The organism is Curtobacterium sp. S6, from assembly GCF_000710345.2.
GTDB lineage: Bacteria > Actinomycetota > Actinomycetes > Actinomycetales > Micrococcaceae > Rothia.
Genome location: NZ_KL537414.1, coordinates 173,014 through 230,684 on the forward strand (window position 1 = coordinate 173,014; position 57,671 = coordinate 230,684).

A 57,671-nucleotide genomic window follows, 5' to 3' on the forward strand; every position below is an offset into this window, starting at 1 on the left:
ATGTTCGAGCTGGCCCGAAGCCTTCGCGACTCCGGCCGCGAGGTGATCATCGTCGGCCCGTCCCAGCCCGGTGAGGTGATCGCTCGCGCACGAACGGAAGGATACGAGGTCAGGCAGATGCCGGCGTCCCATCGCCGGGCGTACATGATGCGATTGGCCGTTTTTGGGCTAAGGCATCGCCGGGACTGGATCTGGTGTAACGGGCTCGTGCCCTCCTTCGCGCTGACGGCGCATCCGCGGCGGATCGTTCACCTGCATCAGATCCCCACCGGGTCGCACAGGATTCTCGCCCGCATCGCGGGTATCGGCGCCCGGGCGCGGTTGGCGCCGTCGTACACTTCCGCTCCCGAGATACCCGGCAGCCAGGCGTTCCCCAACTGGGTTCTGCCCGTCCAGGCCGGGCCATCCGCGGACCGGCCGTCGCGTGAACGGCCGTTGCGCGTCGGGTTCGTGGGCAGGATCTCGCGGAAGAAAGGGCTCGTGACCCTGGCCCGCGGCGCGCGAGCGCTCCGGGACCGGGGGATCGAGGTAGAGCTCCACCTCGGGGGCGGAACGGCGTACGTGACGCCCGAAGAAACCCGCCGCGTCGATCAGGCCCTGGAGGACCTGCGGGGTGCGGTGACGCGGTACGGCTTCGTGCGCCCGCAGGATCTCTATCCGCGGATCGATGTGCTGGTTGTACCGTCGGAATGGGGCGAGGTCTTCGGGCTCGTGGCGGCCGAGGCCATGAGCGCTCGCATGCCGCTGATCGTCAGCGACGACGGTGCGCTCACCGAGGTGGTCGGGCCGGAGCACCCGTGGATCTTTCCCGCGGGCGACGCCGACGCCCTGGCCCGGACCGTGGAAAATTTCCTCAACACGGCGGTGGCGTCCCCGGGACGGGTCCGTGACATCACGGAGGCCGCCTACGAGCGGTGGCGCCGGCTGTACTCCCCGGACGCCGGCGCGGAGCGAATGCGCCTCTTGCTGGACCGACTGATGCCCGACGGGCCCCATCCCACGGAAAGGACGACACCATGACCGCCGAACCCGCCGCATCCGTCATCATCCCGACGCGAGGCGGCCGTGACCGACTGCATTACCCTTTGGACTCCCTCATGCGGCAGACGCGGGAGGATTTCGAGGTCATCGTCGTGATCGATGGGGATATCGACGACACCTCCGGACTCATCGAGGAATACCGGAACGGCGGCTGGAGGGCCCTGCGGGTCGAGCGCTTTGAGGAGAACCACGGCCGTTCCGGCGCCCTGAACCGCGGCATCGAGACGGCCCGCGGGCGCGTCATCATCCGGTGCGACGACGACCTTGAGGTCCGAACCGACTTCGTCGACCGGCACCTCCGGGCCCACGACGATCAGGAAGTCTCCGCGGTGGTTGGCCTCACCACCAACGTATTCCCGGACGGAGCATACGCCGAGGCCTACGGGCGAGACACCAACGAATCCTTTCTCTCGGACGCCCTCGACACCGCGCCCGCGATGCAATGGAGGTACTGGGCGGCCAATTGCTCGGCCACCCGCGAGGCGTACGCCGCGGTCGGGGGTTACGACGAGTCATACCGTCGTTACGGATGGGAAGACGTCGACATGGGGTACCGGTTGGCGCAGGCCGGCCTCGAGGTCCGCATCGATCCCTCGCTCACGGCACGACACCACGGGCCGTCACTGACCGCTCGGGCCCGCACGCTCAGGGCCCTCCACTCGGGCGCGGCGCGGGAGACCTTTCTGTTGATCCACGGGAATGACGCGCTGGGTCCCGCGCCCAAGCCCGGCGGGCCGTGGGGGCTGGCCGTTCGCTCGTTGGCCAGCGTCATGACCGAACCCGTCGCGGGCCTCCTGGCCGGGCTGGTGGACAAGCTTCTTCCGACGGTGCCGCGCCCGGTGGGCCGCAAGCTCGTGGCGCTCTGCGTCGAGTCGGCCGGGTTGTCCGGGGTGCGGCACCCGGGCCGTGCCCGCTCAAAGTTCTGAGGAGACGACCGTGTACACCACCTTGACTCGGATCGGACGCGCGCTGCGTTCTTCATCGTCCCGTCCGACGATTCCGCTGGCGATCGCTCACGACTACCTGACCCAACGCGGTGGCGCCGAGCGCGTGGTCCTGGCGCTGCATCGGGCCTTTCCCGAGGCACCCATCTACACGACGCTCTACGACCCCGACTCCACCTACCCGGAGTTCCGGGACGCCCGCATTATTACGTCGCCGCTGAACCGCATCCCCGCCCTTCGCCAGAGGCATCGGTGGGCCCTGCCGTTCCTCCCGCTCGCGGCGGGTCTTCTGCGCGTTCCGGCGGAGACCACGGTGGTCTCCAGCTCGGGATGGGCCCACGGTTTCGACATCGACGGGCGCAGCCTCGTCTATTGTCATAGCCCGGCGCGCTGGCTCTACCTCAGCGACCAGTACCTCGGAGACAAGGCCTCCGGAGGGATCACGGCGGCGGTCCTCGCGGCCCTGCGGCCAAGCCTCACGAGGTGGGATCGCTGGTCGGTGGGCCAACGGTCCCAGCCGTACATCGCGAACTCGACGGTGGTGCGGCGCCGCATTGCCGCCGTGTACGGGGTGGACGCGCCGATCGTGTTTCCCCCACACAGCGTGGACCGCCACGCTCCGCAGTCACCCATCGACGGCGTCCGCTGGGCGAGCGGCACGTATTTCTTGGTCGTCTCTCGCCTACTGCCGTACAAGAACGTGCACCACGCGATCGAGGCGGTCCGAGGGACCTCGCACCGGCTCCTCGTGATCGGCGCCGGCCCGCTCGCCCGAACCCTCCGGGATAAGGCGCCGGTCAATGTCCGGGTGGTCGGCGGGCTGGACGATGCGCAGATGAGATGGGCCTACGAGAACTGCGCCGCGGTGCTGGCCGTCTCCTACGAGGATTTCGGCATCACGCCGCTGGAAGGAGCGGCATTCGGCAAACCGACCATCGCGCTCCAGGCCGGCGGGTTCCTCGATACCATTCGCCCGGGCCGAACCGGCGCTTTCATCGATAACCCCCGAGCGGAGGACATCCGGGACGCGCTGGACGCCTTCCGACCTACCGACTACGACGCCGAGGAGATACGCACGCACGCCGAAGGGTTCGCGCACGAGCGATTTGTGCGGGAGATCAAGGGGCACCTGGCCCGCCTGGCCGACGGGGCGGGAGAGGAATAGCCGGCCCGGGCGCGCTCCCCGCGGCTCGGCGACCGCAGCCGGCGCTCGAGGCGCCGGGCGGCGAGGTACGCGAGAACTACTCCGCCGCCCGGTTCTCCGCGACAGACTCGCCGGAATCGTCGATGAGGAAGCCCTGATCGACGAGGCTTCGTTGCGTCGATTCGGCCTGGGGACGAATCACCTCCGGGTCCTCCGAAAAGACCTCGGCGAGGTAGGACACGGATTCTTCCAGGCTCATCCCGCCGGCCCAGCACTCCCACAAATACACCGCGGAGCCCGTCAGCTCCAGCGGCATCCGATGCGGGACCCGGGCGATGAGGCAGTAGTCCCTCATCTCCGCGCTGGACCGGACCCAGGCGACGTCGTCAGCTACCCGCACGGCCACCCCCACCGCGTGTGCCGGAGGATGCCCTGTGCAGTGCGCTCCGGATGAATTCGCGCGCACCCAACCCGAAGCGAACGAACCACTCCCGAATGATTTCCCCGCGGGTGGGGGAGCGGCCCAACTTCATCGCCAGGTGATCGGTGTTGACCAGGAAGGCCTGACCCAGCGTGGCGGCCTTGTCTCGCGGGGTGCGCGCCGCGGCGAGGCGCGCTCGCCACTCGTCCATCCGCGAACCGCCCTCCATCATGTACTTCCACAGCAGATAGTCGGAGTGGTTTTGATACTTCTCCAGTGTGCCGTTCCAGGCGGCCAGGCCCACCTCGGCACGGAGCTCCCGGGCGCGATCCGAGACCCTCTGAAGGTCCTGGTCGGAGAGGATCTTGCGGAGGTGAGCGGAATCCCTGATACCCCGGGAGCCGTCCCGCACCGAGTGCAGCAGGATGAAGAGCACCTGGTCGAGATAGCTCAGCACGGTGCACGGAAAATGCGCGATGTGGGCGGTCTGACGCCGCGCCCACAGCGCGTCGAAGGCCTCTTCCGGGTCCGCCTGCAGACCGGGAAAGAGGCGATGGACGTCCACGGCACCCCACCAGGGATGCCGGTAGGAGGCCGCGTGGTGAAAGGCCGACCCCGTGAAAAAACTGGTCACCTTTTCCCACCGGTGGTCCTGGAGAGCCCCCAAGAAACGAGACATGTGGCTCGGCCTCACGAGGATGTCGGCGTCGGTGCTGGTCCGGAGGGTGGGGTACAGGCCCTCGAGGGTCGCGTATCCCTTGATATGAATCAGCTGGACACCGGCGTCGTCGGCAAGGCATTGCAATGCCGCATGACCCAGTTTGATGCGATCGCCAATCTCGAATGCATCCACGGGGGCTTTCCTCACTGTTATCCGGGGTGGTGCCGCGGGTGGTCGCCCAGTCGGCCGTTTCCGGGCGACCACCGAGGCCCTAGCTCTTCTCCTGAACGGACGTGGCTTCCTTGGCGGAGTGGCCGTAGTAGGACTTGTATTCGGAGCGGTATCCGCCATAACCGAAGCCGTAATACTGGGACCCGATGCCCTTGGACGGTGCCATGTTCATGACGGTGCCGAGCACGGTCCCCTTGACCTTGTTGATCATCGACATGGCGCCCTCGGTCTGGTCCTTGCGCGTGGCGCCGACCTTGGTGACCAGGATGGCTCCGTCGACGCCCGTGGACAGGAGCGAGCCGTCGGTCACCGGCAGGAGCGGCGGAACGTCGATCAGGACTAGGTACTCCTGGGAGAGCTCCTCGACGAGCTTGCGCATCTTGGCCGATCCCAACAGCTCGGAGGGGTTCGGTGGGATGCGGCCGGCGGGGATCACGTACAACTCGGACTCCCGGAACCGCTGGATGGCGTCCTCGATGCCGACCTGACCGGAGAGGATCTGCGAGAGACCCACGCCGTTGTCGATGCCGAAGATCTTGGCGATCGTGGGGCGACGAAGGTCGGCGTCGATCAGCACGGTCGGCTGACCGGCCTTGGCGAAGGCGTGGGCCAACGAGGCCGTCACGGTGGACTTGCCCTCGCCCGGATTCGGGCTTGTGACGATGATCGAGCGCGGAGGCTGATCTACGCTGACGAAGCGCAGATTCGTGCGGAGCTGGCGGAGAGACTCCTCGGACTGGTGGTCGGCCTGGTCCTCCAGGAAACGGTTCTGGTCCAACGCGTTGGTCTTGGGCAATACGCCCAGAACGCCGACGCCGGTGGCCTCCTCGAGGTCGCTGGTGGTCCGGACGCGGACGTCCATGAAACGCCGCATGAAGACCACGATGTACACGACGACCAGACCGGCCAGGGCGCCCAGCAAAACGTACTTCTTGAGGCTGGGGGCGATCGGCGAACCGGGCTTCTGCGCATCATCCAGGGGGATCACGCGCACCGATTGGGAACCGTCGATGTCGTTGACGGTGTCTGCGGTCGCCTTCAGAGACGCGTTGGCCAATTCCACGGCGTCCTCGGGCGAATCGGCGGTGGCCTGGACGCGGAGGAGCGTCGACCCGTCCTCGACCGAGGCGGAGAGATGTCCGGGGATCGACGCGGCGTCCAGATTGGTCTTGGTCGTCCCGGCGATCTTTTGGGCCACGGGTGCGCTGGTGATCAGCGGCAGATAGGCCTTCGCCTTGGACTGGGCCGCGGCGTCGCCCGAAAGGATGTCCCCGGCGCTGCCGTTGGTGGAATCGTCACCCTTGCCGAGGGTCACGTATCCGGAGGAGGTCGCGGCGTAGGTCTTCGGCTGGACGAGCGTCACGCCGTATCCCAGCAGGCCTCCGACTATGATTCCAACCACGAGCAAAATAATGTTTGCCCTAGTAATCCTTATAAAGTCCAGTAATGTCATTGAGTTCCTCGAGGGTAGCCCCATCTGCCCTGTCAGGGATATCGTGCGGCGGTTCTGCTAGAAACGTGCTCGGTCGTCGGTCGCGACGAACGCGGCCCGTTTGCGGACAATAATCGATTTTAACATCTTTGAAGGAATTCACGTGAGTCAGTACCTGTTCCTCTCAGGAAGTGAGAGGGATCTTCGCCACAGTCGACGACTCTGGGTCGTGCGCTGGGGCGCCGCCGGCCTCCTCGTGCTCCTCGTGGGGGTCGCCGCGGTGTGCTTTCTCTGGCCCGACGGAGGTCAGATTCGACAGATTCTGATCTCCATCTGGCTCGCGGTGACCCCCACGCCGTGGCTGCGGAGTCATATCAAGCCCGAGTACGTGGAGCAGGGCATGAATGCGGCGGTCTTCATTCCGATCGTGGCCTGTGCCGTGTTGGTTCTCCCGCGGGTTCGCCTCTGGGTGTGGTGGGTCCTCGCGGCGTGCGGGGCAACCTCGATCGAGCTCATTCAACTCGCTTTCTTGAGCGGGCGAAATTTTAATCCCGTGGATGCGCTATTTAACTCTCTCGGCGGAATAGTTGGATCCCTCCTGGGCGCCTTTATTCTGTATCGACTATTTCGGCGCTGGGAGCGAATTGACGGTTAATCGAGAAGATCCATCAGGTATTTTCCGTAGCCGCTCTTGAGGAAATCCCGGGCGCTGCGTCGCAACGCGTCATCGTCAAGAAATCCCATGCGCCACGCGATTTCTTCGGGGCATCCGATCGAGAGTCCTTGGCGGGCCTGGATGGTGCGCACGTAGGCCGTCGCATCCGCCAGGGAGGCGAAGGTTCCGGTGTCCAGCCAGGCCGTGCCCCGGGGGAGAACCTCGACGCGGAGCTCGCCCGCCTCGAGATAGCGTCTATTCAGATCTGTGATTTCCAGTTCCCCGCGCGCGGAAGGCTTCAATTCACGGGACATCTCCACGACCCGGTTGTCGTAGAAGTACAGGCCTGGTATCGCAAAGTTACTCTTTGGTACTTTTGGCTTTTCCTCGATCGATACCGCGCGATGGTGCTCGTCGAATTCAACGACGCCATAGGCGGAAGGGTCGGCGACCCTATATCCGAATACCGTCGCACCGGTGACATCCGAGTATTGACGCAATTGCGTGCCCAGCCCTTGGCCGTAGAAGATATTGTCCCCGAGAATGAGCGCTACGGAGTCGTCACCGATGTGCTCCTCGCCGATCAGAAAGGCCTGAGCCAGGCCCTCGGGGGCGGCCTGGGTCGCGTAGGAGATGCGGATGCCGAAGCGGCCGCCGTCGCCCAGGAGCCGACGGAACTGGTCCGCGTCCTCGGGGGTCGTGATGATCAGGATGTCGTCGATGCCCGCCAAGAGGAGCGTCGAGAGCGGGTAGTAGATCATCGGCTTGTCGTAGACCGGTGTGAGTTGTTTGCTGATGCCCAGGGTGATCGGGTGCAGTCGGCTTCCCGTGCCCCCAGCCAGAATGATGCCCTTCACGGTGTCCTTTCGTCGTGATCCGTGGCCCGGAGGCCATCCCCAGAGACCTCCGTTGATCGTCCACAATATAGCCGGATCCGCCCCGGCGCCGGGCGCGGCTGTTTTAGACTCGTCGGTATGGGAAAAATTTTGGTCACCGGGGGAGCCGGGTTCATCGGCTCGAATTTCGTCCATCACCTCGTGGAACACACGGATCATCGGGTCGTGGTCCTGGACAGCATGACGTACGCGTCCAACGAGGCATCGTTGCTGGGCCTGCCGGGGGACCGGGTCGAGGTGGTGCGCGGTGACATTACCGATGCCGAGGTCGTGGATGGCCTCGTATGCTCCGCCGACGCCGTGGTGCACTTCGCGGCCGAGACCCATAACGACAACTCCCTCGGCGACCCGGCACCGTTCGTGCACACCAACCTGGTCGGCACCTTCACCCTCTTGGAGGCCGTGCGTCGCCACGGGGTCCGCTTCCACCACATCTCCACGGACGAGGTCTTTGGGGACCTCGAGCGTGACGATCCGGCCAAGTTCACCGAAGCCACACCCTATAATCCCTCCTCGCCGTACTCCTCGACCAAGGCCGGCTCGGACATGCTGGTGCGCGCCTGGGTACGGTCCTTCGGCATCGAGGCGACCCTGAGCAACTGCTCGAATAATTACGGTCCATATCAGCACATCGAAAAATTCATTCCCCGGCAGATCACCAACGTCCTGACGGGTCGGCGCCCCAAGCTCTACGGCGCCGGTATCAACGTCCGCGATTGGATTCACGTCTCGGACCATTCGACCGCGGTGGAGCTGATCCTCGAACGGGGCCGGGTGGGGCAGACCTACCTCATCGGCGCCGACGGCGAGCGTGACAACCTCACGGTCCTGCGGACCATACTCCGGCTCATGGGGCGCCCGGAGGACGAATTCGACCACGTCCGGGACCGGGCAGGGCACGATCTCCGCTACGCGATCGACGCCTCGCGCCTGCGTGAGGAACTCGGATGGCGGCCGCGGCACGCGGATTTCGAGTCCGGCCTGGCGGAGACCATCCGCTGGTACGAGGAGAACAGGCAGTGGTGGGAAGCGCATAAGGTGAGCGTCGAACGCCGGTACGCGGAGGCGGGGCAATGAGCCAGAGCGAGCTGACCGTATCGACGACGCCCATCCCCGGTCTCCTCGTGGTGGACCTTCCGGTGCACGGGGACAACCGGGGGTGGTTCAAGGAGAACTGGCAGAGGGAAAAAATGGTGGCCGCCGGCCTCCCCGATTTCTCGCCCGTGCAGAACAACGTCTCGTTCAACTCTCGTCGCGGGACCACCCGCGGTATTCACGCGGAACCCTGGGATAAATTCGTCTCGGTCGCGACCGGCTCGATCTTTGGCGCCTGGGTGGATCTGCGGGAAGGGGAGAGCTTTGGGCGGTCGTTCACGATCGAGCTCGGCCCATCGCGGGCGGTCTTCGTCCCTCGGGGAGTCGGCAACGCCTTCCAGACTCTCGAAGCCGATACGGCCTACACATACCTCGTCAATGATCACTGGTCCCGCGAGGCGCAGGATGATTACTCTTTTCTGAATCTCGCGGACGAGTCGGTCCGCATCCCCTGGCCCATCCCGCTGGCGGAGGCCGAGCTGTCCGAGAAAGACCGCCATCACCCGCGGCTCGGTCAGGTGGCTCCGATCCCCAGGGCCCCGTATCTCGTGGTGGGAGCCCAAGGGCAGTTGGGATCGGCGATGACGCAGCTTTTGACGCAACGGGGCATCCCTTACGTCGCGGCGGGGCGAGACCAGATCGACCTGGCCCGGCCGGCGTCGTGGGCGGGCGCCTTCCGGTGGAGAAGCTTCCGCGGCATCATCAACGCGGCGGCCATGACCGCGGTCGACGCCGCGGAGACGCCCGAGGGCCGGGCCGTCGCGTGGGCCGCCAACGCCACGGGGGTCGAGGCCCTCGCCAAGGTGGCCCGGAGCGCCGACATACCCCTGGTGCACGTTTCGACGGATTACGTCTTCGACGGCGCCAAACCGCTAGAGGATATGTACCGGCCGGGAGATCCCCTCGCGCCGCTGTCCGTCTACGGGCAGTCCAAGGCCGCCGGGGAACTCGCGGCCGGGGTCGCGCCGCGACACTACATCGTTCGCACCAGCTGGGTGATCGGTGCGGGACGAAATTTCGTGGCGACCATGCGAGATCTCGCGGGACGCGGCGTGAACCCGCGGGTGGTTTCGGATCAGTGGGGGCGGCCCACCTTCGCCTCCGACCTGGCCGAGGGGATACTCCACCTGCTCGAGGAAAAGGCCGACTACGGCGTGTATCACCTGTCGAATACCGGGCCCGTGATCAGCTGGTTCGATCTCGCGCGAGAGGTCTTCCGGCTCGTGGGGCAGGATGCCGGCCGCGTCACTGCGACCAGCACAGAGCATTACTTCGCCGAGGCCTCGGTCTGGGCGCCGCGGCCCGCCAATTCGGCGTTGGACACCTCCGCGCTGGAAGCCACCGGATTCGCCCCGAGGGATCACCGGGTGGCGCTGAAGGAATACCTCGACAAATCGTAGGTTGTCAGGGGGCCGGTCAATACCGCATAATAGTGCGGTATGCCAAGGCGAGGGAGGAATATTCCTCCGTGATCGACGATGGCTGGTCAGCGAGCACACCGCGGGTTTCTCCCCGTACGGAACCGCGCCAGTTAGCTTTCAACTTGGCGCACAGGTAATTCGTTCCGATTAGAAAGGTGGTCCAGCATGGCTGACCGCACCAAGCTCTCCGCTGAAGAGCGTCACGAATTCGGTAAGGGCGCCGCCCGCCGCATCCGTCGCGACGCGAAGGTTCCCGCCGTGATCTACGGCCACGGCGCCGAGCCGATCCACATCATCCTTCCCGGCCACGAGACCATGCTGGCCGCACGTAACCCCAACGCTGTCCTTTCCCTGGACATCGAGGGCAAGAATCACTTGGCGATGATCAAGGACATCCAGCGTCACGCGATCCGCCCGGAGATTTACCACCTCGACCTCCTGACCGTTCGCCGCGGCGAGCGCGTCGAGGTCGAAATCCCCGTCACCGTCGAGGGCGAGGTTGCCCCCGGTAACCTCTGGACCCAGCCGGAGCAGGTCGTCCTCGTGGACGTCGACGCCCTGGACGTTCCCGAAGAGGTTCTCGTGGACATCGAAGGCCGTAGCGATGGCGAGCACGTCACCGCCGGTGACCTCGAGCTACCCGAGGGCGTTAACCTCGCGTCGGACCCCGAGCTTCTGATCGTCAACGTCTCCGAAGAGGTCGAGCAGGACCTCGGCGAAGAGGAAGAGACCGAAGAAGGCGAAGAGACCGCCGAGGAAGGCGAAGAGTCTTCCGAGGACGAGTCGGGCGACGAGTAAAACTCCACCGCCTGAGAAAGGCCCGTCGATCCCGATCGACGGGCCTTTCCCGTGTCCGAGTGCCATGGAAGTGCCCGCCGCGGGAGAATGGACCACACCATCTACACCCGGTGTTACCGGAAGCGAGGAGCATAGCCGTGAGCGAGACGTGGCTCGTGATGGGGCTGGGAAATCCCGGCCCACAATATGCCAATACCCGGCACAACGTCGGTCACATGGTCGTGGACACGATGGCCCGCAGTATGGGGGCGTCCTTCAAGCGGCATAAGTCCGGCGCGGTCGTCGTCGAGGGCCGGCTGGGCATCGGCGGTCCCCGCGTGGTTCTGGCCAAGTCCACCGGTTACATGAATACCTCGGGCGGCCCCACCTCGGCCCTGGCCAAGTTCTACGATGTTGCCCCCGAGCGGATCCTGGCGGTTCACGACGAGATCGACATTCCCTTCGACACCCTCAAGATCAAAAAGGGCGGCGGCGAAGGCGGGCACAACGGCCTGCGCGACATCTCGAAGGCCCTCAATACCAAGGATTACGTGCGCGTACGTGTGGGCGTAGGGCGCCCTCCCGGCCGGATGGACACCGCGGATTACGTCCTCAAGGCCTTCTCCAGCACGGAATCCAAGGAGTTGCCGTCGCTCTTGGTTGACGCCGCGGACGCCGTCGAGATGGTCATGACCGCCGGGCTCACCGAGGCGCAGCAGAAGTACCACGCCCGTTAAGGCGTGTGTCCGCGACGGTCGTGCGTCCCGCGTCAGGTCATAGGATGGAACACATGAGTGATGCGACGACACAGACCCTTCCCTCGGCCACAGGCCCCCTCGATGACGCCGCGGTCGCCCAGCTCAAACACGACTTCCCGATCCTGAACCGGACCGTCGATGGCCAGCGGCTCGTCTACCTGGATACGGGGGCGACCAGTCAAAACCCCACGCAGGTGCTGGACGCCGAACGTGAGTACTACGAGCGGCGCAACTCGGCGGTTCATCGCGGGGCGCATTCCCTGGCCGTCGAGGCGACGGATGCCTTCGAGGACGCCCGCGAAACCATCGCCGGATTCGTCGGCGCGCAGACCGAGGAGATCGTCTGGACCTCGAACGCGACCGAGGCGCTGAATCTGCTGTCGTATTCGTTATCCAATGCCTCGGCGGGTTTGGGCGGAGCCGAGGCGGCCCGGTTCGCGCTGGGGCCGGGGGACGAGATCGTGACCACCGAGATGGAGCACCACGCGAATCTCATTCCGTGGCAACAGCTCGCCGCCCGGACCGGTGCGACGCTTCGCTACGTTCCGCTCGGCGAGGACGGGCTCCTGGACTACGAGGCCGCCGAGGACGTTATCGGGCCGGCCACCCGAATCGTGGCCTTCACGCACGTATCGAACGTTTTGGGGTCCATTACCGACGTCGACCGTCTCGTGGCCCTGGCGCGACGGCACGACGCGCTGACGGTTCTGGACGCGTGCCAGTCCGTGCCGCACCTGCCGGTCAACTTCGCGCGGCTCGGCGTCGACTTCGCCGCGTTTTCCGGACATAAAATGCTGGGACCCACGGGCATCGGCGCGCTCTACGGGCGCCGCGAGCTCCTGCGGGACCTACCGCCGTTCCTCACGGGCGGCTCCATGATCACCCGGGTGACCATGGAGGAAGCCGAGTTCATGGAACCGCCGATGAAATTCGAGGCCGGCACCCAACGGGTCTCGCAGGCGGTCGCGTGGGCCGCCGCCGTGCGCTACCTCGAGGCCATCGGTATGGACCACGTGGCCGCGTGGGAGGCGAGCCTGGGACACAGGCTCGCGGAGGGCGTGGCCGCGATCGAGGGCGTCCGGCTGCTCGGCCCGGAGGCGGGCCGGGAACGCGCCGGGCTTGTGTCTTTGAGCGTCGACGGCGTCCACCCGCACGACGTCGGGCAGTTGCTGGACACCCGAGGAATCGCCGTGCGTGTGGGCCACCACTGCGCGCAGCCGCTGCACCGGGCGTTGGGGATCACGGCATCCACCCGAGCCAGCGCCTACATCTACAACACGACCGACGACGTGGACCGATTCCTCGAGCACCTCGCGGGCGTCCGCGGATTCTTCGGACTCTGAGCAAGAGAGCAGGTTTCAACGTCATGAGCGATCTTGGACAGCTGTACCAGCAGATCATTCTGGACCATTCCCGCCGCCGCTCCGGGGAGGGGCTTCCCGATGCGCCGATGGGCCCCTTTGCGGAGAACCATCAGTACAACCCCACGTGCGGGGACGATATCAACGTGCGCATAGTTCTCGACGATTCCGGGCAGCGCATCGCCTCGATGGCCTGGGAAGGCGATGGTTGTTCGATCTCCATGGCCGCGGCGTCGGTCCTCTCCGAGATGGCGCCCGGCATGAGCCTCGAGGAATTCCAGGAGACGGTCGATTGCTTTCGCCACATGCTGAGGTCCCGCGGCGCGGAGGAGCCCGACGAGGAGGTCATGGGCGACGCGGCCGCCTTCGCCGGGGTCTCCAAATTCGTCGCTCGCGTCAAATGCGCGATGCTGGCCTGGGTCGCGGCGGAAGAGGCCGCGCGGGAAGCCTCTGCGGTAACGCGCTGAGGCACCGGGGCGGTTACGTCATGAGCATCGTTCCCGCCACGAATGCACCAGTGGGCGGAGACGCTTCTTCAGCGCTCCCACGGTGCGAATCTTCGTATCCACGACGCGGTAACGGGCCGGTCCGAGAGGATCGCGCACAGACACCGAATATTTGTCCAGCAGATGTGAGGGCACCAACTCCTGGCCCACCTGGTCGGGGAACCGACGGGCGAACCGGGCGGCTCCCCACGCCTTATCCGGATATCCGCAGAAGTGCATCACGAACGCGTCGTGCAGTGACGCGCCGTAGTAGTGCCCCCGCGAATTGAGCTGTCGATGCCCGACGATTCGGGTTCGTGCCAGTAATCCCGAGGTGCACAGGTACCACCACATCTGATCTTGATCCCCATGGGTGAAAACGCCGTATTCGGCGTTGTTCCACCATTCGCGCACTGTCTCCAGCCGGACGGTGGACATCGATTCCAGCATCGCCACTGCTTCCGGGCAGTTCTTGAGGAGAAACACCCCGGTATTGATCCGAGACCAGAATCCGTTGGGCTCCTCGGGGCCCTCCGCGATCACGAGGACATTGCCGTCTCGTTCCGCCTCACGCACCATCTCGCGGATCGCGTCGGATTCGAAATTGGTGAAGTACGCGTCGTCGTCGATCCACACGAGCCAGTCGTACTGGGGGAGTAGTCTACGGACGATCGACATTTTGTAGTCGTACTTGGTGGTGATGCGGGGGTCGATTCCACATTCGAGCCGGTAATCCAGCCCGTGCTCGCGCGCGTAGATCGAGTGGTTGATGTAGGAACGTTGCCGGATTTCGTCGCCGCCGCTGACGATGCAGATACGTGGAATGTCAGGATCCTGAACTTGAGGGGGTCATGTGTTCAATCCCTGCGCAATACGTGCCGGAGGAATTCGCTGAAGGTACTTATATCGGACGATCCCACTCAGATTCTCAGGCAGTGTGGTCTCCGGACTCCGTGGAATCGAGCCCCATTCGTACCTTCCGGGGAGCATCATACCGAATGCGCCTACGGAACGAGCGACTCTGCCGAAAATCGGCCCCGGGGAGGCGGTTGCTCCCGGAGTGGGTGTGGTGTTCGCAACGATTCCCGTAAATTTGAAACAGACCGCCTAATCTGTAGAGGGCAAACGTTCAGTCGCTATCCCGAGGTGTTGCCCGTGAACATCCTTCCCTCTCGTCGAACCGTCGTCTCTGGCGCGGCATGGTCGCTTCCCGCTATCGCGGCCTCTGCCGCCGTGCCCGCCGCCGCGGCCTCGCGATGCATTCCCGAAATCACCCACTACTGGGGCGGGCTCGGATACCACTGGGGGCAGCTCGGCGAGGCCTCGCAGGCGCGCACGACGCAGGTCCTGTCCCTTCAAGCCGGCGAGGTCGTGATCGAGAATCTGCCGCCGGGTGTCTCGGTCGATCGCATCGAGGTTCGGCAGGTGATCGCGCGAAGGGAAGGCCAGCAGTCGCCCGGTCCGGGCTATTTTTACCCCGCCAATCCGGCCGCGACCTTCGCTCGGCAGTCCTCGGGGTTTACGCCCAGACACGTGCCCGAGGCGGCCCAGAATCACACGACCGACGGCTCGCGGCGGTTCACCGTGACGACGCTTTTCCCGGCTCCGGGCAGTGGCTACGACCCGTTCGTGAAGGCGAAAAACACCGCCGAATTCGTGGACTGGCTCGACGGTCAGCGGACCCGCTCGTGGACCCTGTGGTACGAATGGTCCGCGCGGCGCAATCGTCTGCCGAACCTCTACACGGACCAGGCGGACGGGTGCCGCCGATTTACCACGCGGCCCTCCGGCACCTTCAACGTGACCTACCGCAATATGGTGCGCGCTCGCCGGGAAGACGTCGGGCGCCAGATGGTCTATACCACCGCTTGGCTGTCCAACGGGCAGACCCTGACGCGGACCAGCACCAGCGTCGGTCCCCGCCCGGGCTTCTCCGCTGGGGGAGCCGAGGCCGGCGGGGCGTCGACCGACTGAGAACCCGAGGAACGTCCGCGGGACCGGTCACCGCCGGGGGAACGCCCCGCCGAGCCCCTGGCCGACGCGCGAGGGCGGAATCCTGGACAGATACTTATAGCGGACGAGGCCCTCGAGCAGGCCCAGGGAATTGCTGGCCCTGGAAACCGCCGATTCGACGGCCCTGTCTCGCCGTCCGAGGATCATCATGCCCAAGGCACACAGCGATCGCGCCAGGGTCACGACCGGATGGGTGCGATACGAGCGGGCCTCGTGTCAGGCGTCGTGACGCGCGCAGACCAGGGCCAGGGACAAGGCGTGATGGAAGCTCTTGCGGCATCGGGAGCGCGCCGACGACGCGGAACGGTACAGGATGCCCATGCCGTCGGATTCCTGCAGGGACAGCCCGGTCGCGGCGATGCGGTAGGAGAGGTCGTTGTCCTCGCCGCCCCGCCACAGGCTCGCGTCGAAGCCGCCCATCTGGAGGAGGAAATTCCTGCGGGCCGCGAAGGTTCCGGCCATCAGCGCCGGGGCGATATTTCCGTGGCCCGCCAACGGCAGGTCCGCCGGAACATCCCCGCGGAGCCGGCGGTGCCGATACGCGCGGAGCCGATCGGGGTCTGCGAAGTCCTCGTGTGAGACGGGCACGGCCGACCCATTGACGACCGGTATCCGTTGCAGGGCCTCGAACGCGGAGCGCACCCACGCCGGTCCGACGGCGTCGTCGGCGTCGCAGAAGGCGAGATGCTCCGAACGGGCCTCGCCGATTCCGCGATTCCGGGCGAAGGCCGCACCGCGGTGTTCGGAGGCGTCCACGTATCGAAGGTCGATCCCAGGGGTCGAGGCGTTCCGTGCGAATCCCCGGAGGTCGTCCGTGGAACCGTTGTCGCAGAGCAGGACCTCGAAGGACACGGGTGAGCGTTGGTCGAGCAGGGAATCGAGCAACGTCTCGAGCGTGGTCACGCTATTGCGGCACGGCACGATGACGGACAAGAGCGGCGGATCTGACAAGGTGGTTCTCCGTTCGTGGGGGGGGCGTCGTCCCGGGACGACGGGCCCGTTAGCCGCGCCGGGTCTCCCAGGCGGTGGGCCCCTCGTCGGAAGCGGCCGCGGCGCGGGCCTCGTCCGGGTTCGGGGGAGCCCCGTCGTAGGTGTCGACCGGGTAACCGGCGGCGCGCAGCTTCTTGTAGTGGGCGTTGCGGAAGCTGAGCAGGATTCCGCCGAGGAAGGCGGCCAACAACGATCCGCTGAGGACACCGACCTTTGCGTGGTCGTCGTGGATCGTTCCGAGCCCGAAGCTGAGCTCGGCCACGAGCAAGGCCACCGTGAACCCGATGCCTCCCATCATCGCCAGGCCGACCACGTCCACCCACGACATGTCCTCGTCGATCTCGGCGCCGCTCACGTGCGTCAGGATCCACGTCGAGCAGAAGATGCCGATGGTCTTACCGAGCACCAGGCCGGCGACGACGCCGATCGCCACCGGGTCCGTGAAGGCATCGACGATCCCGGACCACCCGCCGACGGCCACGCCCGACGCGAAGAACGCGAAGACCGGGATCGCGATGCCGTTGGATAACGGGGAAAACCGGTGCGACAGGCGCGGGGCCAAGCCGATGGGGGCCTCGCCGGCCTGCGGGGTGGAGCGGTGCAGGACGGGGACCATGAAGCCCAAGACCACGCCGGCGATCGTCGCGTGAATCCCGGCCGAATAGATCAACACCCACGTGACGATGCCGATCGGGAGCAGGATGGCCCAGGCTCCCCACCGGCTGTAGGCGAAGAAGCGGGGCCAACGGTGGGTCAGAACCCAGAAGGCCGCGGCCGGGATGATGGCCAGACCCAGGTAGAGGAAATTGACGCCTTCGGAGTACACGAAGGCGATGATGACGATCGCGATGAGATCGTCGACCACCGCGAGGGTCAGCAGGAACGTCCGCATCGCGGTCGGCAACGCTGAACCGACCACGGCGAGCACCGAGACGGCGAAGGCGATGTCGGTGGCGGTCGGGATCGCCCAGCCCTTGAGGGTCGCGGAGTCTCCCGAGATCAGATTGATGACCGTATAGATGATCGCGGGCATCGCGACGCCGCCGAAGGCCGCGGCCACCGGAACGATGGCCTTGCGAATCCTCCGCAGCTCGCCGTCGACGAATTCGGACTTCAGCTCCAGGCCGGTCATGAAGAAGAAGACCGCCAGAAGCCCCTCGGAGGCCCACTCTCCGACGGTGTGGAACGCGCTATCGACGCCGGGGAGGCCGACGTGGGCGTCGCGGAGGCCAAAGTAACCGTCCGCGAGCGGAGTATTGGCGAAGGCAAGGCCCAGGATCATCGCGGCGATCATCAGCAGGCCACCGGTATTGCCTTCCCGGAGTTTCATCCCGAAGCGGCCCTGGTGGTACCCCTCGTCTTGCAGCGTTGCGGTCATGGTCCCCTCTACCTGCGATGCGCGTTTCTAGACGGCGGCGTCGCCTCCCGGTGGGTGACGGGTGGTCCCGTCACCGCCGTGTGTCGGAAGGCGACGCCGTGATGTGCTGTGCCGGCCCTTAGCCGTGGTTCTTGATCCAGGCTTCGGCGGTCGTGCTCTGCAGAGACAGGGCCTTGCCGATGTACGGCTCGGCCGCGGCGGAGATCTTCTTGCCGACGAGCGGAATGTTGGCCTTGACCTCGCCCTCGACCTCGACGAGGGTCGACTCGCCCTGCGAGGTGAGCTTCTGGTGGGCCGTCGCGGAGACGGGCAGGCCGGCGACGTCGATCTTGGTCTCGACGGTGCGGGAACCGTCACCCTGCGGGGCGCTGAACGAGTCGACCTGGGTCAGCTTGACCCCGTTGCCCACGAACTTCTGGGCCACGCTGGGGACCTTGTCGGCGCCGACCGCGCGGACCGTCGTGACGGTGAACGCGGCGGAGCGGTCCCCGTCCACGGACAGGCTCTCGAACTCGACCCCGGCCTTCTGCGCCACGTGGCGAGCGAAGTCCTCCGAGCTGAAGGCCTCCAGAACCTGATCGATCGGCGCGTTGATGGTGTGTGATTCCTGCATAGCCATGAGTTCACTCAATTCCTAGTGGTCAACAGATTCGTGGTCCAGTTTAGCGGCGATGGTCACGAGCGCCGCATGCGTCACGACCGCGTCGTTAAGCCGGCAGCATGCGGGCATGGTAGGACCGGCGGGGACGGGCGTAGGGTAAGGGTCGTGCGGATTGCCTCCGCATCACGCCCGTCTCGGCCACCAGGTCCGCGTCATTGGGCGCCTCTTCGTGTGCCCTTTGGCCGCCCCACACCGACCACCACCCAAGGATCCAGACTTCTATGAGCCTCATCGGGTTGCGACAAGCCCTCGACAAGGAACCCACCTTCGCCAACGTCCTCGCGCAGGCCTCGCGGCCCGCCGCCGAACGATCCGCGGAAACGGTGATCGGCGCCGCGGAGGGGCTCCGAGCACCCCTGGTCGCCCAGATCTCGGACGGATTGGCCGCGGCCCCGCGGGAGACAACCGACGACGGGTCGGGGCATGCCCCCGTGGTACTCGCGGTGACCGCCACGGACCGGGAGGCCGAAGACCTGGAAGGCATTCTCGGCTCCTACCTGGATCCCGAGGCCGTGACCCGGTTCCCCGCCTGGGAAACCCTGCCCCACGAGCGGCTCTCGCCGAGATCCGACACGGTCGGTCAGCGCCTAGCCGTGCTCCGCCGCCTCTCCGAGGCCGAGGATCCCGTCCGCGTGGTCGTCGCCCCGATCCGTTCGGTGTTGCAGCCGATCTCCGCGAGCCTCGAGTCCATGAAACCCGTGCGCCTGAGCGTCGGGGAGGAACACGATTTCGAGGCGACCGTCGCGGCCCTCTCCAACGCCGCATATTCCCGCGTGGACCTGGTCACCAAGCGCGGGGAATTCGCGGTGCGCGGTGGGATCCTGGACGTCTTCTCTCCGGTCGAGGACCACCCGGTGCGCATCGATTTCTTCGGCGACGAGATCGATCAGATGAAGTGGTTCGCGGTCGCGGATCAGCGAACCTTCACGCCCAGCGACGAGGGGGACCCGACGTCGCTCATCGCGCCCCCGTGCCGCGAAATTCTCATCACGCCGAACGTCATGTCCCGGGCCGCCCACCTGAAGAATTCCCTGCCGGGAGCCGAATCGATGCTCGAACGCATCGCGGGCGGGATCTACGTCGAGGGGATGGAGTCCCTGGCACCCCTGCTGGTGGACGCCATGACGACCTTGATCGCGTCCCTCCCCGGCGAGTCGATGACGGTGCTGCTCGAACCGGAGAAGGTGCGGGCCCGGGCGGCCGATCTGGTCGCGACCAACGAAGAATTCCTCGTGGCCGCCTGGGAGCAGGCCTCCGACGGACAGCAGGCCCCCATCGACCTGAACGAGACCGGCTTGGCCCAGGCGAGCTTCATGTCGGTGGCCGACGCCAGGGCCGAGGCCCTCGACGCGGGCGTCGGCTGGTGGTCGGTCACGTCCCTCGGCGTCGACGACGCGATCGACGACGAGGCGGATACCCTGACCATCGCGGTGCGCGCGCCCCTGACCTTCGCCGGAAACGTCGAGGCGATGCTCGAGGTCGTGGGTGATCACGTGCGCGACGGCTGGCAGGTCGTCGCCGTGACCGACGGCCCCGGGCCGCTGAACCGCTTGGCGGAGCTCTTCCAGGGGGCGGACCTTCCGGCCTCGCGCAGCGACGACCTCGTCTCGGAACCGCAGCCCGGGCTCATCGAGCTCACGACCGCCCCGCACGGGACGGGCTTCGTGCTCGAGGACGCGAAGATCGCGCTCCTCACGGAGGCCGACGTGCTGGGCAAGGCCAGCCCGTACACCACGCGGGACATGCGCAAATTGCCCGCGCGGCGGCGTCGCAATGCGGTGGACCCGCTCGCCCTCAAGCCGGGGGACTACGTGGTGCACGAGCAGCACGGCATCGGCCAATTCGTCGAGCTCATCCAGCGTCCCATCGCCGGGGCGATGGTCAAGCCGGGCCAGCCCAAGCCGATGAAGGAATACCTGGTCCTCGAGTACGCCTCGTCGAAGAGGGGCGCTCCGCGCGACCGGCTCTTCGTGCCCACCGACCAGCTCGATCAGGTGACCAACTACGTCGGCGGGGACGCACCGACCCTGTCCAAGATGGGCGGCTCCGACTGGTCGAAGACCAAATCCCGGGCCCGCAAGGCCGTCAAGGAGATCGCCGCCGACCTGATCCGCCTATATTCCGCGCGCATGGCTTCGCGCGGACACGCTTTCGGGCCGGACACCCCGTGGCAACGCGAGCTCGAGGAAGCCTTCCCCTACGTGGAGACCCCGGACCAGCTGACCACGATCAACGAGGTCAAGGCCGACATGGAGAAAGAGATCCCCATGGACCGCCTGATCTCGGGCGACGTCGGGTACGGCAAGACCGAGGTCGCCGTCCGCGCCGCGTTCAAGGCGGTCCAGGACGGGAAGCAGGTCGCGATCTTGGTCCCGACGACGCTCCTGGCCCAGCAGCACTCCGAGACCTTCACCGAGCGGTTCAGCGGCTTCCCCGTCAGGGTCGCCACGCTGTCACGGTTCCAGACCTCCAAGGAGTCCAAGGCCGTCGAGGCCGGCATCGCCGACGGGACCATCGACGTGGTCATCGGAACCCATCGTTTGCTGTCCCAGGCCATCAACTTCAAGGACCTCGGCCTGGTGATCATCGACGAAGAGCAGCGGTTCGGCGTCGAGCATAAGGAGAAGCTCAAGACGCTGCGGACCAACGTGGACGTCCTGGCGATGTCCGCGACGCCGATCCCGAGAACCCTGGAGATGTCCCTGACCGGCATCCGCGAGACCTCGACCCTGGCCACCCCTCCCGAGGAGAGGCACCCCGTGCTGACCTTCGTGGGGCCGCATACGGAGAAGCAGGTCGCCGCGGCCGTGCGTCGTGAATTGATGCGCGAGGGTCAGGTCTTCTACGTCCACAATCGCGTGTCGTCGATCGACCGGGTGGCCTCCGACCTGCAGAAACTGGTTCCGGAGGCGCGCATCGCGGTGGCTCACGGCCAAATGAGCGAGGCGCGGCTCGAACAGATCATCGTGGATTTCTGGGAGAAGAGGTTCGACGTGCTGGTCTGCACGACCATCGTCGAGACCGGCCTGGACATCTCCAACGCCAACACGCTCATCGTCGACCGCGCCAACAACTACGGCCTGTCGCAACTGCACCAGCTGCGCGGGCGCGTGGGGCGAGGCCGGGAACGCGCCTACGCCTACTTCCTGTATCCCCTCGAGAAACCGCTCGGCGAGGTCGCCCTGGAGCGACTCAAGGCGGTCGCCGCCCACAACGAGCTCGGCGCGGGCATGCAACTGGCCATGAAGGACCTCGAGATTCGCGGCGCCGGAAATCTGCTCGGCGGAGAACAATCGGGCCACATCGCCGGCGTCGGCTTCGATCTGTACCTGCGGCTCGTGGGCGAGGCCGTCGCGGACTTCCGCGGGGACGAGCGCGAGGAAGTCCCGGCGGAGATGAAGATCGAGCTCCCCGTGGACGCCCACTTGCCCCACGACTATGTTCCGGGGGAGAGGCTTCGGCTGGAGGCCTACCGAAATCTGGCGGCGGCGGCCACCGAAGAGTCCGTGGAAGAGGTCGCGGCCGAACTGCGGGACCGTTACGGCGAGCTGCCCGAGCCCGCCCAGAACCTGTTGAAGATCGCGCGCCTGAGGATCAAGGCCCGCTCGGTCGGCCTGACCGAGGTCATGGTCATGGGGCCCAAGATTCGGTTCTACCCCGTGGATCTGCCGGAGTCGAAGGACATGCGGTTGAAGCGTATGTACCCCGGAGCGTTGGTCAAGACGATTCCCGGCACCGAGCAGCAACAGATTCTGGTGCCCAAGCCGAAATCGGCTCCCGTCGGGGGCAAGGATCTGGTGGACGACGCGATCCTGGAATGGGTCGCAGGCTTCATCGACGCGATCATGGCCTAAGCCGGGCCACGCGGTGCCGCTAGCTTCATCGAGCGCGGTCACTCGGGCCCCGGTGAAGGGGTCGACAACGGCACAGGGCCGGTTCTCCCGTGGGGGAGAACCGGCCCTGTGCCGTTGTTGGTGTTCGAGGCGCACCGCGCTCGGCCGTTAGTTCTGCGTGAGCTCCTTGCCGTGCGTCGAATGCTTGGCGGTCTTGCTGCTGAGCACCTGGAAGGGGATGAGGTACGTCAGGGCGTAGAGAACGATCGCGATGGCGAACGGCAACCAGGCCTTCGAATCCGAGATCCACAGCCCGAAGCAGTACAGCGAGGCGACGAACAGGATCATGCAGAAAATGAAGAAGAGCAGATTCGACACGAGATGGCCCTCACCGGAGTGGTTGCGGACCTTGCGGTTCTCGCTGCGCATCTCGGAATTCTCTGCGTACTCCTGGCCTTCTTCGCGAAAGGCCGATTCGGTGGCGTGGGTCATGTGATCCTCAATCCTGACGGTGTGTTCCCCTGGGCCGCCCGGACTGGGGCGCGGCAACGCAGGGTCGATAGACATGCTGATTCCAGTATAGGAGCAAGTGGTGGGGTTTAGCTCGCCCGGATGATGTCGATCCCCTTCGAGGCCCCGATGCGGCTCGCGCCGGCCTCGATCATCGCGAGCGCATCCTCGCGAGTCCGGATGCCCCCGGAGGCCTTGACCCCGATGTCGGGGCCCACGGTCAGCCGCATGAGCTTCACGTCGGCGACGGTCGCGCCGCCGGTCGAGAAGCCCGTCGAGGTTTTGACAAAATCCGCGCCGGCTTCGACCGCGGCCTGGCACGCGAGGACCTTGTGATCGTCCTCGAGGAGGCAGGTCTCGATGATGACCTTCAGGAGCCCGTCGTGAGCGTGGACGGCGTCGGCCACCGCGCGGATGTCCGCGGTGAGCGCCTCGCGGTCGCCCTCCAGGGCGTCGGCGATGTTAATGACCATGTCGACCTCTTGGGCGCCGGCGGTCAGTGCGGAGGTGGCTTCGTGAACCTTCTGCCCGGTCGTGGTGGCGCCCAGGGGGAACCCGACGACGACGCAGGCCACGGAGTCGCTGCCGCGAAGCCGCTCGGCCACGAGGTTCGCCCAGATGGGATTGACGCACACCGAGGCGAAACCGTGTTCGCGGGCCTCGTCGCAGAGCCGCTCGACGTCCGCGGCGCGGGCGTCGGCGGCCAGGATGGTGTGGTCGATCATGCCGGCCAGATTGTCGGGGGTGGATTTCTCGGTCATGGGGTCTCCATTTTCTGGGGAGGTTCGCGAATGATTCGGCGGGCTGACGGTGGTCAGGATTCGGTGTCGACGCCGAGGGCGCGGGCGATGTCGTGGCGCAGCTCGGTCAGTCGGGCGGAAGCCGCGGCGCGGGCGTCGGGGAGGCGATCCCTCTCCGCGACGGGCACCACGGCCTCGAGGTAGCACTTGAGCTTGGGCTCGGTCCCGGAGGGCCGCACGATGACGCGGCTGTCGTCATCGGTCAGGAGCAGGATCCCTTCCGTCGGGGGAAGATCCTTGGACCCCTGGGCGAGGTCCCGGAACTCGGTCACGCGGGATCCGGCGAGCTCGGTCGGGATGTTCCCTCGCAGACGAATCATCATCGCCTCGATGCGCGCGAGGTCGTCCACGCGCACGGAGAGCTGATCGGTCGAGTGCACGCCGTGCTGCAGCGCGAGGTCGTCGAGGACGTCGAGCAACGACTTCCCGGCGTCCTTGAGCTTGGCGGCGTGGTCGGCGACGACGAGGGCCGCCGAGATGCCGTCCTTGTCTTTGACGAGGTCCGGAGCCACGCAATAGCCGAGGGCCTCCTCGTAGCCGTACACGAGGCCCTGGACCCGGGCGATCCATTTGAATCCCGTGAGGGTCTCCTGGTGACCGATGCCGTGTTCCGCCGCCATCTTGCCGAGCAGGCGGGAGGAGACGATCGAATTCGCGAAGAACGGGCGGGCCCCTCCCGCCGAGGGGATCCGGTCGAGCATGATGCGACCCAGGATCGCGCCGATCTCGTCGCCGCGCAGGATCCTCCAGCCTCCCTCGACGCTGGGGTCGGGGATCGCGAACGCCGCTCGGTCGGCGTCCGGGTCGTTGGCGATCACGAGGTCGGCGTTGCGGACGCGGGCGAGCTCGAGGGCCAAATCCATGGCGCCGGGCTCTTCCGGATTCGGGAAGGCGACCGTCGGGAACTTCGGGTCCGGGAGAGCCTGCTCGGGGACCACATGCAGTTTGTCGAAGCCCGACCGGGAGAGCACGAAGGACATTACCTCGCCGCCGACGCCGTGCATCGGCGTCAGCACGACGCTGAGGGAACGTTGTTCGGGCGCGATGCCGGGAATCAACGAGGTGACCTCGTGCTCGTAATCCCGCGCGATGCGTTCGGGCAGGGTCGTCCACCCGGACGTGGCCCGCTCGATCTGATCCACCGGCGGCGCGGAAGCGATCTTCGCGGCGATGTCGGCGTCCGTGGGAGGCACGATCTGGGCGCCCCGAGCATCCTCGCCGACGGCGCGGCCACCCAGGTAGACCTTGTATCCGTTATCGGCGGGCGGGTTGTGAGACGCGGTGACCATGACACCCACGTCCGCCTTGAGCAGGCGCGTGGCCCAGGCAAGGACCGGTGTGGGCAGCGGCAACGGCATGAGGAAGGCATCGATCCCGGCGGCCGTGAAGACACCCGCGGTGTCCCGGGCGAAGGCGTCGGACTTGGTCCGGGCGTCGTAGCCGATGACGGCCCGCACGCTCGTGCCCCACTTCTCCTGGGAGGCCCTCTCCGCGAGGTATTCCGCCACGCCGTAGGCCGCTCGGGCCACGACGGCCCGATTCATCCGCATGGGCCCCGCGCCCAGGGCGGCGCGCAATCCGGCGGTGCCGAACTGGAGATTTCCGGAGAAGCGATCCCGTAGCTCGGCGGCCACGGCGTCGTCACCCTCCGCACGGCTGGTCAGGTCCAGGAGCTCCCTCTGGGTTTCGGGGTCGGGATCCGCCTGGACCCACTGCATGGCCTGATCGATCAATTCGCTCATCGGTGTCATGGGATAAACCTCGTTGTTTTCCTGCTGGCGGTGGGCTCAGCTGTCCAGTCGGTCGATGATCTGGGAAAGCAGAGCCGAGATGCGTGGTCCGGCATTGCGGCCTTCCTCCAGCACCTCGTGGTGGTTCAACGGTGTTTCGGAAATGCCGGCGGCCAGGTTGGTGACCAGCGAGATTCCGAAGACTTCGAGTCCGGCGGCGCGGGCGGCGATGGCCTCCAACGCGGTGGACATCCCCACGAGATCCGCGCCCAGGGTGCGGGCCATCCGGATCTCGGCCGGGGTTTCGTAGTGGGGCCCCGGGAGCTGAAGGTACACGCCTTCCTCGAGGCTGGGGTCGATCGACCGGGCGATCTCGCGGATCCGGGGGGAGTACAGATCGGTCAGGTCGACGAAATGCGCCCCGATGAGGGGAGAGGCCGCCGTGAGGTTGATGTGGTCCTTGATCAATACGGGGGTGCCCGGACTATAGGTGGGCTGAAGACCGCCGCAACCATTGGTGAGGATCATGGTCGAACAGCCGGCGGCCGCGGCCGTGCGGACCCCGTGAACCACGGCGTCGACGCCGCGGCCCTCGTAGAAGTGCGTCCGGGCGCCGATCACGAGCGCGTGCCGGCCGGACGGGGTCGTGATGGACGTGATCGTGCCCGCGTGCCCGGCGACTCCGGAGGCGTGAAAGCCGGGAACCTCGGAGGCCGGCAGCACCGCGTCGGTTCGGCCGATCAGCTCGGCGGCCCCGCTCCAGCCGGAGCCCAGGGTCAGGGCATAGTCATAGTTCTCGACGCCGGTCTGCTCCCGGATGTACGCGGCGGTCTCGTCGGCGAGCCGGTTGGGCTCGAAGGCCATGTCCGAGGAGTTTCCGGGGAGTCGTCGGGGCAGAGTATTTTCGCTGTTGCTCACCCGTCCAAACTAGCAGGATGTCGGGGGATAGGAAGAGGACGACGGCGGGTGTTCGAGGCGGTCCGCCTACTCTGCCTCGTTGTCCCATCCGAGGAATGTCTCGCGGCGGCCAACGGCTTCACCACCGTGTTGGTCCGTCGGAGCGGCAAGGCTCGATCACGGCGTGGGTCTCGGTAGAGGAACCCAGGGGATCATCGATCCGGGGCGCGCCAACGTTAGGTAATCGGCGTGAGCGCACGAAGAGCGCCCATCCACCTACTCTGCACAGTCAAGGTGGACGGGCGCTCTTTCCCCTGCGGGCTTCTCAGACCTCCAGGCCGAGGGCCTGAAGGATGGGCTTAACGATGGGTCCTAGATAAGAGACGGCGTCTCCCAGGTAAGAGTTGAGGTTCGAGAGGGCAGAATTAATGCTGTCGATGATACTCATGAGTATTCCTTTCGATGGTGTGTAATGACCTGCTTTGTTGTAGGTCACATCTTGATAAAAACCCGTTGACTTCATGTTGTCAATGGTTGTTACGCGTTTCGATCTGATTCAGATGATTGTGGCGTCGAGGCGGAGAGTCCGATATAACCCGCATGCGTTTGAATCGGTGAGGACTTGTGTAAATCGAACGCGAAGCCGCCGTGAAACTTTCCTTAATGATGACGAGCCTCACGCATGCCGGATTCATTCAGGATTCACTTAACTTACTTTAAGGTACGAATAAACTTCTGTAAGGGGGTTGAGATTTTTAACATCCGTCTATAGCGTGGAACACGTTCAGGACAATCCTTTGATTGGCCCGGACATGTGGAGGTTTCTGAACTCATCAGTAAGGAGTTCGAGAACCGTGATGTGGCATTGCTGTATTGAATGACATAAGCCTTCAAAGCAGGAGGATGTTATGGACGATTCCTTTACCGAAATTGACCGCTGCGCAATGAAGATGGCCCTGGATGCTGCCCGTCAAGGACCGAGAGGTGCCAATCCATTGGTCGGCGCCGTTCTTGTGGGACCGGATGGGCGGGTGCTGCAGAAGGGCCATCATCGGGGAAGCGGAACACCCCACGCAGAAGCCGACCTCATCGAGAGGTTTCAGGCCTCGGGTCAGACTGCGCTTGGCTCACATCTCTATGTCACCTTGGAGCCTTGTCGCCATACGGGAAAGACCGGACCCTGCGCGCAAGCGATTGTGTCGTCAGGGATCCGAAAGGTCACCTACGCGGAATCCGATACCACGCCCCAAGCGGCCGGAGGAGGCGCATTCCTGACAGAGCACGGCGTTGAGGTTCGCCAAGGGTGCCTCGGACGTGAGGCGCACGAGCTCAACGGGCGGTGGTGGTCAGCGCAGGATGAGGGGCGGCCCTTCGTGACAGCGAAGATAGCCAGCACCTTGGACGGTTGTATCGCTGCCGCGGACGGGACGAGCCAGTGGATCACGGGTCAAGAGGCGCGGGGGCACGGGCACGGGTTGCGGCGGCGCGTCGACGCGATCCTCATCGGCACCGGGACGGCGATTGCCGACAACCCGCGATTGACAGCCCGGAACGCGGATGAGTCATTAGCCGACGATCAACCCCTTCGTGTGGTTATGGGCCACCGATCCATCCCCGCAGAAGCCCCATTGAAGAGAAGCCCGGGTTTTGTGCACCTAGCAACAAGAGAACCGGGGAAAGCGCTCAAAGAGCTTGCCGATCGTGGGGTCCGCCATGTCCTACTCGAAGGCGGGGCCAGCCTCATTTCATCGTTCATGATGGCGGATCTGATAGATGAAGTCTATTGGTATCAGGCGACCAAACTATTAGGTCCAGGAATTTCAGCGATGGGAAACCTCAACGTCTCCACGCTGGGTGAAGGAATTGACTTGCAACTCGATCAGGCGGGAGGTGAGCAAGATGGTACGACGAAAGGAGTAGGCATACTGGGTCGCGACGTTCTATCTCACCTGAAACCGTAGTTCATGACGTTAATTCAATGGAGGATGTCTTGTTTACTGGAATTATTGAGTCGCTGGGTACCGTTGAAAATATCGATCGAAGCGATCGTTCAGCCCGAATATTCGTGCGTTCGAGTGAGTTAGCCGGGGATATCCCTGAGGGTGCATCATTGGCGGTCAACGGCGTTTGCCTGACCGCCACCAAGAAGGGGCCCCACGACGACGTATTCACCGCCGACGTCATCGGCGAAACAATGTTGCGGAGTAATTTAGACTCGCTGAGCCCAGGTGCAAAGGTCAACCTGGAACGATGCCTGACCACGGACGGTCGGTTCGACGGCCACATTGTTCAGGGGCACGTTGACGCCACCGGCAGGGTTAAAGAGGTCATGCGTCACGCGGACGGATGGGTCACGATTCGCATCGGCGTTCCGGGGCAGTTGGCGCCGCAGATCGCGGAAAAGGGATCGATCGCCGTCGACGGGGTTTCGCTGACTATCAGTAACGTCAGTGCCCCCTCCTCCGATGAACACTGGTTTGAGGTCGGAGTGATTCCCACGACTCTCTCGGTGACGACGCTAGGAAACGCGCGCCTCGGCGATCTCGTCAACCTGGAGACCGATCCGGTGGCCAAATATCTGTCGCGGTCACGCAATTTCGGGCGGGTGCACCACTTTCCTGGGGCTGAGAAGGACCTCGCCCCTCGTGACGGCCAATCGACGTCGCATCTGGATTCCGTGGAAGACGCGATCCATGCCATTGCCCGCGGAGGCCTCGCGGTCGTCGTCGACGATGAAGATCGCGAGAACGAAGGTGACCTGATTGGGGCAGCGGCCCTGGCCGATCCCACGACGCTGGGGTTCATGATCCGTTACTCGTCGGGTGTGGTGTGCGCGCCGATGACGCAAGAGCGCGCCGACGCGTTGGACCTACCTCCGATGGTCAGCCGAAATGAGGACCCGAAGGCGACGGCTTACACGGTAACGTGCGACGCCGCATACGGGGTAACGACGGGGATCAGCGGTCACGACAGGGCCAAGACCCTCAATGTCCTTGCGGATCCTTCCTCCTCGGCGTCGGCCGTGACCCGTCCGGGGCATGTGTTGCCCCTCCGAGCCGTCGACGGAGGAGTCCGAACCCGTGCCGGCCACACGGAAGCCGCCGTCGAGTTGGCACGGTTGGCGGGCGTGGAGCAGGTCGGATACATCGCGGAACTCAATCACGACGACGGAACCATGATGAGGTTCGATGCCCTCCGGGAATTTGCCGATATGCACTGCCTGCCGATGATTTCTATCGAACAAATGATCTCTTGGCTCAACGCCCGAGAGTCAGATAAGAAGTCTGTGAGTGAAAGTGTGCTTGCATAATGGACATCTCCACCAGGAAAGACAATAATCTCATCGAAAAAACGGAACCGGTAATCGTTCCTACACCCTTCGGTCGGTTCTCGGTGCGTGGCTGGATGTTTCCGGCCGAACGGGAATTGCTCAGTTTTACCGCGGTCGATCAGGACGATCATATTCTGAACGATGAGCACGAATATCCGCTGGTGAGGTTGCATTCAGAATGCGCTACCGGGGATATATTCGGATCGTATCGTTGCGACTGTGGCCCTCAGCTTCACAAGGGGTTGCATCAGGTGTCCGTGGGAGGCGGGACGGTCGTCTACATCCGCGGGCACGAGGGCCGGGGAATTGGCCTTGTCAACAAGCTGAAGGCTTATCTGTTGCAGGATCAGGGCATGGATACGGTCGATGCGAACATCGCCCTCGGGTTCGAGGCGGATCAACGCGACTACGAGCAAGCTGGCATCGTGTTGAATGGTCTTGGGATTCGCAAACTTCGTTTGATGACAAACAACCCTGCGAAGGTCAATGCCCTGCAAGGATATGGGTTTGATGTCCAATGCATGGTTCCTGATGAAATTGCACCTCGTCCTGAAAACGAAAATTACCTGAAAACCAAGAAGGCCCGCATGGATCATCATCTTGAATTGAACGCGATCGGCAGATAGGGCCCTCCTCGGAGCCGCACGCCGTGACGCGAAAATGAGACATAGTGTATCGATACGTAAAGGTTTAAGGATAAATATGAGTAGCAACGGACTTGCAGTCACGAATATTGATGATCTTGATGTTGATGGACTGAAAATCGCGGTGGTCGCCGCGTCCTGGCACGACAAGGTCATGGACGGCCTCCTGGGCGGGGCGCAACGTGCCTTGCGTCAGGTGGGGCTCGAGGAAGCTGCGACCTTCGTGAGGGTTGCGGGCGCCTTCGAGCTCTCGGTGGTCTCACAGGAATTGGCGCGGACGCACGACGGAGTGGTTGCCCTCGGCGTCGTGATTCGCGGTGGCACTCCGCACTTCGACTACGTCTGCGCCGCCGCGTGCGACGGCTTGGGACGCGTTGCCTTGGACACGGGCAAAGCGATCGGCTTTGGGGTCTTGACGTGTGACGACGAAGAGCAGGCCTTGGACCGGGCCGGACTGGACGGATCCGGCGAAGATAAAGGGTACGACGTAACGGCCGCTACCCTGCAGACCGCGACGACTCTTCGGGACTTGTCTCACAGCGCCTAGCCAAGCGCTCCATGGTTCCGAGCCCATGGTCGGTCCGCACGGAAAATCTCGTGCGGACCGACCCTACATACTTGTGGAAGTGCAAAGATGACAAGCAATCCCCGGAGCACGACTATGAAAGATTCGTCCGTCCCCGCATGGCGAGTTTCCGGGGCCATGTATCTCCTCCTGACGGCATTTCTCGGACGACTGCCCCAGGCCATGGGAGCCCTCGCGCTGGTGTCATTCATCCGGGACGGAGGCGGGTCGTATAACCTTGCCGGAATCGCGACGGCGACATTTATTCTGGGCGGCGCTTTGGGGCAACCTTTTTGGGGTCGTGTCGTCGACCGGCGAGGCCCTCGGGCCGCCGTGTGCCTGATTTCGATCAGTGGCGGGATCGGTCTGTGCTGCGTTGCATTCTTCGGTGTCGAGCACGGGATGCTTCTCGTCGGCGCGACCACCGTGGCCGGATTGGCGACGCCGCCACTGGAATCGTGTCTCCGATCGACGTGGCCGCTACTGATGAATCCGGGCCGACAGCTCAACCAGGCATTTAGCTTGGATGTTGCGGCTCAACAATTCCTCTTCGTCCTCGCGCCGATGATCAACGCGGTGACGCTGTCCGTGATCGGGCCATCGAACAATATCTTGTTGATGGCGGCGTTGACGACGACCGGATCGATCGCTTTTTCCATGTCCCCCGTGATGAGGAGAGTCGCCGCCGGGCATGCCACACAAGCGGCGGTGTCTCCGCTGTCCTACCCGGTTTTGAGAAGGATCATCGGGACCCAATTTCTCTTTGGCCTCCCGGTGGGGGCGTTACCGGTGCTCGTCAATACCTTCGGCGAGCTCAAGGAGTCCGCCATCTTGCCCGGCGTCTTGCTGGGGATCAACGGCGTGGGTGGGTTCCTAGGAACGATTTGGATGAGCCGGTGGAAGTTCGAAAGGCCCATCACGGTGACGTTGCGTTGGACGATTATCAGTTTCGGGGCTTCATTCGTGTTGCTCGTGTCCGTTCAGGTTTCGGAAATTTATTATGCGGTCGCGGTTTTCCTCGCGGGCATCGGATTTCCGATGGCTCTGGCTCAAATATTCCACCTCATCGAAAGGTCTGTGCCCCGTGAGGTTCTCAATGAGGCCAATGCCTGGGCGGTCAGCGGGGTAGGAACGGGCATCGCGATGGGGACGTGGGGCTGTGGCCTGGCCCTAGGTGTGGCCGGGCCGGTGGCGGGAAGCGTCATGACCGTGCTGTCCTGCGCGTGTTTGACGTGGGCCTCGCTGATCATCGTCCCCCGAAGTATGAACGACACGGGCTTCACGCGTACCAATTCCTCCCATATCCGCGGATGACTTGGAAGGACTCGGTGTGCTGGGGGAGAATGGGCCCGTGAGCGAAGCTACTGCATTTACACCCCAGAAGATCATCATCGTCGGCGGCGGCCCCGGTGGATACGAGTCCGCCCTCGTGGCGGCGAACCTCGGCGCGGACGTCACCATCATCGAGGAGAAGGGGCTGGGCGGCTCGGCCGTGCTGACCGACGTCGTCCCCTCCAAGACCCTTATCGCGTCGGCCGACACCATGAACCGGTTCAGCGAGGCCCCGGCCCTGGGGATCAGAACCCGCGCCGGCGACGAGCTGGTCGAGCTCGAGGTCCACATGGACAAGGTGAATCAGCGCCTGCTGAACCTGGCTCATGAACAGTCCAAGGACATCCGGCGCACGCTGGAAAAGGCCGGGGTCAAGGTCATTGACGGCAAGGGCCGCCTCGTCGACGACCGCACGGTCGAGGTCACGGACAGCCAGGGACTGACCTATCGCCTGTCGACGCACGCGATCCTGCTGAGCGTCGGCGCACATCCGCGCGAGATCCCGACCGCTCGCCCCGACGGCGAGCGGATCTTCAACTGGACCCAGCTGTACCAGCTGCAAACGGTTCCGGAGCACCTGATCGTGGTGGGCTCCGGCGTCACGGGCGCCGAGTTCGCCTCGGCCTACCGGGGCCTGGGCTCCGAGGTCACGCTGATTTCCTCCCGCGAGCAGGTGCTCCCGGGCGAGGACGCGGACGCGGCCAAGGTGCTCGAGGACGTTTTCGACCGCCGCGGAATGAACGTCATGCCGCGGTCCCGTGCCGCGGCGGCGGAGAATACCGGCGACGGGGTCATCGTGACCCTCTCGGACGGCCGCAAGGTGGCCGGCTCGCACTGTCTCCTGGCGGTCGGTTCGATCCCCAATACCGCGGACCTCGGCCTGGAGAACGCCGGCGTGGCAGTCTCGGATTCCGGCCACATCGCGGTGGACGGGGTTTCCCGCACCACGGCGTCGAATATCTACGCCGCCGGCGACTGCACGGGGGTCATGCCGCTGGCGTCGGTCGCGGCGATGCAGGGCCGGATCGCGATCGCTCACCTCCTCGGGGACTCGGTGGGACCGCTCAAGAAGCACCGCGTCGCGTCGAACATCTTCACCTCCCCGGAGATCGCCACGGTTGGCGTTACCGAGGCCGACATCGACAGCGGCCGCTACCAGGCCGACAGCGTCATGCTCTCCTTGTCGACGAACGCTCGGGCCAAGATGATGGCGGTCGAGGACGGTTTCGTGAAGATCTTCGCGCGGAAGGGATCGGGCACGATCATCGGCGGCGTCGTGGTCGGTCCGCGTGCCTCCGAGCTGATCTTCTCGCTCTCGCTCGCGGTCAACAAGAAGATGTCCGTGGACGAGTTCGCCGACACCTTCTCGGTCTACCCCTCCCTGGCCGGGTCGATGTCCGAAGCGGCCCGCAGGCTGCACCGCCTGCCGGCCTAAAATCGGTAGGTTAAAACACCACCGCCGCCGGTCTCCGCAGAGGAGGCCGGCGGCGGTGTTTAACGTGCCGTCTACCGGCGGGAACCCACCTCGGTGAGGTCCACGTCGCGGGTTTCGTGGGAGATGAACAGGGCGATCAGCGTGATGACCGCGGCCCCGGCCAGGTACCAGCCCACCGCGGAGACCCCGCCCTGGGCGTTGAGCCACACGGCCACGTACGGGGTGATCGCCGCGCCCAGAATCGACGCCACGTTGTAGGAGATGCCCGAACCGGTGTAGCGAACGTTGGTCGGGAAGAGCTCGGGCAGGTATGCCGACATCGAGCCGAAGGACAGGCCCATGATCGCCATGCCGATCGAGATGAACAGGACCAGCCCGGGGATGTTGGCGTTCTCGCCGGTCCCGAGGGTCGAGGGGGCCATGAAGATCCCGAAGCTCAGGCCGAACGCGACGAGCAAGATATTCGTCGCAATCTGCTGCCGACGCCGGCCGATTTTGTCCGCGAGCCAGCCGGAGACGGGGACGAAGGCGGCGAAGAACAGGACGGCCAGGAGCTGCACCTTGAGGAACGTGTGGTACGGAATGCCGAGGCCGGCGCCCTTGGCGGGGTTGCCGATGCCGTAGGACAAGATCCACGCGGTCATCAGGTAGAACAGCACGTAGCAGGAAAGCATGATGAACGTTCCGAGGATCATGGGCTTCCACGCGGTCTTGAACGCGTCCACGACGGGCGCCTTGGCCTTCTCGCCCTGCCGCATCGACTGCTTGAAGACCGGCGTTTCCTCGAGCTTGAGGCGCACGTAGAGGCCGATCGCGACCATCGCGATCGAGAACAGGAACGGCACGCGCCAGCCCCACACCATAAACGTGGCGTCGGTGGCCCCGGCATCAGTCGAGGAGTCGAAGTTCATCCAGGTGGTCAAGAGCAGGATGAAGCCGTTGGCCAGGATGAATCCCAGGGGTGCGCCGAGCTGCGGCCACATCGCCGCCTGCGCTCGCTTGCCCGGTTTGGCGTATTCACTGGCCAACAGGGCCGCGCCGGACCATTCTCCGCCGAGGCCCATGCCCTGGGCAAAACGCAGGATGGTCAGGATGGCCGGTGCCCAGAACGAGATCTGGTGATAGGTCGGCAACAGGCCGATGAGGAAGGTCGCCAGTCCCATCGTCAGCAGGGCGCCGACCAGGGTCGCCTTGCGGCCGATGCGGTCGCCGAAGTGGCCGAAGACCACCGAGCCAATCGGGCGCCCGAAGAAGGCCGCCGCGAAGGTCGCCATCGAGGCCAGGAGCTTGGTGGTGTCGTCCTGGCCCGTGAAGAACAGAGCGGGGAAGACGGCCACCGCGGCGGTCGCGTAGACGTAGAAGTCGTAGAACTCGATCGTGGTGCCCACGAGGGAGGCCGTGATGATGCGGTGCCTCGGCACGCGCTCGGCTGCTGTCGTCAGGTCCTCTGCGGCCGCGCTCGAGCCGGTCGCAGCGGAGGTTTCGGTTACGGGCATCGAAGCACCTCACAGGTCGGATAGGGAAGCCGAATCCTTAGGGGGAAGCGGCGCGAATGATGTTCCTTACCCTAGGAGCCCTGTTTAGATGCTGGACAATCGTTCCAGATAGTGAAATTCCTGCGTGACGGTATACGACGACGGCGGCGCGACAGATCCGCAGATCCGTCGCGCCGCCGTGGGGTCCGGGGGAGGGGAATTACTTGATGGTCGCGATGACCGATCCCGCGGTGACCGTGTCGCCCGGCTTCGCCTTGAGGCCGGTCACCTTGCCGGCCTTGTGCGCGGTGAGGGGCTGTTCCATCTTCATGGCCTCAAGGACCACGATGAGGTCGCCCTCGTTGACCTTGGCTCCGTCCTTGACGGCCGTCTTGACGATCGTGCCCTGCATCGGCGAGGTCAGATCATCGCCGCTGGTCGCCGTGGCGGCACCGCCCGAACGGTTCTTGCGCTGGCGCGACTTCGCCGGCTTACCGGACGATGCCGGGGCGTCTCCCAGGGACGGAATGAGCACCTCGAGACGCTTCCCGTTGACCTCGACGACGACCTTCTGGCGCTCGTCCTCTTCGCTATCGACCGAGCCCGGCTGGCCGCCGTAGGGCTCGATCGTGTTGTTGAACTCGGTTTCGATCCACCGGGTGTGCACGGTGAACGGCGCGTCCCCCTCGGGGGCGAAGGCCGGATCGGAGACGACCACGCGGTGGAACGTCGTGGCCGTGGGCATGCCGGAGATCGTGAGCTCGGACAGGGCGCGCCGCGAGCGTTCGAGGGCCTGCTGGCGCGAGCTGCCGGTCACGATGAGCTTGGCCAGCATCGAGTCGAAGTTTCCACCGATCACATCGCCCGCGACGACGCCGGAGTCCCAGCGGACGCCGGGACCGGACGGGACCGCGAGGGTCTCGACGCTGCCCGGGGACGGCATGAAATTGCGGCCCGGGTCCTCGCCGTTGATGCGGAACTCGAAGGAATGGCCGCGCAGGACGGGGTCGGAGTATCCGAGCTCCTCGCCGCGGGCCACGCGGAACTGCTCGCGCACCAGATCGAGGCCCGAGACCTCTTCCGAGACGGGGTGCTCGACCTGCAGGCGCGTATTGACCTCGAGGAAGCTGATGACGCCGTCCTGCCCGACCAGGAATTCGCACGTGCCGGCGCCCTGGTACTCGGCGGCGCGCAGGATGTCCTTCGAGGACTCGTAGAGCCGCTCCAACTGGGCGTCGCTGAGGAACGGCGCGGGGGCCTCCTCCACGAGCTTCTGGTTGCGGCGCTGGAGCGAGCAGTCGCGCGTCGAGACGACGACGACGTTGCCGTGCGCGTCCGCGAGGCACTGGGTCTCGACGTGCCGCGGGGCATCCAGGAACCGCTCGATGAAGCACTCGCCGCGACCGAACGCGGCCGTGGCCTCGCGGACCGCGGATTCGAAGAGCTCGGGGATCTCTTCCTTGGTGCGGGCGACCTTAATGCCGCGACCGCCGCCGCCGAAGGCCGCCTTGATGGCGATGGGGAGCCCGTGCTGATCGGCGAAATCCAGGATCTCCTGGGCGTTCGCCACGGGATCTTTGGTTCCGGGGACCAGCGGGGCGCCAACCTTTTCGGCGAGGTGACGCGCGGCGACCTTGTCGCCGAGTTCGGTGATGGCATCGGGGGAGGGACCGATCCAGGTCAGACCGGCGTCCATGACCTGGCGGGCAAATTCGGCGTTCTCCGAGAGAAAGCCGTACCCGGGGTGGATCGCGTCGGCGCCGGAGCGCTGCGCGACGTCGATGATCTTGTCCATGACGAGATACGAATCGGCGGCCGTCGAGCCGCCCAAGGAGTACGCCTCGTCGGCGACCTTGACGTGGAGCGCCTCCCGATCGGGCTCCGCGTAGACGGCCACGGTCTTGAGGCCCTCGTCGGTGGCGGCGCGCATCACGCGAACCGCGATTTCGCCGCGATTGGCGATCAAGACCTTGCTGACCGGCCCGCTGGTATAGCGGGAGCTCGCGCTTCGGTTCTGCTCTGACTCAGTATTCGTCACTCATGTACTCCTTTTAATCCTCCCGCGAGCTTAGTAGCAATTGCCGCGATTAACTAAGTATTCCGGGACCACAACTGCGTGATGCTCACTCCACGGTCCGTCAGCAGCTCGCGCAGCGCGTTGACGCTCAGCCCGAGAACCGTGTGGGACTCGCCGCTGATACCGGCGATGAACGCGGCACCGTACCCCTCGATCGTGAAGGATCCGGCCACCTCGAGGGGCTCCCCGGTCGCCACATACTCCCTGATTTCCGTGTCGCTCATGGTGGCAAACGTGACCTCCGCGGAACGGGCGACGCCGCCACCCGATGCGGGACCCTGCTCGGGGCCCCGGCGGTCGACGAGCCAGTGCCCCGTGTGCAGCGTCCCGGTGCGGCCGCTCATGTCCCGGATGCGGGAGATCGCGACGTCCGGCTCGTACGGTTTGCCGTAGCAAACACCGTCTAGCTCGAAGACCGAGTCACACCCCAGGATCAGATGTCCCTCGGCCTCGGGCAACTTCGCGACCGCCTCGGCCTTGGCGCGCGCCAGCGTCAGCGCCGTGTCCCGAGGGCTCAGCGCTCCGCCGTGGGCGCGCTCGGCACGGGCCAACGCGGCGTCTTCGTCGACCCCCGAGACGACGGAACTGAACCCGATCCCCGAGGTGGCAAGGATCGAGGCCCGCGACGGGGACTGGGAGGCAAGGATCAGGAGCGGGCTGGTCGACTGGCTGGCTGAGAACGACGTCGGGGTGCACACGCTGACCAGTCTAGGCCAGCCGTGCGCACCCCGAGGGATTGACGAGTAACCGCCTTAGAAGAGCCCGGTCGTGTCTTCCGAGTACGAGATCAGCAGGTTCTTGGTCTGCTGGTAGTGATCCAGCATCATCAGGTGATTCTCGCGCCCGTAGCCGGATTTCTTGTACCCACCGAACGCGGCGTGCGCCGGGTAGGTGTGGTAGTTATTCACCCACACGCGGCCCGCCTGGATCGCGCGGCCGGCCCGGTACGCGGTGTTCTGCCCGCGGGTCCAAACCCCGGCGCCCAGGCCGTAGTCGGTGTCGTTGGCGATCGCGATGGCCTCGTCGTAATCCTTGAACGAGGTCACGCTGAGCACGGGGCCGAAGATTTCCTCGCGGAAAATGCACATCGAGTTGTCCCCGCGGAAGATCGTGGGCTCGATGTAGTAGCCACCGGCCAGGTCACCCTCCAGAGTCAAGGGCTTGCCGCCGAGGAGAACCTCCGCGCCTTCCTGCGGGCCTTTCTCCAAATACTTGGTGATCTTGGTGAACTGCTCTTCCGAGGCCTGGGCGCCGACCATCGTCTCGGTGTCGAGGGGGTTGCCCTGCACCATCTTCTTGGCCCGCTCCACGGCGTCCTGGACGAAGGAATCGAAGATCGACTCCTGGACTAGCGCGCGGGAAGGACAGGTGCAGACCTCACCCTGGTTGAGGGCAAAGGACACGAAGCCTTCGAGGGCCTTCTGATAGAACGCGTCGTCCTTGTCGGCGACGTCGGCGAAGAAGATGTTCGGCGATTTTCCGCCGAGCTCCAACGTGGCCGGGATGAGGTGATCGGCGGCGGCCTTGGCGATGGTCGAGCCGGTCGTGGTCTCGCCGGTGAAGGCGATCTTGCAGATGCGGTCGCTACCGGACAGCGCCGCGCCGGCTTCCTCGCCGAAGCCGTTGACGATGTTCAGCACGCCGTCCGGCAGGATGTCCTGCAGGATCTCCGCGACCACCAGGATCGAGGCCGGGGTCTGCTCGGCCGGTTTGAGGACCACGGTGTTACCGGCCGCCAGGGCGGGCGCGATCTTCCACGTGGCCATCAGGATGGGGAAGTTCCACGGAATGATCTGTCCGACGACGCCGAGGGGCTCGTGGAAATGATAGGCCGTGGTGTCTTCGTCGAGTTGGGAGATGCCACCTTCCTGGGTGCGGATGGCCGCGGCGAAGTAACGGTAATGGTCGATGGCCAGCGGGATATCCGCGGCCAGGCACTCGCGGACCGGCTTGCCGTTATCCCAGGTCTCGGCGACGGCGATGCGCTCGAGCTGGGCCTCCATGGCGTCGGCGATGCGCAGCAACAGGCCGGCGCGGTCGGCGACCGAGGTTTTCGACCAGGCGGGGAAGGCCTTCCACGCCGCGTCGATCGCCAGATCAACGTCTTCCGCGGTGCTGCGCGGAACCTCGGTGAAGACCTGGCCGGTGATCGGGGTTTTGTTCTCGAAATAGCGACCCTTGACCGGAGGAACCCACTGGCCTCCGATGAAATTCTCGTAGCGCTCGCGGAATTCGGTCGGCGAGCCGTGCTGTCCCGGTTGGGCGTAGACCGTCATGATGGTGTCTCCTTTGACGTCCGGATGATGGTGATATGAGCCACTATATAGAGGTCGCCCACCGGTGGACCAGAGCCCGAAACCACAAAAAACGGCGGCCGCGGAGTCGATCCGCGGCCGCCGTTCGGGCGTAGGAAATACCGCCTAGTCCCGGGCGGAAGAAGCGAGGTGCGGTGCGCGGGCCGTCGCCTCGGCACCGGGCCGCGCGGCGTAATCTTCGGCCGAGAGATCCGATTCGAACCAGTCGCTCGAGCGCGGGGCGTTGTAGAGGCTCTCATCGAGGATTCCCTCGCGCCGGGAAATGATGGCCGGAATCAGCGCCTGGCCCGTGACGTTGAGGGCGGTCCGGCCCATGTCGATGATCGGGTCGATGGCCAGCAACAGCCCGACGCCGTCCAGCGGCAGGCCCAGGGTCGAGAGGGTCAGGGTCAACATGACCGTGGCGCCCGTCGTTCCGGCGGTGGCCGCCGAGCCGAGCACCGAGACCACCACGATCAGCAGGTACTGGGCCAGGTGCATCTCGATGCCGTAGAACTGCGCGACGAAGATCGCCGCCAGGGCCGGGTACACCGCGGCGCAACCGTCCATTTTGGTCGTCGAGCCGAAGGGGACGGCGAACGAGGCGTAGGCCCGCGGCACGCCGAAATTCCGCTCGGTCACGCGCTGGGTGACCGGCATGGTCCCGATCGAGGACCGCGAGACGAACCCGATCTGGGCCGCGGGCCAGACGCCGGAGAAGAACTGCTTGACCGACAGGCCGTTGGCCTTGGCGAGCAGCGGGTAGACCACGAAACCCACGATGGCCAGACCCACGTACAGCAGCACCACGAACTTCAGGAGCGAACCCATGGTCGTCCAGCCGTAGGTGAAAACGGCCGAGCCGATCAGGCCCATAGTCCCCAACGGCGCAAGGCGAATGATCCACCACAGAACCTTCTGGATGATGGTCAGGGCCGAACGGATGAAGGACAGGAAAGGCTCGGCGGCCTTGCCGACCTTGAGGGCGGCGATGCCGATCGCCCCGGAGATCACCAGGATCTGCAGCACGTTGAAGTTCGGCGTGGAGGTCAGGCCGCTCTCCGTGGCGTCCTTGGTCTTGACGGTCAGGCCCAGGAAGTTCTCCGGGATGATGCTCTGCACGAAGGCGAGCCACGAGCCGGTCGTCCCCGCGTAGGACTCGGGCATCGACAGGCCCGTGTTGGCGCCCGGTCGGAAAATCACGCCCAGCAGGATCCCGATGACGACCGCGATCAGCGCCGTGCCGGCAAACCACAAGAGCGTCTTGACGGCCAGGCGGGCCGCGTTGGTGACCTCGCTGAGGTTGGCGATCGAGGAGATCACGGCGGTCACGACCAGCGGAACCACCGCGGCCTTCAGCAGAGACACGTAGCTCGTGCCGATCGTGTCGAGGGTCGTCATCAGCCAGTTGGGGTTTTTCTCGGCGTCGCCACCGATGCCGAGGGCCACGAAGCCCAGGCCGACACCGATGACCAGGCCGAGAAGGATCTGGACCCCGAAATTGGTCATCCAGGAGGGGACATGACGACGCGGCGGGGTTGCGACGGACGCCGCGGGGTCGTCGTGGGAGGGGGAGGAGTGATCAGACATGCGGACCACCCTAGGCCCGAGCGCGATAACACAGGTACTTCGTGAGAAGAAGTATGACGACCGAGAGCCCCCGAGGGTTACGGTCGCTGCGTCACGGGGTCAGCGCTCGCTCGAGCGTTTCCAATCCCACCGACCCCACGGCCAGGGCCCGCGAGTGGAAGTCCCGGAGGGACTCGCCGCGCCCCAGCGCCTCGTCGCGGAGCCGCTCCCAGACGCGCTGCCCCAACGAGTACGAGGGCGCCTGGCCGTACCAGCCGAGGTACCGGCTGAACTCGAAATCGAGCTGGCCCGGGGAGACATCCAGGTTGCGGCGCAGGAACTCGTGCCCCGCCTCAGCGGTCCACTCTCCGGGCCTCGCACCCAGCTCTCGGGCCCAATGCTCCGGGATCGCGAACCGGCAGTGCATCCCGATGTCGAAGACCACGCGCGCGGCACGCATGCGCTGGCCGTCGAGCATGCCCATCAGGTCTCCCGGGTCGGACAGATACCCCAGGGCCTGCATGAGCCGCTCGGCGTAGAGGGCCCAGCCTTCGCCGTGCCCGGAGCACCACAGCAATTGCGCGCGCCAGAGGTTCATGGACCCGGCCAGCGCCGTCGCGGTCGCGATCTGGAGATGATGCCCGGGGACCCCTTCGTGGTAGACCGTCGACGTCTCGCTCCAGGTGGCGAACCGGGTTTCGCCCTCCGGGATGGACCACCACATGCGGCCCGGCCGGGAAAAGTCGCCCGACGGGGGAGTGTAGTAGATGCCGCCTTCGTGGGTCGGGGCGATCAGGCATTCGATGCGGCGCATCGGCCCCTCGATGTCGAAATGCGTGCCCGCGAGGTCCTCGACCGCGCGGTCCGCGAGGGACTGCATCCACTCCCGGAGCGCCTCGGGGCCGTCCAGCCGCCGGCTCGGCTCCTCGTTGAGGATCTGCTTCGCTTCGTCGATCGAACGCCCCGGTGCGATGCGTTCGGCGGCCGCGTGCTGTTCGGCGATGATCCGGTCCAATTCCTCCACGCCCCAGGCATAGGCCTCGTCGAGATCGACGTCGGCGCCCAGGAACTCGCGGGACCGCAGGGAATAGCGTTCGCGGCCGACGGCGTCCTGCTCGGGTGCCAGGGGGAGCAGCTCGTCGCGAAGGTACGTGACCAGCTCCCCGTAGGCCGCGCGGGCTTCGGCCGCCGCCCGGTCGGCGTGAGCGGCGAGGGCCGAGTCCGTCCGACCGGCGCTCGCGGCGAGATCGTCGAAGAAACCGCCCGGTGCGGCGTACGCGCCGAACTGCTCGATGACGTTCCTGACCTGGCGCGCCGCGGAGACCCGGCCCCGCCCGGCCGCCTCGGCCAGGGTTTCCCGATATCCGTCCAGCGCCCCGGGCACATTGCTCATCCGGCCGACGATGTGCCGCCAATCCTGGGAGGATTCCTGGGGCATGAGGTCGAAGACCTGCCGGATCGCGTGGCCCGGGGTCGCGAGGTTGTTGAGCTCCCAGGCGCCGAGGCCGGCCTCGTGGGTCTCCAGGGTGAGGCCGAGGCGTTCGTTCATGGCGTCGAGGGTCACCCGGTCGACGTCGTCCGCCGGTTCGAGCCGGTTGACCTCTTCGAGCGCCGAGCGGGTGGCCTCGATGTGGGCCGTCGTGCCGGCCGGGGAGTAGTCACCGTATTCGGTTTCGTGGCCCGCGATGCCGGCGATGGTCGCCTCGGCGGGATCCAGCTCCATGAGTCGTTCGTAGTAACGATTGGCGATCTCGTCGATGGCCGTGGGCAAGCGGTCCGCGGTCGGCACGCCGCGGGGGTCCTCGGAAGCGGTGGGATGTGTCATGCCGCATACTCTAGCGTCGCGTTCCCACGGGCGGGCAGATGCCCTGGTGGCGACGCCGTGGCGCCGGATGATTCGCCGCCACGGGTCCTCCGCCCGGTCCGGTGTGGTCCCGGGGCGGGCTGAGCGCTCAGCGCGGTCGAGCGCGCCGCCACGAGCCGGGGCCCGGAGCCAGCCCGGCCCCGATGCGCTGGCGGCGCGAGAGAAGCCGCCCGACCTCGACGATCGGGCTGCCGGTCTGCGAACGTTTGGGCTGCTGCCGCTGCTGCATCATGACGGCGATCGTGAGGGCCGCGAGGTCTTCCTCGGTGGGGGATCCCTTGACGACGCTCAGCAGCGGGCTCTGCTCCTGCGGAGATTCTTGGTTGGACATGATTCCCCTTACAGCGGGATGTTGCCGTGCTTCTTGGCGGGCAGGGCCGCGCGTTTGTCGTGCAATGCCCGCAGCGACTTGATGATGTTGATGCGCGTTTCGGACGGCGGAATCACGGCGTCGACGTAGCCTCGCTCGGCGGCCTGATACGGGTTGAGCAACTCTTCCTCGTACTTTTGGATGAGCTCCTGCCGGAGGGCCTCGACGTCCTCGCCGTTTTCCTCGGCCGCCTTGAGGTCTCGGCGGTACAGGATGTTGACGGCCCCCTGGGCGCCCATGACGCCGATCTGCGCCGTGGGCCAGGCGAGGTTGACGTCGGCGCCGAGCTTCTTGGAGCCCATCACGATGTACGCGCCGCCGTAGGCCTTGCGGGTGATCACGGTGATCAGCGGGACGGTGGCCTCGGCGTAGGCAAAGATGAGTTTCGCGCCGCGGCGGATGATGCCGTTGAATTCCTGCTCGGTGCCCGGCAGGAATCCGGGGACGTCCACGAAGGTCAGGATCGGAATGTTGAAGGCATCGCAGTGGCGCACGAAGCGCGAGGCCTTCTCGGAGGCGGCGATGTCCAGCGTGCCGGCGAACTGCATCGGCTGGTTGGCCACGATGCCCACGGTCCGGCCTTCGACGCGGGCGTAGCCGGTCATCACGTTCGGGGCGTAGAGGGCCTGCATCTCGAGGAAGTGGTCGTCGTCGACCACGGTCTCGATGACCGCGCGCATGTCGTAGGGCTGATTGGCCGAGTCCGGGATCAGGGTGTCGAGGTCGGTGTCGTCGACGGTGATCTCGGGATCCTGGTCGTGCTCGAGCATCACGCCGTCTTGGAGGTTGTTGGAGGGCAGGAACTCCAGCAGCTCGCGGAGGAAGTCGAAGGCGTCCTCTTCGTCCTCGGCGAGGTAGTGGGACGTGCCCGTGACGGAGTTGTGGGAGTTCGCGCCGCCGAGGGTCTCCATGTCGACCTCTTCGCCGGTCACGGTCTTGATGACATCGGGGCCCGTGATGAACATGTGCGAGGTCTTGTCGACCATGATCACGTAGTCGGTCAGGGCCGGCGAATAGGCGGCGCCGCCGGCGCACGGGCCCATGATCACGGAGATCTGGGGAACGACGCCCGATGCCCGCACGTTCATGCGGAAGATGTCCGCGAACATCGCCAGGGACGCGACGCCTTCCTGGATGCGGGCGCCGCCGCCGTCGTTGATGCCGATCACGGGGCAACCGTTGCGGAGGGCGAATTTCTGGACCTTGACGATCTTCTCGCCGTTCGCCTGGGAGAGGGATCCGCCGTAGACCGTGAAGTCCTGCGAGTAGATCGCGACCAGACGGCCGTCGACGGTTCCGTAGCCGGAGACCAGGCCGTCGCCGGTCGGACGCTTCTTCTGCATCCCGAAGGCGGTGGTCTGGTGCGCAACGAGGGCATCGAACTCGACGAAGGAGCCCTCGTCCAGGAACATCTCGATGCGCTCCCGCGCGGTGTTCTTGCCCCGGGCGTGCTGCCGCTCGACGGGAGCCGCGCCCGTGGGCATCCACGAGTCTTCGCGGCGCGCGTAGAAGTCGGCGATTTTGCCGGCCGTCGTCGTCAGGTCGGGGCCCGACTCGGTCCGCGCGTCGACGGAATCCTTGCGGGAGAGATCTTCGGTCATTATGTCCTCTGCTACGAGATGTCCGGGACGTCACGCCGGATGCGCTGGGCCTGCCGGCAGAAAGTACTCTGGTAAACCTACTGAACCAAGGTAGCAAACGCGGAATCCGTCGCCCGCGCGCCGTGCCGATCCGTGCGCGGAGCGGCGTTGATTCGCCTACGGGCCGACGGAGCCCAGCACGAGGTTCCACTCGCGGATCTGGTGGCTTTTCACCACGCCGTTGACCATCATGGGGTCCTGATCCAGCAGGGCCTGCACCGCGGAGGAGTCCTCGGCCTCGAAGATCAGCAGGGCGCCCTCGGAGATCCCGTCCGTGTACGGACCCGACGCCAGCAGGGCCCCTTGCTCGAGAAGGCTCGACAGGTACGCGCGATGCTCGGGGCGGTGCTGGGCCTGTTGCTCGGCGGGGCCGTAGGAGTAGTGGACAGCGAAGCGGGTCATATCGGACCTTCCGGGTAGTGTTTGGTTCCCGCATCTAAACTAGCTCACGAGCCAAAGTCGTCGCCGGATCACCGGGACGCAGAGCAGCAGGGAAGGCACACCGATGACGAGCACGACGCCAGAGCCGCTCGACGGTCAGCGCCTCCTGCCCGGTCCTGGGCAGGACTATCGGCTGATGGGCGCCCCGGTGGAACTCGTGGACGAGATCGATTCGACTAACGACGAGATCGCTCGACGCTGGGCCGCCGGCGAGGACGTCGAGCACCTCACGGCGCTCCTCACCGAACACCAGGTCTCGGGCCACGGGCGCCGGGATCGCGTGTGGAACGCGCCGCGCTATAGCTCCGCGATCGTTTCCTTTGCGGTCTCCTCGCGCCACGACGGCACGGTGATTCCTCACGATTCGCTGCACTGGGTCACCCAAATGCTCGCCCTCGCGACCCGGAGCGCCGTGCGCGAAACCACCGGCCTGCCCGCGACGATGAAATGGCCGAACGACGTCCTGCTCCGGGGCCGGAAGATCGCCGGAATCTTGGCCCGTGTCGTCCCGGTGGATTCCTCGACGCTGAACGTCGTGGTGGGGGTCGGCCTGAACGTGAACATCGACGCGGCCGATCTGCCCTTCGAGACCGCGACGAGCCTGATGACCGAGGCCTCGCGCCCGGTGGACCGCACCGAGCTGCTGATTCGCGTGATCGGCGAATTCCGCCGATTGGTGACCGCTTTTGGTGAGGCCGGGGGCGACCCCACGATCGCCGTCGGTTCGGAGCCCGCGCTGCTCGACCAGATCCGGGAGAACCTGGACACGGTGGGGCGCCGCGTGCGCGTCGAGCGCGTCGAACCCGAGGCGCCCCTGGTCGGTCTCGCCAGGGGTATTGCGGAGGACGGTTCGCTGCGGGTGCTGACGGAGTCCGGGGAGCTTGCGACCGTGAGCGTGGGGGACGTGGTCCACCTTCGCCCCGAGAGCGGCAGCTGGGCGGACGGTGAGCGACCGTGACCTTCCGCGACAGGCTCGATGCCGGCGAACGCGTCATCACGTGCAATCGACCGCATCCGCTGAAGCTGTTGAAGCCGGCGCTCGTGCTGCTCGTGGCGATCTTCCTGGCGAATCTGGTGCAGGTCGTCACGGGAGTGCACCCCGGGTGGTCGGCCGTCGCGCCGATCATCCTCGTGGCCGCGCTCCTCTACGCGGTAGTCCAGGCGATCGCCTGGGCGACCACCGGGTACGCGCTCACCGACAGGCGTATCGTGGTCCTCCGGGGATTCGGGCGCGGGGGAGCGGTCTCGATTCCCCTCGAGACCGTCGCCGGCGTGGTGGGGCCGCGGGGTCGCGGTCGGCTGACCGGGTGCGGCACGATTCGCATCTCCGCGATGGGGCAGACCTACGAGCTGACGTACCAGAAGGATCCGGCCCGGTTTTCGGAACTGTGCCACGAGGCCCACGTCCGCTGGGTCAATACCGTGCGTTGGCAGGGAAGAACCTACTAACGCTACCGGCCCGAGGGCTGTGATCTGTAGCATGAGGGGGCGGGCTCCGCCGTCATCGTGCCTCGAGCATCACCACCGGCGGGCCCGACCATGACGTATTGCCGAGAAAGGTGGAGCACCCCAGTGCCGCAGGACGATCCCGAAGGCAAACCGGTCTATACCGGACCGCAGACGAGCGCGCTCAATCTGCACAATCCTGCGCAGTCGAACCTGTATAAATCCGACGACGCCCGGGCGGCCGTCGGAGCCCTCGAACGCACCCTGTTGGGCGAGAACCGCTGGATGACTCGCCGCGAGGCCGCCCACTCGGGCGACATCTCCCTGCTGTCGGCCCGAAAGATTTGGCGGGCCCTGGGGATGCCGAACCTCAAGGACGAGGACATCTACTTCACCGGGGCCGATTCCGAGGCGCTGGGCAATGTCTCCGCGATGGTGCGAAGCGGTCACGTGACGGAAGACGCGGTGCTCTCGATCGTCCGCTCGGTGGGCCAGATGATGGACCGCATGGTGGCCTGGCAGGTCGAGGCCATCGTCGAAGATATGGTCGCCCACCAGGGCATGACCGACGCCGAGGCCCGCCGCGAACTGCTCAACGTATTGCCCGAGCTGCTCAACGAGCTCGAAGACCTCATCCGGTACGGCTACCGGCGTCAGCTCAACGCCGCGGTCATCCGTCTGGCCCTGAAGGCGGAGAAGCCCGTCCACGACGACGAGGATGCCCTGGATTACAAATCGTTGCCCCTCGTGAGGGGCATCGGATTCGCCGATCTCGTGTCCTTCACGTCCCTCTCCCGCCAAATGAGCGAAAAGACGCTCGCGAGCCTCGTGCAGCACTTCGAACAGAAATGCGCCGAGGTCGTGGCCGTAGGTGGCGGGCGGATCATCAAGACCGTCGGGGACGAAATCCTTTTCATGACAGAATCTCCCGAGGCGGCGGCCCGCATCTCCCTGACGCTCTCGCACATCATCCGGGAAGACCCCAACCTTCCCGAAGCACGTGTAGCGTTTGTATGGGGACGGATCCTGCCTCGACTAGGAGATGTGTACGGTCCGACCGTCAACTTGGCCTCGCGCCTCGTGGCGCTCGCCGAACCCGGCTCCGTCCTGACTGACTCATCGACTGCCCGCGTCCTCGACGGCGACGAGCGTTTTGTCCTGCAGCCCCTGGGGCCGCGCAACGTTCGTGGTTTCGGAGAGGTGCAGCCCGCGGCCCTGGCCCCGGGCGTGGGAACCGAATTGGAGATTGACTTCGAATGACCGAATCGCTCGACCTGGCCACGTGCATTGGCGCGACCACGAACCGCGGGAACCACCGTTCCAATAACGAGGACTCCCTGATGACTCGGGGAAATCTCTCCGCGGTCGCCGACGGCATGGGCGGCCACGAGGCCGGCGAGGTCGCCAGCGCGATGTGCGTCAATACCCTGGCCGCCGCCGAGCTGTTCACCCGCTCTTCTTTCGAGGTCGATTCCGCGGGGGAGGCCTCGGACGATTCCCGCGGCATCTTCAAGCGCCGCCGCAAGGCGACCTCGAACCTCAACGCCAAGATCATGGAGATCCTCAACGACATCAAGGCCGTGATCGGGGAGGCCGACGAGTCCATCAAATCGGCCGCCGCGATGCGCGCCGGAACGACCCTCACCGGGGCGTGGCTGGTGAAAATCGGCGGTCAGAACATGTGGATCATCTTCAACGTCGGGGATTCTCGGACCTACCGGCTCCGCCGCGATACCGACCAGCCGATCAGCGAGCAGCCGACGTCGGTCTCGCAGACCCCGATCGAGGGCGTGAGCCTGGAACAGATCACGGTGGATCACTCCGAGGTCCAGTACCTCGTGGATACGGGGCAGATCACGGCCCTCGAGGCCCTGACCCATCCGCGCCGCAACGTGATCACCCGGGCCCTGGGCACCGGAAATTACTGGGAACCAGACTTCTGGGTGATCCCCGCCAAGAAGGGCGATCGCCTCATGATGTGCTCGGACGGGCTGTCCGGGGAACTGTCGAACGAGTACATGGCGCGGGTCTTGTCCACGGTGAGCCACCCCAAGGACGCCGCCGATGTGTTGCAGGCCGCCGCGATCCGTTCGGGAGGCCGCGATAACATCTCGGTCATCGTCGCCGACGCCGTCGAGGCCGGATCCTGCGTCAACCACGGGTGCGACGGGGACACCGACGGTGTCCACGCCGAGGAGCCGGAGGAAGGCGTCATCGACCTCGACAACTGGCACACCAACGATCTGCACGATCCGCAGAGCGCCGGCGGCCGCCCGGATGGCCCTTTGGCGCCGGACGAGCAATTGCCCCCGGCCCGTCCCGACGCCGACTAGCCGAGGCGGGGTGCCGCGGGAGCGAGCGGAATCCTCCCGCGTGCGGAAGAATGGAGCCTTGTGAGTAGCGCTGAAGAACGACGAGCCCATCAAGCCACGAATGAGACCGACCGCGATGTCCCCGCGGAGAGCCTCAAGGAACGGTACGCGGAGCTGACCCAACGGGTCAGGGAAGCCCGCTCCGCGTATTACGTCGAAGACGCCCCGAGGATCTCGGACGCCGAATACGACCGCCTCTACCGGGATCTCGAACGCCTCGAAGCCGAGAACCCGGAACTCAAGGCCAACGATTCGCCGACCCAGGAGGTCGGCGGCGAGCCGTCCGAGGCCTTCGCCGCGGTGACCCACCTGGAGCGCATGTACTCCCTGGAGGACGTCTTTTCGATCGACGAGTTAAAGGCGTGGCTCGAACGTGCCGAAGCCTCGATCCAGGAGGTCCGGCCGGGGCACGAGAACCGGTGGTTGACGGAGCTCAAGATCGACGGCCTGGCCGTCAACCTGTTGTACCGCAACGGAACCCTGGTGCGCGCGGCCACGCGGGGCGACGGATCCATCGGGGAAGGCGTCTCTCACAACGTCGCGACCATCGACTCCGTTCCGCAGCGCCTGGCCGGGGAGAATCACCCCGAAGAGATCGAGGTGCGCGGCGAGGTTTTCATCGCGACCGCCGACTTCACGGAGCTCAACGAGGCGCTGGTCGCAGAGGGCAAGGCGCCCTTCGCGAACCCGCGCAACGCCGCGGCCGGCTCCCTCCGGCAAAAGGACCCGCGCGTCACGGCGCGTCGTCGACTCTCGATGTTCGTCCACGGCATCGGTGCTCGGGAGGGCCTCGAGGCCGCCTCCCAGGCGGAGACCTACGATCTGCTGTCTTCCTGGGGGCTGCCGGTCAGCCCCTACACGCGCCTGCTCGGCTCGGTCGAGGACATCCTCGGGTTCATCGCGGAATACGGGGAACACCGCCACGACCTCGTGCACGAGATCGACGGCATCGTCATCAAGGTCAACGACTTCCGGACCCAACAGTTGCTGGGCCACACCTCCCGGGTGCCTCGCTGGGCCGTCGCCTATAAGTACCCTCCCGAAGAGGTCAACACCAAGCTCAAGGACATTCGGGTCAGCGTGGGGCGCACCGGGCGCGTGACCCCCTACGGAATGATGGAGCCGGTCAAGGTCGCGGGGTCGACCGTCGAAATGGCGACGTTGCACAATCAGGACGTCGTCAGGGCCAAGGGCGTGCTCATCGGGGACACCATCGTGTTGCGCAAGGCGGGGGACGTGATCCCCGAGATCGTGGGGCCGGTCGTCGCCCTGCGTGACGGTTCCGAGCGTGAATTCGTCATGCCGACGCACTGCCCGTCGTGCGGCACGGAGCTCGCCCCCGCCAAAGAGGGCGACGTCGATATCCGGTGCCCTAATTCCCAGTCCTGCCCCGCGCAACTGTGGCAGACCCTGTTCCACACCGCCGGGCGCGGCGCCTTTGACATCGACGCCCTGGGCGAAGAGGCCGCGCGGGCGCTGACCCAGCCGGCAGAGCCCGAGACTCCGCCGCTGACCAGCATCGCCGGCCTCTTCGACCTGCGTCCGGAGGACCTCGCCGAGGTCCGCATCGAGAGGGCGGTCAAGAAGAAGGGGGTCGAGACGGGGGAGACCGAGCTGGTTCCCTATTTCTACTCCCGGGGCACGGCCAAGAAGCCGTCGGCGCCCACGGCCAATACGGTGCGCATGTTTGAACAGATCGAACAGGCCAAGAGCCAACCCTTGTGGCGCGTCCTCGTGGCGCTGAGCATTCGGCACGTCGGCCCGACCGCCTCCAGGGCCCTGGCCACGGAGTTTGGGTCCATCCCCGCGATTCGCGATGCCGACGAGGAGCGGCTCGCCGACACGGACGGGGTCGGGCCCACGATCGCTCGCGCCGTGAAGGAATGGTTCGCTGAGGACTGGCACCGCGAGATTCTCCGACGGTGGGCCGACGCCGGCGTCCGCATGGAAGACGAACGCGATGCCTCGGTGCCCCGCGTTCTGGAGGGCCTCACGATCGTGGTCACCGGAACCCTCGACGGCTTCACCCGGGACTCCGCCAAGGAGGCGATCATCACGCGCGGCGGCAAAGCCTCCGGTTCTGTGTCGAAGAACACAGATTTTCTGGTTGCGGGCGAAAACGCCGGCAGCAAGCGGGATAAGGCGGAAAATCTGGGCGTGACGATTCTCGACGCCGAACAGTTCCGCCTGCTCCTGGAGGCCGGGGCCGAGGGCCTGGATCGCGGTCCTGCCGCGGATTAAGGTCACGAAACGGTCTCGAAACGGTGACGATTTTGTGACGTAGCCCATCGCGAGGGGGCTTGCATCGGCCCGGTGCCCCTCATAGGCTGGCACGCGTGCTTGCGGTTATCGATTCGTGATCGAATCGCAAGTCTCACAAAAAAAGTTTCGTATCCATCGAGAAACTGGTTGCGAACTTCAAATTCGTTACTGTATCGTTATAAACAGTTCGCCACCGAGAGGTGGCTCCTGGCCTCACGCACCTTCGCGGGGGTCAACCACAGAACAATGCTGGGTGCTGCCGTACACCGGACGTCGTCTACAAGGCAGACACCTGAAACCTAACCTAAACATCTGATAGGTAGACGACGGCGCCAAGAAGTCCAGGGATGGATGGAGCGTAGGTGGCCTGAGGAGCATCGTGAACACTACTTCCACTTTCCGACGTAACGCCCGCCGCGGTGCCGCCGCTCTCGTGATCGGTGGCGCAGCCGCCGGTGCACTGGCCACCGCACCTGCTAACGCAGCAAACAACTGGGATGCCGTCGCCGAGTGCGAGTCCGGCGGAAACTGGTCCACCAGCACCGGTAACGGATTCTCGGGTGGCCTCCAGTTCACCCCCAGCACCTGGGCCGCCAACGGTGGCCAGGGTGACCCCCAGAACGCTTCCAAGGAACAGCAGATCCAGGTTGCCGAGCGCGTTCTCGCGACCCAGGGTGCCGGCGCATGGCCCGTCTGCGGCCAGCAGCTCGGCGCGGCCGACACCGGTTCGACCGCCGCCAACACCGAGCAGGCTGCCCCGCAGGCTCAGGAGACCCAGACCTACCAGGCCCCGGCCGAGCAGGCTCAGCCCGAGCAGGCTCAGCCCGAGCAGGCACCGGTCCAGCAGGCTCAGCCCGAGCAGGCCCCGGTCCAGCAGGCTCCCGTCCAGGAGACCTACCAGGCTCCGGTCGAGACCCAGGCTGCCGCTCCGGCTCAGACCGCCACTGCCGGTACCTACACCGTGGTTGCCGGTGACACCCTCGTGAAGATCGCCGCCGCGCACGGCACCGACTGGCAGTCGCTGGCCCAGGCCAACGCTTCGGTCGTTTCCGACCCGACGCTGATCTTCCCCGGCCAGGTTCTGCAGATCCCCGCCGCGTAAGTACGGTGATCACCGTCGCCTCACGGCGCACGGAATGAATCTTCGACAAAAGTGCCCCGCCCTGCCCTGCAGGACGGGGCACTTTTGTCTGCGCACCTCGCCCGGGCGTGGCCGTCGCGTGTCAAGTGGGCCCGGCGCCGCGAGGCGGACCGCATTTTAGGGTCATTCGCGCCGTGACTAGACTGGGATGGAAACCGCGCGGGTCCCCGTGACGCCAGCGCCGGTACGACGAGCACACGTCGACCCGTCCTCAGCGCCAATCGAGCAGGAGAATTCATGACTGCCATATCTCGTGACCAGGTCGCGCACCTCGCGTCCCTGGCCCACATCGAGATGGACGACCAGGAGCTCGACTCCATGGCCGCCGAACTCGATGTGATCGTCAATGCGGTGCAATCGGTCCAGGAGGCGCCCATCGAGGACGTCCCGCCGACCTCGCACCCGCTTCCGCTGTCCAACGCGTTCCGCGAGGACGTCGTCGGCGAGACGCTGACGAATGATGAAGCGCTGTCCAACGCGCCCGACGCCGAGGACGGTCAATTCAAGGTCCCGGCCATCCTCAACGAAGACTAGGGGCGTGAACGCAACAGTGAATACCCAAGACCTCATCACCCTGACGGCCACCGAGGCCGCCGCGAAGCTTTCGTCGGGGGAGATCACCTCCGTCGAGCTCACCCAGGCCCACCTGGACCGGATCGCCGCGACCGAGGGGACACCGGTGTCCTCCGAGGACCGTTCCCAGGGCAAGACCGGCCTCAACGCCTTCCTGCACGTCAGCGGGGAGGAAGCCCTCGAGACGGCCCGTCAGGTCGACGCCGACCGCGCGGCCGGCAAGGAGCTGCCCCCGATGGCGGGCGTTCCGATCGCCGTCAAGGACCTGATCGTGACCAAGGGCCAGCCCACCACCGCGGCATCGCGCATGCTCGAGGGGTGGATGAGCCCGTACGACGGCACCGTGGTGCAGAAGATTCGCCAGGCGCGGTTGCCGATCCTGGGCAAGACCAATTTGGACGAATTCGCCATGGGTTCCTCCACGGAGCACTCGGCCTTCGGCAATACCCGCAACCCGTGGGATCTCGACCGCATCCCCGGCGGTTCCGGCGGCGGCTCGGCCGTGGCCGTCACGGCCTTCCAGGCGCCGCTCGCCCTCGGCACGGACACCGGCGGATCGATTCGTCAGCCCGCGTCGCTGACCGGCTCGGTCGGGGTCAAGCCGACCTACGGCTCGGTGTCGCGTTACGGCGTCATCGCGATGGCCTCATCCCTCGACCAGGTGGGCCCCGTGAGCCGTTCGGTCCGAGACTCGGCCGTCCTGCACGAGATCATCGGCGGATACGACCCCATGGACTCGACCTCGATCGACGAGCCGGTCGGCGCCTACACCGAGGCCGCCGACCAGGGCGCGGCCGAGGGCGGGCTCAAGGGCCTCAAGGTCGGCGTGGTCAAGGAACTCACCGGCGAGGGCTTCCAGGCCGGTGTGACCAAGCGCTTCGAGGAATCCGTGGAATTGCTGCGCGAGGCCGGTGCCGAGGTCGTCGAGGTCTCCACGCCGAACCTTAAGCATGCCCTCGGCGCGTACTACCTCATCATGGCCTCGGAGGTCTCCTCCAACCTGGCCAAGTACGACGGCGTCCGTTTCGGTCTTCGCGAGCTTCCCGAGGAGGGGCCCGTGACGATCGAACGGGTCATGTCCGCGACGCGAGCCGCGGGCTTCGGCCCGGAGGCCAAGCGGCGCATCATCTTGGGCACCTACGCGCTGTCGGCCGGCTACTACGATGCCTACTACGGCTCGGCCCAGAGGGTGCGCACCTTGATCCAGCGGGACTTCACTCGGGCCTTCGAACAGGTCGACGTGCTGGTCTCGCCGACCTCTCCGACCACCGCCTTCAAGCTCGGCGCCAAGACGGACGATCCGCTGGAAATGTACCTCAACGACATCGCGACGATTCCGGTCAACCTGGCGGGCATTCCGTCCATCTCGTTGCCCGGAGGACTCGCCGACGAGGACGGACTGCCGGTGGGAATCCAGTTCATGGCCCCGGCCAAGCACGATGCCCGCCTGTATCGCGTGGGCGCCGGACTCGAGGCGGCCCTGACGCAGAAGTGGGGCGGCCCGTTGCTGAGCCGTCTGCCCGACACCGAGTCACTCATCGCCGCCCGGACCGAAGGAAGTGCCAAGTAAATGACGGATCAGATTGTGTCCTTTGACGAGGCGATCGCCAAGTACGATCCCGTGCTGGGCTTCGAGGTCCACGTCGAGCTGAACACCAAGACCAAAATGTTCGACGCGGCGCCCAACGCCTTCGGCGACGTCCCGAACACCAACGTCAGTCCGGTCTCGCTGGGTCTGCCGGGGGTGTTGCCCAAGGTCAACGGGCAGGCGGTGGAATCGGCCATCAAGCTCGGCCTCGCGCTGGGCTGCGATATCGCGCCGGTCAGCCACTTCGCCCGGAAGAATTACTTCTACCCGGACACGCCCAAAAACTTCCAGACCTCCCAGTTTGACGAACCGATCGCCGAGAACGGCTCGATCGAGGTTCAGCTCGAGGACGGCACGACGTTCACGATCGACATCGAGCGCGCCCACATGGAGGAAGACGCCGGCAAGCTCAGCCACAAGGGCGGCGCCGGCCGCATCCAGGGCGCGGAGTATTCCCTCGTGGATTACAACCGTTCGGGGGTGCCGCTGATCGAGATCGTCACCCGTCCCATCCGTGGCGCGGGGGAGCGGGCACCCGAGCTCGCCAAGGCCTACGTCGCCGCGATCCGCGAAATCGTCAAGAACCTCGGCATCTCGGACGCCCGCATGGAACGGGGAAATGTCCGGTGCGATGCCAACGTCTCGCTGATGCCCAAGGGCTCCGACACGTTGGGCACCCGAACCGAGACCAAGAACGTGAACTCGATGCGCTCGGTCGAGAGGGCCGTCCGGTACGAAATCTGCCGCCACGCCGCGGTCTTGGACTCCGGCCGGGAGATCGTGCAGGAGACCCGTCACTGGCACGAAGACACCCGCGTGACCACCTCGGGACGCCCAAAGTCGGACGCCGACGACTACCGCTACTTCCCGGAGCCCGACCTGGTTCCCGTGGTGACCAACGAGGAATGGATCGAGCGACTGCGCTCCGAGCTGCCCGAGCCTCCCGCCGAGCGCCGGCACCGGCTCCAGGCGGAGTGGGGCTACTCGGATGAGGAGTTCCGCGACGTCGTCAACGCCGGGGTCATGAGCGAGATCGAGGAAACCATCGCGGCCGGCGCGAGCGCTCCGGTGGCTCGCAAATGGTGGATGGGAGAGATCTCCCGGCTGGCCAAGGCCCGCGAGGTCGAACCCGGGGAAGTGGGCGCCACGCCAGCGATCGTCGTGGAGCTGGACGGGCTCATCCAGGAGGGCAAGATCAACGACAAGATCGCCCGCCAGGTGCTCGAGCACGTGCTCGACGGTGAGGGCTCGCCCTCGGAGGTCGTCGAGAAGCGTGGGCTGGCCGTCGTCTCGGACGAAGGCGCGCTGTCGACCGCGGTCGACGAGGCCCTGGCCGCGATGCCCGACGTCGCGGAGAAGATCCGCGGCGGCAAGGTCCAGGCGGCCGGCGCCGTGGTCGGCCAGGTCATGAAGGCCACGCGCGGTCAGGCCGACGCCGGCCGCGTGCGCGAACTGATTCTGGAGAAGCTCGGCGTCGAGGGCTAAACCTCGCATCGAGAACAAGGGCCCGGCACCGCATCGCGGTGCCGGGCCCTTGCCGTATCCCCGTGGCCTCAGGCGTGAATTCCGAGGCAGTTGAGGACGAAGGAGAACTCCCAGGCCGCGTCCTCCCAGCGGCGATAGCGGCCCGATCCGCCGCCGTGGCCGCCGTCCATCTCGATCCGCAACATCACCGGGGCGTCTCCGGTGGTCAGGGAGCGTAGCTGGGGAACCCACTTCGCGGGTTCGACGTACAGCACGCGGGTGTCGTTGAGGCTGGTCACGGCGGCGATCGGCGGGTAGTCAACGGCCCGGACGTTCTCGTACGGGGAATACCCGGTCATGTACCGGTACACCTCTGGGTCCTCGATCGGGTTGCCCCACTCTTCCCACTCGAGCGCCGAGAGCGGAAGATCGGGATCCGAGATGCTCGTGACGGGATCGACGAAGGGGACGACCGCCAGGACACCGGCGTACTTCTCGGGGGCCATGTTCACCACGGCCCCCACGAGAAGGCCTCCCGCGGAGCCGCCCTCCGCCACGATGCGTCGGTGGTCGGCCCAGGGCTGCTCGGACAGGTAATCCGTGACGGCGATGAAGTCCGTGAACGTATTTTCCTTCCGCAGCTTCTTGCCCTGGAGGTACCAATCCCGGCCGAGTTCCCCGCCGCCGCGGATGTGCGCGACCACGTAGACGACCCCGCGGTCGAGCAGGCTCAGGCGGGCGATCGAAAATCCGGGGTTCGAGCTGGCCTCGTAGGAGCCGTACCCGTACTGGAGAATCGGGTGGGGAACGGTCATGTCCAGATCGGCCCGGTGCAGGACCGACACGGGAATTCGGGTGCCGTCCGGCGCGACCGCCCATTCCCGGCGGGCGACGTAGTCCTCGGAGCGAAAACCGCCGAGCACGGGTGTCTGTCGTCGGAGGGTCAGGTCGCCGCTGACCGGGAAGTAGTCGAAGCGTCGCCACGGGGTCACATACGAGATATAGCCGAGGCCGATCACCGGGGAATGCGGTGACATCGAGGAGATCTTGGCCGTGTAGAGCTCCTCGTCCGCGAACGGTTCGTAGGGCTCGGGCAGGGGCGTGCCGCGAACCGTCGCGGCGACGTCGGCCAGCGCCACGATGCCGACCTTCTCCAGGCCGTCTTGGCGCAGGGACAGCGCTAGGTGCGTCCGGTTGACCATGAAGCCGTTGATGCGCCGCTGCGATGACGCCGGCAGCACCACGGTCGCGGCCCGGCGCAGTTCGGCGACGGACGCCGCATCCAGGGCCGCCTGAACATCCACGAGGATCAGCTCACCGTTGGGGGCCTGCGCGTCGTGGTTGATCATGAGGTACGGGGTTCCGAGAAGGTCCACGGGATCGGCCTCGTAGAGAACCCGATCGGCTCGGGGGATGACGACGCGTGCCCGCGGAGCCCCGGAATCCGCGCGGTCGAGGTCGGCGAGCGGCAGGATCCTGGTCTCGTTATATTCGGAGCATCCGGCGTCCATGATGAGATAGCGCTCGTCGGAAGAGACTTCGGCGCCGAGCCACAGGGCGACGTCGGGCTCGTTCCACAGGACCTGATCGGCCGTGGTCTCGCCGCCCAGCCGGTGGGCGCGCACCTCATAGGGCCGCCAGGACTCGTCGACGA

The 57,671-nt window shown here is 65.7% G+C and carries 51 protein-coding genes (2 of these 51 only partly in view); 27 read left to right on the top strand and 24 right to left on the bottom strand.

Annotated features, from left to right (window positions below):
- The 3 genes in view from CURSPS6_RS10170 to CURSPS6_RS10180 are tightly spaced (at most 10 nt apart) and all read left to right on the top strand, a layout consistent with a single transcriptional unit that may run on beyond the window.
- Nucleotides 1–1,020 carry the 3' portion of a glycosyltransferase family 4 protein gene (locus CURSPS6_RS10170; protein WP_160319794.1) on the top strand. The gene continues 66 nt to the left of window position 1, outside the view, so only the last 1,020 of its 1,086 coding nucleotides appear in the window; the start codon falls outside the window, past its left edge; the stop codon is at nucleotides 1,018–1,020.
- Nucleotides 1,017–1,967 (top strand): glycosyltransferase family 2 protein, encoded by a 951-nt coding sequence (locus CURSPS6_RS10175; protein WP_030015945.1) that lies wholly within the window; start codon nucleotides 1,017–1,019, stop codon nucleotides 1,965–1,967. The genes CURSPS6_RS10170 and CURSPS6_RS10175 overlap by 4 nt, the downstream gene beginning before the upstream one ends.
- Before the next feature lie 10 nt (nucleotides 1,968–1,977).
- Nucleotides 1,978–3,150 (top strand): glycosyltransferase, encoded by a 1,173-nt coding sequence (locus CURSPS6_RS10180; RefSeq protein WP_235503750.1) that lies wholly within the window; start codon nucleotides 1,978–1,980, stop codon nucleotides 3,148–3,150.
- A gap of 76 nt (nucleotides 3,151–3,226) precedes the next feature.
- On the opposite strand, the gene CURSPS6_RS10185 is transcribed toward CURSPS6_RS10180, so the two are convergent.
- The 3 genes from CURSPS6_RS10185 to CURSPS6_RS10195 form a co-directional block, all read right to left on the bottom strand.
- On the bottom strand, nucleotides 3,227–3,529 hold the full coding sequence (locus CURSPS6_RS10185; protein WP_152978133.1) for a hypothetical protein: 303 nt from the start codon (nucleotides 3,527–3,529) through the stop codon (nucleotides 3,227–3,229).
- Entirely contained in the window at nucleotides 3,516–4,403 is an 888-nt protein-coding gene (locus CURSPS6_RS10190) for a nucleotidyltransferase family protein (protein WP_051687909.1), read from the bottom strand. Before CURSPS6_RS10190 ends, CURSPS6_RS10185 begins: the two co-directional genes overlap by 14 nt.
- Before the next feature lie 79 nt (nucleotides 4,404–4,482).
- Nucleotides 4,483–5,844 carry a polysaccharide biosynthesis tyrosine autokinase gene (locus CURSPS6_RS10195; protein WP_235503751.1) on the bottom strand — a complete coding sequence of 454 codons (1,362 nt, stop codon included), beginning with the start codon at nucleotides 5,842–5,844 and terminating at the stop codon, nucleotides 4,483–4,485.
- 193 nt (nucleotides 5,845–6,037) lie between these two features.
- Between CURSPS6_RS10195 and CURSPS6_RS10200 the strand changes: the two genes are divergently transcribed.
- A complete protein-coding gene (locus tag CURSPS6_RS10200) occupies nucleotides 6,038–6,529 on the top strand; it encodes a VanZ family protein (RefSeq protein WP_030015951.1) in 492 nt (163 codons plus the stop codon).
- On the opposite strand, the gene rfbA is transcribed toward CURSPS6_RS10200, so the two are convergent.
- A complete protein-coding gene (gene rfbA, locus CURSPS6_RS10205) occupies nucleotides 6,526–7,386 on the bottom strand; it encodes a glucose-1-phosphate thymidylyltransferase RfbA (protein ID WP_030015952.1) in 861 nt (286 codons plus the stop codon). The genes CURSPS6_RS10200 and rfbA overlap by 4 nt on opposite strands.
- Before the next feature lie 117 nt (nucleotides 7,387–7,503).
- Between rfbA and rfbB the strand changes: the two genes are divergently transcribed.
- From rfbB to sufU, 6 genes are all read left to right on the top strand, one after another.
- Nucleotides 7,504–8,502, top strand: coding sequence for a dTDP-glucose 4,6-dehydratase (gene rfbB, locus CURSPS6_RS10210; RefSeq protein WP_030015954.1), 999 nt, complete (start codon nucleotides 7,504–7,506; stop codon nucleotides 8,500–8,502).
- Nucleotides 8,499–9,920, top strand: coding sequence for a dTDP-4-dehydrorhamnose reductase (rfbD, locus tag CURSPS6_RS10215; RefSeq protein WP_030015955.1), 1,422 nt, complete (start codon nucleotides 8,499–8,501; stop codon nucleotides 9,918–9,920). Before rfbB ends, rfbD begins: the two co-directional genes overlap by 4 nt.
- Nucleotides 9,921–10,106: 186 nt before the next feature.
- On the top strand, nucleotides 10,107–10,739 hold the full coding sequence (locus CURSPS6_RS10220; protein ID WP_030015956.1) for a 50S ribosomal protein L25/general stress protein Ctc: 633 nt from the start codon (nucleotides 10,107–10,109) through the stop codon (nucleotides 10,737–10,739).
- A gap of 137 nt (nucleotides 10,740–10,876) precedes the next feature.
- On the top strand, nucleotides 10,877–11,455 hold the full coding sequence (gene pth / locus CURSPS6_RS10225; RefSeq protein WP_030015957.1) for an aminoacyl-tRNA hydrolase: 579 nt from the start codon (nucleotides 10,877–10,879) through the stop codon (nucleotides 11,453–11,455).
- A gap of 53 nt (nucleotides 11,456–11,508) precedes the next feature.
- Nucleotides 11,509–12,819, top strand: a complete 1,311-nt coding sequence (locus CURSPS6_RS10230; protein WP_030015958.1) for a SufS family cysteine desulfurase — start codon at nucleotides 11,509–11,511, stop codon at nucleotides 12,817–12,819.
- A gap of 23 nt (nucleotides 12,820–12,842) precedes the next feature.
- Nucleotides 12,843–13,304 carry a Fe-S cluster assembly sulfur transfer protein SufU gene (sufU, locus tag CURSPS6_RS10235; RefSeq protein ID WP_030015959.1) on the top strand — a complete coding sequence of 154 codons (462 nt, stop codon included), beginning with the start codon at nucleotides 12,843–12,845 and terminating at the stop codon, nucleotides 13,302–13,304.
- Between the two features lie 18 nt (nucleotides 13,305–13,322).
- Here the strand turns inward: sufU and CURSPS6_RS10240 are convergent, their stop codons facing one another.
- Complete coding sequence (locus CURSPS6_RS10240) at nucleotides 13,323–14,000, bottom strand: hypothetical protein (RefSeq protein ID WP_030015961.1); 678 nt, start codon at nucleotides 13,998–14,000, stop codon at nucleotides 13,323–13,325.
- Between the two features lie 477 nt (nucleotides 14,001–14,477).
- On the opposite strand from CURSPS6_RS10240, the gene CURSPS6_RS10245 reads away from it, so the two are divergent.
- Entirely contained in the window at nucleotides 14,478–15,296 is an 819-nt protein-coding gene (locus CURSPS6_RS10245; protein ID WP_030015962.1) for a hypothetical protein, read from the top strand.
- Nucleotides 15,297–15,323: 27 nt separating this feature from the next.
- Here CURSPS6_RS10245 and CURSPS6_RS10250 read toward each other — a convergent pair whose 3' ends face one another.
- From CURSPS6_RS10250 to CURSPS6_RS10265, 4 genes are all read right to left on the bottom strand, one after another.
- Nucleotides 15,324–15,518, bottom strand: coding sequence for a hypothetical protein (locus CURSPS6_RS10250; protein ID WP_030015963.1), 195 nt, complete (start codon nucleotides 15,516–15,518; stop codon nucleotides 15,324–15,326).
- A gap of 33 nt (nucleotides 15,519–15,551) precedes the next feature.
- On the bottom strand, nucleotides 15,552–16,286 hold the full coding sequence (locus tag CURSPS6_RS10255; protein ID WP_035811060.1) for a glycosyltransferase: 735 nt from the start codon (nucleotides 16,284–16,286) through the stop codon (nucleotides 15,552–15,554).
- Between the two features lie 49 nt (nucleotides 16,287–16,335).
- Complete coding sequence (gene nhaA / locus CURSPS6_RS10260) at nucleotides 16,336–17,703, bottom strand: Na+/H+ antiporter NhaA (protein WP_082470445.1); 1,368 nt, start codon at nucleotides 17,701–17,703, stop codon at nucleotides 16,336–16,338.
- A 118-nt stretch (nucleotides 17,704–17,821) separates the two neighbouring features.
- Nucleotides 17,822–18,322, bottom strand: a complete 501-nt coding sequence (locus CURSPS6_RS10265; RefSeq protein ID WP_030015966.1) for a DUF2505 domain-containing protein — start codon at nucleotides 18,320–18,322, stop codon at nucleotides 17,822–17,824.
- Nucleotides 18,323–18,585: 263 nt separating this feature from the next.
- Between CURSPS6_RS10265 and mfd the strand changes: the two genes are divergently transcribed.
- Nucleotides 18,586–22,218: a transcription-repair coupling factor gene (gene mfd / locus CURSPS6_RS10270; RefSeq protein WP_030015967.1), complete on the top strand. Its 3,633-nt coding sequence runs from the start codon at nucleotides 18,586–18,588 to the stop codon at nucleotides 22,216–22,218.
- A 147-nt stretch (nucleotides 22,219–22,365) separates the two neighbouring features.
- On the opposite strand, the gene CURSPS6_RS10275 is transcribed toward mfd, so the two are convergent.
- From CURSPS6_RS10275 to CURSPS6_RS12885, 5 genes are all read right to left on the bottom strand, one after another.
- Nucleotides 22,366–22,689, bottom strand: coding sequence for a hypothetical protein (locus CURSPS6_RS10275; RefSeq protein ID WP_051687911.1), 324 nt, complete (start codon nucleotides 22,687–22,689; stop codon nucleotides 22,366–22,368).
- Between the two features lie 107 nt (nucleotides 22,690–22,796).
- Nucleotides 22,797–23,468: a deoxyribose-phosphate aldolase gene (gene deoC / locus CURSPS6_RS10280; protein WP_030015969.1), complete on the bottom strand. Its 672-nt coding sequence runs from the start codon at nucleotides 23,466–23,468 to the stop codon at nucleotides 22,797–22,799.
- A gap of 53 nt (nucleotides 23,469–23,521) precedes the next feature.
- Nucleotides 23,522–25,249 carry a phospho-sugar mutase gene (locus CURSPS6_RS10285; protein ID WP_416371672.1) on the bottom strand — a complete coding sequence of 576 codons (1,728 nt, stop codon included), beginning with the start codon at nucleotides 25,247–25,249 and terminating at the stop codon, nucleotides 23,522–23,524.
- Between the two features lie 45 nt (nucleotides 25,250–25,294).
- A complete protein-coding gene (locus tag CURSPS6_RS10290) occupies nucleotides 25,295–26,101 on the bottom strand; it encodes a purine-nucleoside phosphorylase (protein WP_030015972.1) in 807 nt (268 codons plus the stop codon).
- A gap of 358 nt (nucleotides 26,102–26,459) precedes the next feature.
- Nucleotides 26,460–26,582 carry a hypothetical protein gene (locus tag CURSPS6_RS12885; protein ID WP_268750750.1) on the bottom strand — a complete coding sequence of 41 codons (123 nt, stop codon included), beginning with the start codon at nucleotides 26,580–26,582 and terminating at the stop codon, nucleotides 26,460–26,462.
- A 460-nt stretch (nucleotides 26,583–27,042) separates the two neighbouring features.
- Between CURSPS6_RS12885 and ribD the strand changes: the two genes are divergently transcribed.
- The 6 genes from ribD to CURSPS6_RS10320 all read left to right on the top strand — a co-directional run bounded on the left by ribD (nucleotide 27,043) and on the right by CURSPS6_RS10320 (nucleotide 33,441).
- Nucleotides 27,043–28,095, top strand: a complete 1,053-nt coding sequence (ribD, locus tag CURSPS6_RS10295) for a bifunctional diaminohydroxyphosphoribosylaminopyrimidine deaminase/5-amino-6-(5-phosphoribosylamino)uracil reductase RibD (RefSeq protein WP_030015973.1) — start codon at nucleotides 27,043–27,045, stop codon at nucleotides 28,093–28,095.
- Between the two features lie 17 nt (nucleotides 28,096–28,112).
- Nucleotides 28,113–29,444 carry a 3,4-dihydroxy-2-butanone-4-phosphate synthase gene (ribB, locus tag CURSPS6_RS10300; protein WP_200910932.1) on the top strand — a complete coding sequence of 444 codons (1,332 nt, stop codon included), beginning with the start codon at nucleotides 28,113–28,115 and terminating at the stop codon, nucleotides 29,442–29,444.
- Nucleotides 29,444–30,091, top strand: a complete 648-nt coding sequence (locus tag CURSPS6_RS10305) for a GTP cyclohydrolase II (protein WP_030015975.1) — start codon at nucleotides 29,444–29,446, stop codon at nucleotides 30,089–30,091. The genes ribB and CURSPS6_RS10305 overlap by 1 nt, the downstream gene beginning before the upstream one ends.
- Before the next feature lie 76 nt (nucleotides 30,092–30,167).
- The gene (ribH, locus tag CURSPS6_RS10310) at nucleotides 30,168–30,656 is read left to right on the top strand and encodes a 6,7-dimethyl-8-ribityllumazine synthase (RefSeq protein ID WP_030015976.1); all 489 of its coding nucleotides are present in this window, start codon (nucleotides 30,168–30,170) and stop codon (nucleotides 30,654–30,656) included.
- A 114-nt stretch (nucleotides 30,657–30,770) separates the two neighbouring features.
- Nucleotides 30,771–31,988 carry an MFS transporter gene (locus CURSPS6_RS10315; RefSeq protein WP_160319795.1) on the top strand — a complete coding sequence of 406 codons (1,218 nt, stop codon included), beginning with the start codon at nucleotides 30,771–30,773 and terminating at the stop codon, nucleotides 31,986–31,988.
- 37 nt (nucleotides 31,989–32,025) lie between these two features.
- Entirely contained in the window at nucleotides 32,026–33,441 is a 1,416-nt protein-coding gene (locus CURSPS6_RS10320) for an NAD(P)H-quinone dehydrogenase (RefSeq protein WP_030015979.1), read from the top strand.
- 71 nt (nucleotides 33,442–33,512) lie between these two features.
- Here CURSPS6_RS10320 and CURSPS6_RS10325 read toward each other — a convergent pair whose 3' ends face one another.
- From CURSPS6_RS10325 to CURSPS6_RS10365, 9 genes are all read right to left on the bottom strand, one after another.
- Nucleotides 33,513–34,937: an MFS transporter gene (locus CURSPS6_RS10325; RefSeq protein ID WP_030015980.1), complete on the bottom strand. Its 1,425-nt coding sequence runs from the start codon at nucleotides 34,935–34,937 to the stop codon at nucleotides 33,513–33,515.
- A 199-nt stretch (nucleotides 34,938–35,136) separates the two neighbouring features.
- Nucleotides 35,137–36,846, bottom strand: a complete 1,710-nt coding sequence (locus CURSPS6_RS10330) for a biotin carboxylase N-terminal domain-containing protein (RefSeq protein WP_416371676.1) — start codon at nucleotides 36,844–36,846, stop codon at nucleotides 35,137–35,139.
- 161 nt (nucleotides 36,847–37,007) lie between these two features.
- The gene (locus CURSPS6_RS10335) at nucleotides 37,008–37,691 is read right to left on the bottom strand and encodes a Maf family protein (protein ID WP_200910934.1); all 684 of its coding nucleotides are present in this window, start codon (nucleotides 37,689–37,691) and stop codon (nucleotides 37,008–37,010) included.
- A 54-nt stretch (nucleotides 37,692–37,745) separates the two neighbouring features.
- Nucleotides 37,746–39,269, bottom strand: coding sequence for an aldehyde dehydrogenase family protein (locus tag CURSPS6_RS10340; RefSeq protein WP_030015984.1), 1,524 nt, complete (start codon nucleotides 39,267–39,269; stop codon nucleotides 37,746–37,748).
- Nucleotides 39,270–39,413: 144 nt separating this feature from the next.
- Entirely contained in the window at nucleotides 39,414–40,796 is a 1,383-nt protein-coding gene (locus CURSPS6_RS10345; protein WP_082470488.1) for a dicarboxylate/amino acid:cation symporter, read from the bottom strand.
- A 172-nt stretch (nucleotides 40,797–40,968) separates the two neighbouring features.
- A complete protein-coding gene (locus CURSPS6_RS10350; RefSeq protein WP_152978134.1) occupies nucleotides 40,969–42,681 on the bottom strand; it encodes a DUF885 domain-containing protein in 1,713 nt (570 codons plus the stop codon).
- A gap of 127 nt (nucleotides 42,682–42,808) precedes the next feature.
- The gene (locus tag CURSPS6_RS10355) at nucleotides 42,809–43,051 is read right to left on the bottom strand and encodes an acyl-CoA carboxylase subunit epsilon (RefSeq protein ID WP_030015988.1); all 243 of its coding nucleotides are present in this window, start codon (nucleotides 43,049–43,051) and stop codon (nucleotides 42,809–42,811) included.
- A gap of 8 nt (nucleotides 43,052–43,059) precedes the next feature.
- A complete protein-coding gene (locus CURSPS6_RS10360) occupies nucleotides 43,060–44,691 on the bottom strand; it encodes an acyl-CoA carboxylase subunit beta (RefSeq protein ID WP_051687912.1) in 1,632 nt (543 codons plus the stop codon).
- 156 nt (nucleotides 44,692–44,847) lie between these two features.
- Complete coding sequence (locus tag CURSPS6_RS10365; RefSeq protein ID WP_030015991.1) at nucleotides 44,848–45,132, bottom strand: YciI family protein; 285 nt, start codon at nucleotides 45,130–45,132, stop codon at nucleotides 44,848–44,850.
- 103 nt (nucleotides 45,133–45,235) lie between these two features.
- On the opposite strand from CURSPS6_RS10365, the gene CURSPS6_RS10370 reads away from it, so the two are divergent.
- From CURSPS6_RS10370 to gatB, 9 genes are all read left to right on the top strand, one after another.
- The gene (locus CURSPS6_RS10370) at nucleotides 45,236–46,129 is read left to right on the top strand and encodes a biotin--[acetyl-CoA-carboxylase] ligase (protein ID WP_051687913.1); all 894 of its coding nucleotides are present in this window, start codon (nucleotides 45,236–45,238) and stop codon (nucleotides 46,127–46,129) included.
- On the top strand, nucleotides 46,126–46,620 hold the full coding sequence (locus CURSPS6_RS10375) for a PH domain-containing protein (protein WP_030015993.1): 495 nt from the start codon (nucleotides 46,126–46,128) through the stop codon (nucleotides 46,618–46,620). The genes CURSPS6_RS10370 and CURSPS6_RS10375 overlap by 4 nt, the downstream gene beginning before the upstream one ends.
- Nucleotides 46,621–46,743: 123 nt before the next feature.
- Nucleotides 46,744–47,877 carry an adenylate/guanylate cyclase domain-containing protein gene (locus tag CURSPS6_RS10380; protein ID WP_030015994.1) on the top strand — a complete coding sequence of 378 codons (1,134 nt, stop codon included), beginning with the start codon at nucleotides 46,744–46,746 and terminating at the stop codon, nucleotides 47,875–47,877.
- Nucleotides 47,874–48,950, top strand: coding sequence for a PP2C family protein-serine/threonine phosphatase (locus CURSPS6_RS10385; protein ID WP_082470453.1), 1,077 nt, complete (start codon nucleotides 47,874–47,876; stop codon nucleotides 48,948–48,950). Before CURSPS6_RS10380 ends, CURSPS6_RS10385 begins: the two co-directional genes overlap by 4 nt.
- 60 nt (nucleotides 48,951–49,010) lie before the next feature.
- Nucleotides 49,011–51,230, top strand: coding sequence for an NAD-dependent DNA ligase LigA (ligA, locus tag CURSPS6_RS10390; protein ID WP_051687914.1), 2,220 nt, complete (start codon nucleotides 49,011–49,013; stop codon nucleotides 51,228–51,230).
- A gap of 400 nt (nucleotides 51,231–51,630) precedes the next feature.
- Nucleotides 51,631–52,353 (top strand): transglycosylase family protein, encoded by a 723-nt coding sequence (locus CURSPS6_RS10395; protein WP_030015998.1) that lies wholly within the window; start codon nucleotides 51,631–51,633, stop codon nucleotides 52,351–52,353.
- Nucleotides 52,354–52,629: 276 nt separating this feature from the next.
- Entirely contained in the window at nucleotides 52,630–52,926 is a 297-nt protein-coding gene (gene gatC / locus CURSPS6_RS10400; protein ID WP_030015999.1) for an Asp-tRNA(Asn)/Glu-tRNA(Gln) amidotransferase subunit GatC, read from the top strand.
- A 4-nt stretch (nucleotides 52,927–52,930) separates the two neighbouring features.
- The gene (gatA, locus tag CURSPS6_RS10405; RefSeq protein WP_030016000.1) at nucleotides 52,931–54,535 is read left to right on the top strand and encodes an Asp-tRNA(Asn)/Glu-tRNA(Gln) amidotransferase subunit GatA; all 1,605 of its coding nucleotides are present in this window, start codon (nucleotides 52,931–52,933) and stop codon (nucleotides 54,533–54,535) included.
- Nucleotides 54,536–56,038, top strand: coding sequence for an Asp-tRNA(Asn)/Glu-tRNA(Gln) amidotransferase subunit GatB (gatB, locus tag CURSPS6_RS10410; protein ID WP_030016001.1), 1,503 nt, complete (start codon nucleotides 54,536–54,538; stop codon nucleotides 56,036–56,038).
- A gap of 68 nt (nucleotides 56,039–56,106) precedes the next feature.
- Here gatB and CURSPS6_RS10415 read toward each other — a convergent pair whose 3' ends face one another.
- Nucleotides 56,107–57,671, bottom strand: the 3' portion of a protein-coding gene (locus CURSPS6_RS10415) for a S9 family peptidase (protein WP_035811068.1). 664 nt of this gene lie beyond the right edge of the window; 1,565 of the gene's 2,229 nt are visible here — the last part of the coding sequence; the start codon falls outside the window, past its right edge; it ends in the stop codon at nucleotides 56,107–56,109.

What these genes read in the sequence shown, in the direction of transcription:
- ribB (WP_200910932.1), top strand. Translation starts at nt 28,113, where the DNA reads ATGGAGGATGTCTTGTTTACTGGAATTATTGAGTCGCTGGGTACCGTT.
- CURSPS6_RS10330 (WP_416371676.1), bottom strand. Translation starts at nt 36,846, where the DNA reads ATGCGCGCCGCCACCGACGAGGGCCTCAAGACCGTGGCCGTCTACGCG.
- CURSPS6_RS10345 (WP_082470488.1), bottom strand. Translation starts at nt 40,796, where the DNA reads ATGACCAATTTCGGGGTCCAGATCCTTCTCGGCCTGGTCATCGGTGTC.
- CURSPS6_RS10355 (WP_030015988.1), bottom strand. Translation starts at nt 43,051, where the DNA reads ATGTCCAACCAAGAATCTCCGCAGGAGCAGAGCCCGCTGCTGAGCGTC.
- nhaA (WP_082470445.1), bottom strand. Translation starts at nt 17,703, where the DNA reads ATGACCGCAACGCTGCAAGACGAGGGGTACCACCAGGGCCGCTTCGGG.
- CURSPS6_RS10220 (WP_030015956.1), top strand. Translation starts at nt 10,107, where the DNA reads ATGGCTGACCGCACCAAGCTCTCCGCTGAAGAGCGTCACGAATTCGGT.
- CURSPS6_RS10275 (WP_051687911.1), bottom strand. Translation starts at nt 22,689, where the DNA reads ATGACCCACGCCACCGAATCGGCCTTTCGCGAAGAAGGCCAGGAGTAC.
- CURSPS6_RS10350 (WP_152978134.1), bottom strand. Translation starts at nt 42,681, where the DNA reads ATGACACATCCCACCGCTTCCGAGGACCCCCGCGGCGTGCCGACCGCG.
- CURSPS6_RS10175 (WP_030015945.1), top strand. Translation starts at nt 1,017, where the DNA reads ATGACCGCCGAACCCGCCGCATCCGTCATCATCCCGACGCGAGGCGGC.
- CURSPS6_RS10365 (WP_030015991.1), bottom strand. Translation starts at nt 45,132, where the DNA reads ATGACCCGCTTCGCTGTCCACTACTCCTACGGCCCCGCCGAGCAACAG.
- mfd (WP_030015967.1), top strand. Translation starts at nt 18,586, where the DNA reads ATGAGCCTCATCGGGTTGCGACAAGCCCTCGACAAGGAACCCACCTTC.
- CURSPS6_RS10290 (WP_030015972.1), bottom strand. Translation starts at nt 26,101, where the DNA reads ATGGCCTTCGAGCCCAACCGGCTCGCCGACGAGACCGCCGCGTACATC.
- ribD (WP_030015973.1), top strand. Translation starts at nt 27,043, where the DNA reads ATGGACGATTCCTTTACCGAAATTGACCGCTGCGCAATGAAGATGGCC.
- CURSPS6_RS10305 (WP_030015975.1), top strand. Translation starts at nt 29,444, where the DNA reads ATGGACATCTCCACCAGGAAAGACAATAATCTCATCGAAAAAACGGAA.
- rfbB (WP_030015954.1), top strand. Translation starts at nt 7,504, where the DNA reads ATGGGAAAAATTTTGGTCACCGGGGGAGCCGGGTTCATCGGCTCGAAT.
- CURSPS6_RS10340 (WP_030015984.1), bottom strand. Translation starts at nt 39,269, where the DNA reads ATGACGGTCTACGCCCAACCGGGACAGCACGGCTCGCCGACCGAATTC.
- rfbD (WP_030015955.1), top strand. Translation starts at nt 8,499, where the DNA reads ATGAGCCAGAGCGAGCTGACCGTATCGACGACGCCCATCCCCGGTCTC.
- CURSPS6_RS10285 (WP_416371672.1), bottom strand. Translation starts at nt 25,249, where the DNA reads ATGAGCGAATTGATCGATCAGGCCATGCAGTGGGTCCAGGCGGATCCC.
- CURSPS6_RS10230 (WP_030015958.1), top strand. Translation starts at nt 11,509, where the DNA reads ATGAGTGATGCGACGACACAGACCCTTCCCTCGGCCACAGGCCCCCTC.
- CURSPS6_RS10265 (WP_030015966.1), bottom strand. Translation starts at nt 18,322, where the DNA reads ATGGCTATGCAGGAATCACACACCATCAACGCGCCGATCGATCAGGTT.
- CURSPS6_RS10370 (WP_051687913.1), top strand. Translation starts at nt 45,236, where the DNA reads ATGACGAGCACGACGCCAGAGCCGCTCGACGGTCAGCGCCTCCTGCCC.
- gatC (WP_030015999.1), top strand. Translation starts at nt 52,630, where the DNA reads ATGACTGCCATATCTCGTGACCAGGTCGCGCACCTCGCGTCCCTGGCC.
- CURSPS6_RS10240 (WP_030015961.1), bottom strand. Translation starts at nt 14,000, where the DNA reads ATGTCGATCGTCCGTAGACTACTCCCCCAGTACGACTGGCTCGTGTGG.
- CURSPS6_RS10315 (WP_160319795.1), top strand. Translation starts at nt 30,771, where the DNA reads ATGAAAGATTCGTCCGTCCCCGCATGGCGAGTTTCCGGGGCCATGTAT.
- CURSPS6_RS10385 (WP_082470453.1), top strand. Translation starts at nt 47,874, where the DNA reads ATGACCGAATCGCTCGACCTGGCCACGTGCATTGGCGCGACCACGAAC.
- gatB (WP_030016001.1), top strand. Translation starts at nt 54,536, where the DNA reads ATGACGGATCAGATTGTGTCCTTTGACGAGGCGATCGCCAAGTACGAT.
- ribH (WP_030015976.1), top strand. Translation starts at nt 30,168, where the DNA reads ATGAGTAGCAACGGACTTGCAGTCACGAATATTGATGATCTTGATGTT.
- deoC (WP_030015969.1), bottom strand. Translation starts at nt 23,468, where the DNA reads ATGACCGAGAAATCCACCCCCGACAATCTGGCCGGCATGATCGACCAC.
- sufU (WP_030015959.1), top strand. Translation starts at nt 12,843, where the DNA reads ATGAGCGATCTTGGACAGCTGTACCAGCAGATCATTCTGGACCATTCC.
- CURSPS6_RS10360 (WP_051687912.1), bottom strand. Translation starts at nt 44,691, where the DNA reads ATGACCGAAGATCTCTCCCGCAAGGATTCCGTCGACGCGCGGACCGAG.
- CURSPS6_RS12885 (WP_268750750.1), bottom strand. Translation starts at nt 26,582, where the DNA reads ATGAGTATCATCGACAGCATTAATTCTGCCCTCTCGAACCTCAACTCT.
- CURSPS6_RS10325 (WP_030015980.1), bottom strand. Translation starts at nt 34,937, where the DNA reads ATGCCCGTAACCGAAACCTCCGCTGCGACCGGCTCGAGCGCGGCCGCA.